Source organism: Brevundimonas sp. DW-iso22 (genome assembly GCF_058725425.1).
The window spans coordinates 448,293-504,271 of record NZ_JBZXEB010000002.1 but is presented as its reverse complement, the minus strand read 5'-3'; the positions used below and the strand labels follow the sequence as shown (position 1 = coordinate 504,271).

Sequence of the window (55,979 nt, the reverse complement as noted above, 5' to 3'; positions counted from 1 at the left end):
GCCTTGCCTTGACCACAGGGTCTCGCAGCGCCTCTGGAAAGCGGCGGGGTCGGGTTTGGCGGCACCATCGATCCAGCCCTCCAGCGCATCCAGGGCAGTCATATAGCTGGCGTCTGACAGCTTGCTGTGGTCGGCCTCGTCGGTGGCCACCTGGACCAGCCACTGCGACCGGCCCGCAGCTGCAACCGTGGCGGTATAAAGCGCCTCGACATCGTAACTGACGGTCGGGTCATGCAGGGCATGCAGGGTCAGGGTCGGGCGCACGATCTGGCCGGTCAGGTCGGCGTCATGGGCCAGCATCGCCACGCCTTCGGGGTCAGCGACAAACCGCTCTACCCCGGCATTCAGGGCCGCGTCGCCGGACGAGCCGCTATAGACGGTCTGGCTGTTGTCGAACGGGTTACGCCCATCCAGACGGCGCATCACCATGTCCTGAAACAGGAAGGTGGCCCAGTTCATGTGGCTGACCAATTCGGCCTCTTCGATGCCGATCACGGCCAGAATGTCGCGCAGTTTCGCCGCCTGTTCGGGCGTTCGGCGCTCAGCAGGCTTGTCCACCCCGGTGCAGGTCTCGATCCGGCGACGCAGCTCGGCCCGTGTCATCCGGCTGTCCAGCGGCAGGCCTTGCCAGACGGGATACTGTGTCTCGTTCGGCTCGGGATGATTTGCGCAATAAAACTGATAGACGGCGCGCAGGTCGGCGCGAAAGCCATAGGCCCGCGTCCCGCCCGATACGATGCCATTGGTGATCAGGACGCCGTCGTAGTTCCAGCCGTCCTCGGCATTACCGGCATAGAGCTCTGACGCCTTGGCTGCGACGTTTCCGCCCCAGGACTGACCGTGCAGCAGGGTGCGCTGGGGGCGACCGTACAGCGACCAGAAGATCTTGCGGGCATTGTCCGTATCCTCGGCCGCCATCCGCACGCCATAGCCGCCTCGGCGATAGGTCGAGCCGATCCAGGCATAGCCGTGGCGCACCATGACCGAGAACCGGTCCAGGTCTCCCAGCTCATCTTCTGCTTCGGGACTGCCGGTGCGAGGTCCGCCATGCGAGTGGACGATCAGGCGGCGGTTCCAGTTGGCCGGAACCGCCGCCACGAACCAGGCTCCGTTTTCGTCCTGGCCCGACACGCAGCGCGTGCCGCGCCCGGTCGAGGCCGGACAGTCGATCCGTTGGGTGCGGACGGTGGGTTCGTTCGGCTGCGCCTGACCTGGCGACGAGCTCAGGACAAGCGCCGCTGCGATAAGGCCCAGTCGTTTCATGTCCCGAACTCCCGTCTGTTCCTCAACCTCGATCAGAAGGTCTTGGAAATATTGACGTACCACGACCGGCCATACGGACGCTGTACCGAGCCCAGATAGCCGTTCTCAGCTAGAGACGGTCCCTCGTCGGCCAGATCACGCACCCCGACCCGAACCGCAGTGCCAGACGCGAAGCCCGCTCCGTCGAAGGTGTACTGGCCGTAAAGATTGGCGACCCACTGGTCCTGAACGACCCAGGGTTCGCCCGTCGAACTTAGCAGGCTGGTCTGCTGCACGTCGCCGACATACTGGGTCGACAGACCCGCCCGCCACGGACCGCTGCGCCAGATAAAGGTCGTGCTGACCTTCCACTCCGGCCGGCCGTTCACGGCGATCAACTGACTGGAATCCGGCAGGGGCGTCAGGGCATCGATCGTGCCGTTCTCCCGGGCCTCATACAGGGAATCGATGATATCGCCCGGCTCACGCGAATAGGTCAGCAGCTGTGAGGCGTTCAGGCGGAAAATAAAGGTGCCCCACTCCGTCCGACGTTTGGCCCAAGAGAAGCCGAAGTCGATGCCCTCCACCGTCTGGGGCAGCAGGTTGACGAACTGGTCGTTGATCGAGATCACCTCGCCGACCGGGGCCAGTCCGCTGCCGTCGAACAGGGCGACGTCGTCAGCATCCGGCGCGGCACGCACCACGTTCGGGTTGGATCCGCCCTCGATGCGATTGAGGTAGTCCAGCGTCAGCGCTGCCTCGGCCCCCAGCAGGCCGACGATCTGTTCCTGTTCGATCTTCCAGCGGTCGACCGTAAAGGTGAAGTCGCCCCAGCCTTCCGGCACGAAGCGCGGCTGGAAGACGATGCCGATTGACTGGTTGGTGCTTTCCTCAGGCTGCAGGTCCGGGTTGCCGGCGATCAGCAGAGATGCGCTCGCCCCCTGACCGCACTGGGCCATCGATTCGATCGTTCCGGCCCGCAGCGCAGGCTCGCAGCGAATGAAGTCGGTGCCGCCTGCCAGACGGGCATACTGGGTGGCATTCACCTGTTCCAGGTTCGGTGCGCGGAAACCCTCGGAGTAGGAACCGCGGACCCGAAGACCATCAATGATGTCCCAGGCCACGGCCACCTTCGGCTTGGCGACGCTGCCGAAGTCCGAATACTCCTCGAACCGTCCGGCGACCTGCATGTCCAGGCTGTAGACGAGCGGGATGTTCATGTCAGGCGACACGAGGGGAACGGCAAATTCGACGAAGGCCCCGGCGACTGTGCGGTTGCCGCGCGTGTCCGGGTTGGGGCTGACGGCCGCGACGTTCGAGGGGTTGGTCTCCCCCGTCACGCTGTCGGTAAAGGTGATGGTGCCGTCGACGTTCTCGTCCCGGTCATCGAACTGGGTTTCGCGCCGGAACTCGGCCCCGAAGGCGACGCCCATCGGCCCGGCCGGCAGCTGGAACAGGTCAGGCCGCGACATCTTGAAGTCGGCCAGGGCCAGGGTGGTCCGAGAGAAACGCCGCATGTCGAACATGATCGCGTCGATCGCGGCCGGACTGGACGGCGAGCAGTCGCCGACGCTTGTCGTGGCGATACAGCCGCCGGAGAAGGGGTTGTAGGCATCCGGCGTGGACAGCGACAGCTGCTGTTGTAGCGCGGTCATGTTGATGTTGGGGGAGGTGTCTTCGGCCTCGGCCTCGGAATACAACAGCGCCCCTTCCCAGTCGAAGCCGCGCCATTCACCACGCAGTCCGCCCAGGAAACGGGACTGGAAATTCTTGACCGTCACGGTCTGGAAGCCAGTGTCTACGAAGCGATAGTTAGAAAGCAGGATCGGCAAGCCTGCCGCCGGAACATTGGTCAGGCCCTGAAGGCGGTTGGGATTGGCCGTGCCGTCGGCAAAGGTCACCGGACCGAAGGGGTTCCAGTAGTTGGAGGCCGGAATCCAGATGTCGTTCAGATTGATGACCGGCGGCTGAATGGCGCGGCTTTCGGCGCTGTACAGGCCGATCTCGCCAAACAGGGTCACGTTCGGGGTCAGGTCATAATGGCCGGTCAGGAAGACGTTGGTCCGCTCCAGATCCGACCTGACCGTCGTGCCGGCGCGCGTGTCGTAACGAAGTTCGCGGATCGAACCATTGTATGATCCCGCCCCACTGACCAGGCACAGGCCGTTGTTCAGATTGGCTCCTGAACAGTCGAAGCTCTCTGGCTGAATCCGGAATGCACCCGCCGCCGTGGCCACCACCGTGCCGTTGACGCGCGGGCGCTGAGCCGTCGTACTGCCCGGCGTGCTCAGCCGTGCCCAGGGTGTGTAGGACGAACGGCCATCCGGCACTGTCGAGGTCTCGAAGCCCGGCTCGTTGGCGAAGAAAGGCCGCATGTCGTCGCTGAAAGTGAAGTCCTGGTCCTCGGCCATCATCGCCGAGCGATCGCTGTAGTTGGCGAACAGCGAGACATTGCCGCGGTCGAAATCCTTGCCCGCAAAGATGTTGGCCTCGAACTCCCGCAGGCCCGTGCCCTCGGCCCCGCTGTACTCCGCCTCCATGCGCAGTCCGTCGAAATCGTTCTGCAGGACGGTGTTCACCACCCCGGCTACGGCATCGGCCCCGTAGATGGCGGCCGCGCCGTCCAGCAGGACTTCCAGACGCTCCAGTCCCGACACGGGAATGGCGTTGGAATTGTAGCTCAGCACCGGCACCGTGCCGGTGTCGGACGTGCCCTGGCTGGTCGGGTGCTGGACCATGCGGCGACCGTTGATCAGCACCAGGGTATTGCCGACGCCCAGCGAGCGCAGATCGACTGAGTTGACGTCGCCTCGAGCCGAGTTGCTGGTTTGCGGTCCGTTGGATTCCTCGAACTGCACATCGCCCATCTGGGGGATGGAGCGCATCAGGTCGTCGCCGGACGAGGCCCCGATGGCGTCGATCTGTTCCTGGTCGAACACGACGACCGGCAGGGCTGCCGTGGTCGAGGCTCCCCGGATCTGGGAGCCGACGACGACGACTTCTTCGAGCTCGGTCGCGGTCGGGTCCTGCTCGTCGGTGCCGGTCGCGGCGACAGGCTCAACCGTGTTGCCGGGCACGCTCTGCGCCGCCGCCATTCCGGCCGAGGCGATGAGGGCCAGCGAGGCGGTGCCGCCCAGCAGCAGGGTGCGATGAATGTTTCTCATGGTCTTGTCCTCCCAAATGCCTCGATCGTTCAGTCGATCGTTATGGCGTCCTTGTCTCCGGGCCCCGCCGCCGGATCGGGCGGTGCGGCCAATGCTTTCGGCTTCGACCCCAGCGCCAGATTCATGGCCTCGCGGTCGAGTTGCCCCTCCCAGCGCGCGACGACCAGGGTGGCCACGGCATTGCCGATGAAGTTGGTCAGGGCCCGGCATTCGCTCATGAAGCGGTCGATACCCAGGATCAGGGCCATGCCCGCGATCGGCACCGACGGCACGACCGCCAGCGTCGCCGCCAGGGTGATGAAGCCCGCACCGGTGATGCCTGCCGCCCCTTTGGAGCTCAGCATGGCGACCAGCAACAGCAGGATCTGGTCCTGCAAACTCAGGTCGATGTTCATGGCCTGGGCGATGAACAGTGCCGCCATGGTCATGTAGATGTTGGTGCCGTCCAGATTGAAGGAATAGCCCGTGGGCACGACCAGCCCGACCACCGACTTGGCAGCTCCGGCCCGCTCCATCTTCTGCATCAGGCTGGGCAGGGCCGCTTCGGACGACGAGGTGCCGAGCACCAGCAGCAGTTCTTCCTTCAGATAGGCGACCAGTCGGAAGATCGAGAAGCCATTGGCCCAGGCGACCAGGCCTAGGATGCCGAAGATGAAGATCAGCGACGTCAGGTAGAAGGTGGCGATCAGGGCTGCCAGGTTGGCTATGGTACCCAGGCCATAGGCCCCGATGGTGAAGGCGAAGGCTCCGAACGCCCCGATCGGGGCCGCCTTCATCAGTATGGCCACCAGTTTGAAGACGATCTGGCTCAGCGATTCGAACGCCCTCTGCACGGGGGCGGCCGCGTCGCCGATGATAGCCATCGCGATCCCGAACAGGATCGACACGAACAGGACCTGCAGGATGTTGCCTTCGACGAAGGCGCTGAACAGGGTGTCGGGAATGATGCTGGTCAGGAAGCCGACGATCGTCGTCTCATGCGCCGCACTGGCATACTGGGCGACGGCCCCGGCGTTCAGCGTCGCCGGATCGATGTTCAGGCCGCGACCGGGCTGAACCACATTGGCGATGATCAGGCCGATGATCAGGGCCAGGGTCGAGAAGAAGAAGAAATAGGCAAAGGCCTTGGCGGCCACCCGCCCGATCTGTTTCAGGTCCCGCATGCCGGCGATACCGGTCACGATGGTCAGGAAGATCACCGGCGCGATGATCATCTTCACCAGCTTGATGAAGCCGTCGCCCAGTGGCTTCAGGCTTTCGCCGAACTCGGGGAAGAAGTGGCCGATCGCACCACCCGCCACAATGGCCAGCAGAACCATGAAGTACAGGCTGCGATAGAAGGGTCGACGAACGACGGGCGCGCCGGGCGCGGCAACTGGATGCAACAAGAGACCTCCCTTGGGTCCCGTGCCGGGTCCCGGTCTGCACGACGCTCTGTGGCGCGATTGCGACCAGTATCGGTGAAGGAGAATCTGCGGCAAGGCGGACGATCCGGTGCAGCAGGCTGTTGTTATTTATTGCCTTTTCTCCGTGAAGATTAGATGGCGGCAGATTTTTGTGCGCCATTCCGCACGTCTGTATTGGACATTTGTGCGGATATCCGCATAGTCGCGGCATGCGCCTCATGACGTCCCCCGCCGACCAGTGGCGACTGTTCGCGGCGGCCTGGCTGGTCGTGGCGGTCCTTACCGTGACGGCTGGCGGCGAGTTCGCGCGCCGGGATGCCCAGGCCACCGCAACCCGCCAGGCCATCACCGCCAGTGCCCTGCATGCTGCGGTTCTTCGCAGCGAACTGGAGCGCCATGAATCCCTGCCTCGCGTCCTGTCGCAGGACCCGGATCTGGCCCGCATGCTGGTCGCGCCCGATGCGGCCTCCGCCGATCGTCTGAACCGCAAGTTCGAGACCCTGGCCACTGATGTTCGGGCCGCAGCCATCTATGCGCTGGACGCCAACGGCCGCACCCTGGCGGCCAGCAACTGGCGACTGCCGACCAGCTTCGTCGGCTCCGATTATCAGTTCCGTCCTTACTATTACCGGGCCATGCGCGATGGTCAGGCGTCCTTCTTCGCTCTGGGCACCGTCAGCGGGCGCCCGGGCCTTTATCTGTCCAGACGGGTGGACGATGGGGCGGGCCAGCCCCTGGGCGTCATCGTGGCCAAGGTCGAGTTCGACGCCCTGGAGGCCGACTGGCGCGCTTCGGGTGAACCGACCTATGTCACGGATGCTGATGGCGTCGTGGTCGTCACAACTGTCCCTGCGTGGCGGTTTCGCACCGAGGAGCCCCTATCGGCCGACCTTCGCCGCCGTCTGGCCGCGACCCAGGCCGCAGGTCCGGTCACGCCCGGCGTCCTGCCCTTCGATGCGGACGATCGCCCGATGGTGCGGATCTCATCGGATGTCTCGCCTGATCTGTATGCCGTAGCCTCTGACGCCATAGCGGACATGGGCTGGAGGCTGACCCTGCTGGCCCCTGCGGGCGAGGCTGTCTCCCGCGCCGTCGCCGGGGCACGCTGGCTGGCCTTCGTCAGCGTGGGCCTGCTGGCCGCCCTGACCGGCATCCTGCTGCGCCGCCGTCAGCGGGCTGCGGCGCGAGCCACCGAGGCCGAACAGGCCCGCATCGAACTGGAGCATCAGATCGACCTGCGGACGTCGGAACTGCGCGCGACCAATGATCTGCTGAACACCGAGATCGATGAGCGGCGGCGGCTCGAAACCATTCGCCAGGACCTTCAGGACGACCTGATCCAGGCCAACAAACTCGCCACCCTTGGCCAGATCGCGGCGGGCGTGGCGCATGAGATCAACCAGCCGATCGCCGCCATTCGCACCCACGCCGACAGTGCCTCTGTGTTGTTGCGGCGCGACGACAGCGCCGGAGCTCTGCGCTCTCTGGGCAATATCGACCATCTGACCGAGCGGGTCGGCGTGATCACCGACGAACTACGCGCCTTTGCCCGAAAGACCCGGTCCGAGACCGTTGCCGTCCCGGTGGATGGGGCGATCGACGGGGCCCTGCTGCTGGTCGCCGGTCGCCTTCGCGAAAAGGGGATAGAGCTGGAACGCACCCCTCTGCCGGCTGGACTGTCGGTCAAGGCCGAACGCAACCGCCTGGAACAGGTGGTGCTGAACCTGCTTCAGAATGCGATCGAAGCGCTGGAGGGCATCGCGGACCCGCGCATCACACTTGGGGCCCGGATCGAAGACGACCATGTGATCCTCCACGTCGCGGACAATGGTCCGGGCGTTGCGGCCGATGTTCGCGAGCGTCTGTTCACCCCCTTCACCACCAGCAAGCGCGACGGCATGGGACTGGGTCTGGTCATCAGCCGCGACATCGTGGCGGCTTTTGGAGGTGAACTGTCGCTGGAGCCCTCCTCTCAAGGGGCCCGCTTTGCCATTCGACTGGCCAGGGCCAGATGAGCTTTCGCGCCCTCAACCGTGTCGCCCTGATCGACGACGACGACGCCTTCCGCCTGGCCCTGACTGAGCGGCTGTCGCTGGAAGACCTGGCCATTTCCGCCTTCTCTTCTGCGGAGGCCGCGCTCAAGGCCCTGAACGACGGGTTCGAAGGCGTGGTCGTCACGGACCTGCGCATGCCCGGCATGGACGGTCGCCAGCTGGTCGAGCGGCTGAACGGCCTCGATCCGGACCTGCCCGTCGTCATGATGACCGGGCATGGCGACATCGCCGATGCCGTCGAGGCGATGAAGCGCGGGGCCTATGACTTTCTGGCCAAGCCCTTTGCTCCGGAGCGGCTGGTCGAGACCCTGCGACGTGCGCTGGAGAAGCGCGCTCTGGTGCTGGACAATCGCCGACTGGCCTCCGCCGTGGCCGATGACGAAGGCTCGATCCCGCTGAGCGGCGACAGCCCGGCCATCGAGCGGCTTAGGGGGGCCATCCAGCGACTGGCGGACGCCCAGGTCGATGTGCTGATCGAAGGCGAGACCGGGGCCGGCAAGGAGGCGGTGGCGCGAGCCATCCATAATGCCGGTCGTCGTCGGCCCAGACCCTTCGTGACCGTATCCTGCGCCGCCCTGCCGGAAACCGGACTGGAGAGCCTGCTGATGGGCGATGGGGCAGGGCCGACAGGAAGTCTGCGTCGTCGTGAAGGCCAGATCGAACAGTCGCACCAGGGCACGCTGTTTCTGGACGAGATCGATCTGGCCCCGCCCTCGGCTCAACGCCTGCTGCTGCGGGTGCTGGAGGAACGCGAGATACTGCCGGTCGGGGCCATGGAGCCACACGCCCTGGACCTTCGTATCCTGGCCTCGACCAAGGGCGACCCTGCCGAGGCGGTGGCGGCAGGCACCCTGCGCGAGGATCTCTACTACCGCCTGAACGTCATCCGCCTGCGTACACCGCCCCTGCGTGAACGGCGCGATGACGTTCCCCTGCTGTTTGCCCGCTTTCTGGATCGCGCCGCCAGTCGGCTGGGCCGTGAACCGCCCCCGATCGACCACGCCATCCGGCGTCGGCTGATCGAACATGACTGGCCCGGCAACCTGCGTGAACTGTCGAACTACGCCAGCCAGATTGCCGTGGGGATCGCTCATCCGGAAATATTGGGCACATCACAGGAGGGGCTGGTTCATCGCGTCCAGACCTATGAAGCCCAGCTCATCCGCGAGTCCCTGACCCGGCATCAGGGCGACATCCGTCAGGTCACAGCCGAGCTCCAGATCCCGCGCAAGACCCTCTATGACAAGATGTCCCGACACGGGCTGGTCCCCGCCAGGCATCGCCTCAGATAGCCGTCGGTTCAGGTCGGCTATCCCGGCCTATTTCCACTTCGACCCGTCGCCATGCTTGCCGATGCTGGCCCACTCCGGCGGGGCGGCCTTGTGGATGTATTGCTCGGACACCATCCAGCCCTTGATGGGCCTGAGGACCGCCAGACAGGCGAGGACCAGCAGTGGCATGGTCACCACCAGATGCACCCAGATCGGTGGCTGGATCGTGAATTCGAACCACATGAACAGGCCCAGACCTACCGTCCCGACACCGGTCATGCCGAAGAAGGCCGGACCATCAGCCGGATCGGCAAAGCTGTAGTCCAGGCCACACTCCGGGCAGGCATCCCTGATCTTCAGATAGCCCCGCAGCAACGGCCCCTTGCCACAACGCGGGCACCGGCAGCGCAGGCCGGTCGAAAGGGTGCTGAGCGGCGGATAGACAGGATCGGTCATGGCGCTGATGTCGGCCTCATACCTGCCGATGGCAAGCGGCACCTTTGTCGCGGCGACCGGTGGTCACTGATCGTTAACTGCGTTGAAAGGCCGAACCCGTAACCGTGCGCGCACATGTCCGGGGTTTCCGTCAGCAAGCGCGTCCTTCGCACCACCGTGGCCGCCGCCGCGGCGGGTGCAGTCGCGTTCTCGCCCCTGGCTCCGCTGGCTCAGGAAGGCGGCGCAGCGCTCGACCCCGTCACCATACGCATCGGGGCCAACAGCGAATTCACACGGGTCGAGTTTGCGGGCGTCATCGGCTCGCGCTCCCGCGTGCGACGCGAGGGCCGCAACATCATCGTGCGGATCGGCACGACCGCTGCCCCCGACGTCTCACGCCTGAAGGTCGATCCGCCTCCTGGCGTCGAAAAGGTCGAAACTCGTGCCGTCACCGGCGGCACCGAACTGGTCCTGACCTTGACGGAGGCTGGCGACGCCCGCTCGGGCAGCGCGGACGGGGCGGTCTATTTGAATCTTTATGCCCAGGCGGCCGAGGTTCCGGCACCAGCAGTCGGCAGCGCCGCCGCCACCGTTCCGGTCACGACCCGCGCCGAGGCCGGGCGCGTCACGCTCGAATTTGGCTGGACCACGCCGGTCGGGGCCGCCGTCTTCCGGCGCGGCGAGGCGGTCTGGGTCGTCTTCGACACCCGCGCCCGCCTGGACATGGCCGGCGCCAAGGCCCTGGGACCGGTGACCGATGCCAAGTGGACGGCGGGGGCCGACCATGTCGCCGTGCGCATCGCCGCACCGCAAGCCCTGGCCGTCTCGGCCGTCGCCGACGGTACGACATGGCGCGTAACAGTCGGAGGGTCGCCCACGGCCGTCGAGGGCGTGCAGATTGCGCGCGACGACAGCGGTGATGCCGCCCTGGTGGCGCGCATGGCCGGGGCCACAAAAGCGGTCTGGCTGACCGACCCCGTCGCGGGCGACCGCTTTGCTGCCGTCACCGCCCTGGCCCCCGGCAAGGGGTTTGGTGCCCGCCGCAAGACGATGGACCTGGCCCTGCTGCCGACGGCGCATGGCCTGGCCGTCGAAACGACGGCACCGGACCTCGCGATCCTGGCCCAGGGCGATCTGGTGACCCTCAGCCGCCCTGGCGGTCTGATCCTGTCGCCTCCTTCCGCGGAACTCGAGGCAGGTCAGCTTCAGGCTGACGCCCCCGCCCGCGCCAGACATCCAGGCCTGATCATGGCCGAATGGGCCGATGTCGGGACTGACGGCTTCTCAACCCGGTATCGGCTGCTTCAGGATACGGCCGCGCTGGAGGCCCAGAGTGCTGGCGACGACCCCCGCGCCCCCGCCGAGGCCCGCTTCGCCTTCGCCCGCTTCCTCGTCGGTTCTGGCCTTGGCTACGAAGCCATCGGGGTCCTGAATGCCATCGTGGCGCAGCAGCCGAACATGATCGGCGAGCCCGAGTTGCGCGGCCTGCGCGGTGCCGCTCGTGCCTCCATCGGCCGCATGGAAGAGGCGCAAGGCGACTTCGCCTCTGCCGCCGTGGCGGGCGACCCTGCGTCCTCGGTCTGGCGCGGCTATATCGCCTCGACCCAGGGCGACTATGTCAGCGCCCGACAGGCCTTTGCCGCCGGTGCCTCGGCTATCGACCAGTTTCCGGCGGAGTGGCGGGCTCGCTTCGGCGCGGCCCACGCCCTCGCGGCTCTGGAGACCGGCGACCTGGAAGCCACCCGCGCCCTGCTGAGCTATGCCTTCAGTCAGGAAGCACCGGCTGCTGACGAGCTGGCCGCACGTCTGGTCCAGGCCAGGATGTTCGAGATCGATGGACAGTCGGACAAGGCGCTGGCCGTCTATACTGCCGTCGGCCGCGCCCCGATGGAGGCCGTATCGGTGCCCGCCAAGCTGGGGGCCGTACGCCTGTCGATGGCCAAGGGCGCGATGACACCCGCCGCCGCTGCCGCCCAGCTGGAGAGCCTGCGCTGGCGCTGGCGCGGGGATGCCACCGAACTGGCCGTCATCCGGCAATTGGGTCAGCTTTATCTGTCGCAGGGCCTGTACCGCGAGGCGCTGACGGCGCTGAAGGCGGCGGGGCCTCGCATGGCCCGTCTGCCGGGGGCACCCGAGATCCAGGCCGATCTGAACAACGCCTTCCGTGCCCTGTTCCTGGAGGGCGGGGCCGATGGACTTCAGCCGATCCAGGCGCTGGGGTTGTTCTACGATTTCCGCGAACTGACCCCGATCGGGGCCGACGGCGACGAGATGGTCCGTCGCCTGGCCCGTCGTCTGGTAGATGTCGATTTGCTTCCCCAGGCGGCGGAACTGCTCAAATACCAGGTCGAAAACCGGCTGGAGGGCGTGGCCAAGGCCCAGGTCGCCACCGATCTGGCCACCGTCTATCTGATGGACCGCCAGGCCGAGCCGGCCTTGCAGGCTCTCTGGTCCTCACGCTCGACCCTGTTGCCCACGGCCCTGAACGCCGAGCGCCGCGCGCTGGAAGCGCGCGCCCTGACGCAACTGGGCCGCTACGATCATGCGCTGGAAATCCTGGGCGCCGACAACGGCCCGGACGCGCGGGCGGTGAAGGCGGAAATCTTCTGGAAGCAGCAGCAGTGGCCCCAGGCCGCGGCCCTTTATGAAGCTGGCCTGGGCGAGCGCTACAAGGCGGGTGGGGCCTTGACGGCGGACGAGGAGGCGCGGCTGCTGCGCGCCGGGATCGGCTATTCCCTGGGTCAGGATGGAACGGCTCTCAGCCGTCTGTCGCGCAACTATCGCCCCTATGTAGCCGGGGCGCGCAACAAGTCGGCCCTGTCGATCGCCCTGGACGGTCTGGACGGAACCGACAGCGAGACCTCTGCCGCCGACTTCGCCGGACTGGCCGCCTCTGCCGACACCTTCGCCGGTTGGGTCACCACCATGAAGACCGAGCTCAGAACGAAAACGGGCGGGGACCCTGCGGCCCCCGCCCGTTCGCAAGCTGCGACAGCAGCGCCGGCCTCTGCGAGACCGGCGGCCTAAGTCTTACTTGTTGACCGCATCCTTCAGCGGCTTGGAGACGCGGAAGCGCACGGCCTTGGAGGCGGCGATCTTGATGGTCGCGCCCGTGGCAGGGTTGCGGCCTTCGCGAGCGGCGCGGGCGGCCGTGTCGAACACACCCAGGTTCGAGATGCGGACGTCGCCACCGGCGGTCAGCGACGAATGGATGTTCTTGACGATGGCTTCCAGCACGCGGCCGGCGTCAGCTTGGCTGACGCCTGCATCCTTGGCGACGGAGGCGATGAGTTCGGCTTGAGTAGTCATATGGGTCGTTTCCCGATGAAAGCTCGCTCCGATTCAGGAGCGATGACGGGGGGATGAGGGCGACTTTTTACAGACAATGCAAGCGCCTTTGCCTCTGTAGTGCCCGCAGGGTGGGGATTTATCCCGCGCCGGACGCCCTCTGGAAGCTCTCGACCAGGCTTCCGCACACCAGTCTCCAGCCATCCACGAGTACGAAAAAGATCAGCTTGAACGGCAGAGAGATCACCACCGGCGGCAGCATCATCATACCCATGGACATCAGCACGCTGGCGACCACCAGATCGATCACAAGGAACGGAACGAAAAGGAGAAATCCGATCGTGAAGGCGGTCTTCAGCTCACTGATCATGAAGGCCGGAGTGACCACCCGCAGGGGCAGTTCGATGGGCGGCGTGGTGGCCTCCACGGCCGACAGCCGCGTGAACAGGGCCAGGTCGTCGGGGTCGACCTGAGACAGCATGAAAGTCTTCACAGGTTCCGCCGCCGCATCGAAGGCCTGGGGCAGCTCCATCTGCTGATCCATCAGGGGACGGATGCCCGAATCATAGGCGTCCTGCCAGGTCGGGGCCATGACGACGGCACTCAGGAACAGGGCCAGGGACACGATCACGGCGTTGGGCGGCGACTGCTGCATGCCCAGCGCGGTCCGCAGCAGCGACAGCACCACGACGATCCGCACGAAGCTGGTGGTCATGATCACGATCGACGGGGCCAGCGACAGCACGGTCATCAGACCGACCAGTTGCACCACCCGCTCGGTCAGTCCGGCTCCGGTGCCCAGATCGACATTGATTGCCGCCCCGCCCGAGGCGACGTCCTGCGCAAACGCCCCCAGTGGCCACAGCATGCACAGCAGGGTCGCGATCAGCGACAGCCTGGCCGCCCTGGCCAGCTCTGCGCGGGTCGGGACGACGAAGAGGCCGGACAGTTTCACTGGTCCGATCCCCGCGGCTCGATCAGTTCGCGCCCTTCGCCCAGCACCAGCAGGCGTTCCTCGTTATCGATGCGCACCAGAACCAGCCGCCGCGCGGGATCCAGCACCAGGGTCTCGACGACCTGCATCCGACGCGGCCCGCGCTCGGCGCTCAGCTTGGCCAGCAACTGCGGCGCATAGCGGCGTGCGGCCCAAGCGGCCAGGCCGATGATGCCCAGGGTGAAGGCCAGGGCGAACAGTGCCCGCAACAGATTGAAGAAGGTGTCCATGCGCCGCCGGTCCCGCCGGCATAGGTCGTCCGGCCCGCCAGATGTCGGCCATCGTGGTTAATGACCCGTATAGATAACGTCCCATTAACCATGCACACGGCATTTTCTGCCCATCTTCTATGGGACGACTCACGTCCGGAGCGATGTCCGTGGGCTTCACCGACCTGCCACTGCTGAGCCAGATCAAGGGCCGCCTGTCCTGGCTGGACGAGCGCCAGCGGGTCGTCGCCCAGAATGTCGCCAACTCCGACACCCCCGGCTATGTCGCCCGCGATCTGCAACAGCCGACCGACTTCGCCGCCGCCATGGCGCGGGGACAGGGCGTACAGATGACCCGCACCAGCGCCATGCACATAGCGCCGCAAGGGCAGGTCGCGCGTTTTGAAAGCAAATCGGCACCCGATTCCGAGACCACGCTGGATGGCAACTCGGTCGTGGTCGAGGAGCAGATGCTCAAGATGGCCGAGAGCCGAATGGCTTATGACGCCGCCATCGGCTTCTACCAGAAATCCATGCAGATGCTGCGGATGGCCGCGCGCAAACCCGGCGCGGCCTAGGGCCAGGAGACTGATCGATGACCGATGCCGTACCGCCCAGAAACAGCGCCATGGCCGTGGCCGCCAGCGCCCTGAAGGCCCAGCAGTCGCGCATGCGCGTGATCGCCGAGAACATCGCCAACGCCCAGTCCACGGCCCCGACCGCGGGCGGCGAGCCCTATCGTCGTCAGGTGCCGGTCTTCCAGGCGCGCGAGATAGACGGCGCGACCGGCGTGACCCTGGCCGAGGTTCGTCCCGACATGGGCGACTTCCGTAGCGAATACGATCCGTCCCATCCGGCGGCGAACGGCGAGGGCTATGTCCTGCGTCCCAACGTCGACACCCTGGTCGAGGCGATGGACATGCGCGAGGCCCAGCGCGCCTATGAGGCCAATCTGAACGTCATCGAGACGGCGCGGTCGATGGAGACCCGCACCCTCGATCTCCTCAAGCGCTAAAGGCTAGCCCATGAATCCGATGATGGCGGCAAAGGCCTATGCCTCGATCCAGGGCGGGGCCATGCCCACCGCCCCGGTGCAGGGGCCCGCACAATCCGGCTTTGCCGAAATGCTGACCAGCGTCATGGGCGATATGACCCAGACGTCCAAGGCCGCCGAAACCCAGATGGCCGCCTCGGTCCAGGGCCAGGGCAGCCTGATCGACGTCGTCACCGCCGTCTCATCCGCCGAGGCGTCGCTGGAAACCGTCATGGCCGTCCGCGACCAGGTGATCCAGGCCTATCAGGAAATCATGCGGATGCCGATCTGACGGCTCAGAACTGCGCACGATCGCGCATCCACTGTGAAAAAACCCATTTCTGGCCGGCGGTCGGCGGCAGGCCGGCGTGCACGGTGCGTGGGTCGATCTCTCCGTCGGCCAGGGTATTGGCCCACATGAGCGCCTCTCCCTTCCGCCCACGATGCCGGTGCCCTTCATGGGCGAAGGCGGTCTCGCCCCCCTCGAAATTGTCGTTCAGATAGATCAGACAGGTCGCAATCCTCTGCCCTCGCCGGGCCACGTCCTGCGCAAAGCCGGGGACGGCGGGATCCAGATAGTCGACATGCCAGTCGAACGTCTGGCCAACCTCATAATGCAGGACCTGGCTCCACTCCAGGCTGACCAACGGCATTCCGGCGGCATTGGCGATGCGGTGCCTGACCAGGGCAGTGATCACATCCATGGTGTCGAGATCGAACTGGGCCGAGGTATTCGTTCGTCCCTTTGACTGCTGTGCGTGCCCGGCATCGGCGTCGAAAACCGAAGCCGGATTGAGCGCCCCTCGTCCGCGAGATATCAGCCAGTCGCACATCGGTGCCGCCAGAAAGCCTGACATCAGCACCATCGCCGGACTTTCGGACAGCGTCTGGAGAGGGGGAGGGGTCAGCCAGTCCTGAAGATCGAACCGGCCTTCACCCATCCCGAGCAGCCGAACCTGCTCCTCGGCCAGGTCATGCCCCTGCCGCGCCGAGAGGGCCAGCAGCGTCAGTGCACTGTGCCAGTCCTGGGAGACGCCGATACCGTTTGCAGTCATGACGGCAAGGCGGTGGCTGGCTATCCCGTCGCCGCCGTGACTGGCGGTCTGGATTTCATCAAGGATTGGGCTGGAAGGCACGACCGGACGTTAGGCGTATTCTGGCCGCTCGCCAACCGAGACTGCCGCCTTACCCCTCCAGCGACACCACCGGCTGACGCGTCTCCAGCCTTCGTCCGGTCCGGCGCTTCAGCCAGGTCCGGATGCGGGTCTGAATCGGCGTGTCGATGACGAAGTGGAACAGGAAGGCAAAGGCGAAGGCCGCCACCACGCCCGCAACCCACAGCCCCCACTGCACCGCACCCGGCAGGGCAAACCGCGCGATCAGCACATTGGCGACGCCGAACCAGGCGATGCGTACCACCTCATTGGTGATGAACATGGAGAAGGAGACCTGGGCGGCCTTCTCGACCCATTTCGACGGGCGCGGCGTCGGAATGGCCCCCGCCGCCAGGATGATCAGCGAGATACAGACCAGCGACACCAGGGCGTGCTTGTCGAAATACTGGACGAAGGCCAGCGCCAGCGCGGCTACGATCCCGACCCATCCCGCCAGACGCGGCGCGATCCAGACCCTCTGTGCGAACCAGGCCAGCGCCATGCCCAGGAAGAACAGCGGCAGGGCGCGGATGAAGCCATAGCCCATCGGCATCTGATAGACGGGATAGCCCAGCAGGCTCCAGGTCATCTGGTTGACGACCAGATACAGCCCGACGCCCAGCGCCAGCGTGCTCCACGGCCCCAGTTTCGTCAGGCCGCGCAGGATCCACGGAAAACACAGATAACAGCCGATCAGGGCCGAGATGGACCAACTGGGCGCATTCCACCCCAGGCCGCCGGGCACGCCGAACGCCTGGGTCAGGGTCAGCTGGGCCGGCAGCTGGTCCCATCGGAACCACTCCGGTGCGCGCGGCGCGATGCCCATCGCCCCGCTGATCAGGATCAGCGCGACCAGCCCCAGCCCCATCATCAGATGCGCCGGATAGACCCGCAGAAACCGCTTCAGAAAGAAGTCCGTCGCCGACAGCGACCCCCTGGCCACCGACGCGCCATAAACCCGCATCAGCACATAGCCGCTGTCGATCAGGAAGAAGTTGGTCAGCAGGAACCCGCCCCGCTCGAACACCGGATGCACGCTGTCCGCCAGATGCACAGGCCCTGCGCCCTGGAAGTGATGCAGGATGATCAGGCTGGCCACAATGAAACGCAACGCATCCAGCCACCCCCCACGCACGATGGGCGGTGTCTCATTTCGGGTCGAAATCGCGGTCCAGGCCATGGCTGAAGCCTCCTTGGACCGGGGCGGCGCAAGGGGCGGGCCATGGGGTGCCATGGCTTGCGCCTGCCGTGCGACCACAGTGTATTCCCGACCCTGATAGTCCTGTCCCTTTGCGGTCAAAGTGGAGACACTGGACCCTGAAATCAGGTGCGAACTGGGCCTTGCATCGCCGTCCCCATACGCCAGATGTCATGAGGGGGACGTCATCGGTCTGACCGCGCTCCACGGGTCTTTGACAGGATGAAATCAACGCTGCGGCCGCCGGATTGAGGCCGGACAGCCAATGGCGGTCGCGCCCTGGGGACCGTTTTCCGACGGCCGATTTTTCCGTCGATAACCGGAGACATTGAACCCCTTACGCGACATCGCTAACGCCGCATTAACCATGGACCCGGCATTCCTTGCCCAGTTCGGGGCCGCTCTCGGCGGACATCCCCGTGCGCGTGTTTGTGGAGCGTGGGATGAACGGGGCGGAAGTTCTGGATGTGGGGCGCGATGCCCTGTGGCTGACGATCCAGCTGTGCGCGCCTGTGCTGCTGGTCGGCCTGGTCGTCGGCGTGGTCATCGGCCTGTTCCAGGCCCTGACCCAGATCCAGGAACAGACCCTCATCTATGCCCCCAAGATCATCGCCATCTTCGTGTCGCTGCTGCTGTTCCTGCCGCTGATGGGGGCGCTGCTGGGCGGCTTCATGCGCACCATCGCCGTGCGCATCGCCGGGATGTAGTGGAGCCCTACGCCACATCCGATCAGGTCTGGCAGGGCGCGCTGATCTTCGCACGGATCGGCGCGGTCTTGCTGATGATGCCCGGCATTGGGGAATCCTATGTGCCGCCGCGCATCCGCCTGTCGCTGGCCCTGGTCGTGACCCTGTGTCTGTGGCCGGTGGTGTCGGGTAGCCTGCCGGCCCTGCCGACCAGCCTTGGGGCCACCGTCGGCTGGATGCTGCGCGAGGTGCTGGTGGGGCTGGCGATCGGGACCATGCTGCGCATCTTCCTGACGTCCCTGTCCACGGCGGGGGAGGTGGTGTCGCTGCAGACCACGCTCAGCTTCGCCCAGACCGCCAACCCGTTGCAGGCCCAGCCGGGCACGACGATCTCGGCCTTTCTGCTGCTGCTGGGCACGACCCTGGTGTTCGCCACAAACACCCATCACCTTTTCATCGCCGGACTGGTGGGGTCGTACCGGCTGATCGCCCCGGTCCAGCCGCTGGCGACCGGCGACTTCGCCACCCTGGCGGTGCGGACCCTGGGCGAGAGCTTCCTGCTGGGCGTGCAACTGGCCGCGCCCGTCATGGTCTTTGCCCTGATCTTCAACCTGGCGTCCGGACTGGTCGGACGGGTCATGCCCCAGTTCCAGGTCTTCTTCGCCGCGGCCCCGCTCAGCATCATCCTGGGGCTGTCCGTCTTCGCCTTGAGCCTGGGGGTGGTGGGCACGATCTTCATCGATCGCTACCGCGCCCTGGCCGGACAGTTCACGGGAGGCGCCGGTGGCTGAAAGCGCCGATCCCGAGTCCAAGACAGAAGACGCCACCCCACGAAAACTCGAGGAGGCGCGCAAGAAGGGGGATGTCGCCAAATCCCCGGATGTCGCCTCCGCCCTTTCCCTGGCCGGTGCCGCCGCCGTGATCCTGATGGCCGGGGGCTGGTTCGCCACCTCCATGGCCGAGCAGTTCCTGCCCTTCATCGCCGCCCCCCACACGATGATGGGCGGGCTGAACACAGGTGCGGGGGTCGAGATCGGGGGCATCGCCCTTTGGGCCATCACCCCCTTCCTGGGCGCGGTCATGCTGGCGACCATCCTGGGCGGCGTGGGCGGCAACCTGGCCCAGTCCGGCATCATGTTCACGGGCGAGAAGCTGAAGCCCGACTGGTCCAAGGTGAACCCGCTAAAGGGTTTCAAACGCATCTTTGGCCCCGACGGCCTGGTCCAGTTCATCAAGACCTTCCTCAAGCTCCTGGCCGTGGTCGTGGTCTGCTGGCTGGTGCTGAAACCGCATGCGAACGAGCTGGCCAATATGGCGGCCATGTCCCCGGCCATGATCCTGCCGTTCACCCGCGACCTGGCGATCAGCCTGATGGTCTCCGCACTCGTCTTCCTCAGCTTCACCGCCGGCGTGGACTTCCTCTGGCAGAAATACCGCTTCGCCGAGCGGATGAAGATGACCAAGGAAGAGCTCAAGGAGGACTACAAGCAGTCCGAGGGCGACCCCCACGTCAAGGCCAAGCTGAAGCAGATCCGGGCCCAGCGCAGCCGCCAGCGCATGATGCAGGCGGTGCCCACCGCCACGGTCATCGTCACCAACCCGACGCACTTCTCGGTCGCCCTGCGCTACGAGGCGGGCGACGCGGCCCCGGTCTGTGTCGCCAAGGGCGTGGACGCCGTCGCCCTGCGCATCCGCGAGGTCGCGCGCGAGCACGCGGTGCCGATCGTGGAGAATGTGCCCCTGGCCCGCGCCCTCTACGCCGCCGTGGATGTCGACGAGACCATCCCGCGCGAGCATTTCGAGGCGGCCGCCAAGGTCATCGGCTTCGTCATGAACAAGCGCAAGAAACGCTGATCGTAACGGAACTTAACTCCCCGTTTACCACGTAGGCGGCAGTTTCTGCCTAGCGACCTGTTCGGTTCGCGCGTCGGGGTGGGCCCGTTTTAACTTAGGCGGTTTGAGTGGGCGGCTTTTCGTCGGCATTGCAGAGGTTCGGGGTCGGCAAGCTGGCCGTGCTGCTGGGCGTAGGCGCCGGCGTCGCGGTCGCGCTGGTCTATCTGATGATGCGCGTGGGCCAGGCCCCTGACGCCCTGCTGTACTCCAACCTGGATCTGCGCGAAGCCTCGGAGATCACCACGGCACTGGACGGTGCCGGGATCAAATACTCTTCGCGTGGCGACGGCTCGACCATCTTCGTCAGCCGCGATCAGGTGGGCGAGGCTCGCATGCTGGTGGCCGGCAAGGGCCTGGTGACCTCTGGCAGCGTCGGCTACGAGATCTTCGACGACCAGTCGGTCCTGGGCCAGACCGAGTTCCAGCAGAACCTCAACGAAAAGCGCGCGCTGGAAGGCGAGCTGGCCCGCACGATCATGAGCCTGCGCGGCATTACCTCGGCCCGCGTCATGATCGCCCTGCCGCCGCGCCAGCTGTTCCAGGCCTCGACGGCCGAGCCGACCGCCTCGGTGGTCGTGGGCGTGACGGGCGGCCAGCTGTCAGGGGCTCAAGTCCAGGCCATCCGCAATGTGGTGGCCTCCTCGGTCACCAATATGAAGCCCGAGCGGGTCACCCTGACCGACACCTCCAACCGCACCCTGGCGGCAGGCGCGGACGCAGGCGGTTTCAGCGCCGCCTCCGCCGAAGAGGCCAAGAGCTCGACCGAGGCCCAGCTTCAGGCCCGTATCAAGGATATCGTTGAAGGCGTCGTCGGCGTCGGGGCGGCCCGCGTCCAGGTCACCGCCGACATCGACCATAGCCGCTCCACCACCCAGCAGCAGGTCTATGACCCCGACGGGCAGGTTGTCCGCTCGACCTCGACCAATGGCTCCGAGAGCCAGGACACAACGGGCCAGGCCGACGGCGGGGCCACGGCGGTCAACAACATCCCCGGCGGTCAGGCCCCCAATGTCACGCCCATCGGCTCGACTGACACCCAGAACACCGAGACCACCAACTACGAAATCTCCAACACCACCACCACGACGGTGAAGGAGGCTGGAGAGGTCAAGAAGCTGGCCGTGGCCGTGGCCGTCGACGGCAAATATACGCCCCCCGCCAGCGGCGACGGCGAGCCGACCTATGCGCCAGTCTCCGAGGAAGACCGGGCCAAGATCGAGGCCTTGGTCAAGGCGGCGGTCGGCTTCAATGCTGAGCGCGGCGACATCGTCCAGGTGACGGCCGTCCGCTTCAACCGCGACACGGCGGCGGTCGGCGGCGAGGAGGCGGGCTCCTCGATGTTCAGCTTCACCAAGGACGACATCATGCGCGGTGTCGAACTGTTGGTCTTGCTGATCACAGGACTGCTGCTGATTTTCTTCGTGCTGCGTCCTCTGCTGAAAACGGCGACGGGCGGGGGTGGAGGTAGTCCGCAGTTGGCCGGCGCAGGGGGTGTACCGGTGACCAGCCTGCAGACCTCGATCGTCAACGGGGCGGCTGATCCTGGCCAGCAGTTCCTGCCGCGCTCGGAGATGGACGATCGGCTCGACATCGCCCGCATCGAGGGTCAGGTGAAGGCCTCGTCGATCAAGAAGGTCGCCGAGTTCGTGGAGAAACATCCGGAGGAATCCACCTCTATCCTCCGCTCCTGGGTGCATGAAGGCTGATGGCCGCCCGCCTGGTCAACAAGAAGCCTGCAGTAGAGGACGCCAGGAAGCTGACGGGGCCCGAAAAGGCCGCTGTCATCCTGCTGTCGCTGGGCGAGGATCACACCCGTCTGTGGCAGAGTCTGGACGACGAGGAGATCAAGGAAATCTCTCAGGCCATGGCCGGTCTGGGTACCGTCACGGCCGCCGTGGTCGAGGAACTGCTGATCGAATTCGTCGCCGGGATGAGCGGTTCCGGCTCGGTGATGGGCAGCTTCGAACAGACCCAGAAACTGCTGGCATCCTTCATGCCGGGCGACCGGGTCGAAGGCCTGATGGAGGAAATCCGGGGTCCCGCCGGCCGGACGATGTGGGACAAGCTGGGCAATGTGAACGAGGCGGTTCTCGCCAACTATCTGAAGAACGAGTACCCCCAGACGGTCGCCGTCGTCCTGTCAAAGATCAAGCCAGAGCACGCGGCCCGTGTCCTGACCAGCCTGCCCGAGGACTTCGCCCTGGAGTGCGTGCAGCGGATGCTGCGTATGGAGCCGGTCCAACGCGAGATACTCGACAAGATCGAACAGACGCTGCGCACCGAGTTCATGTCCAACCTGGCCCGTACGTCCAAGCGCGACAGCCACGAGATGATGGCCGACATCTTCAACAGCTTCGACCGTCAGACCGAGGCCCGCTTCATAGGGGCTCTGGAAGAGCGCAACCGCGAGGCCGCCGAACGTATCCGCGCCCTCATGTTTGTCTTTGAGGATCTTTCAAAGCTGGATCCTGGCGGCGTCCAGACGCTGTTGCGTGCGGTCGAGAAGGATTCACTGGGCCTGGCCCTTAAGGGAGCGTCGGAATCCCTTCGCGAAATGTTCTTCTCCAACATGAGCGAGCGTGCCGCCAAGATCATGCGCGAGGACATGGAGGGCATGGGGCCTGTGCGTCTGAAGGACGTCGACCAGGCCCAGATGGCCATGGTTCAGGTGGCCAAGGACCTGGCGGCCAAGGGCGACATCATGCTGGTGGGTCAGGGCGGCGACGACGAGTTGATCTACTGACATGACCCCCCAACCGCTCAGCACCCCATTTTCTTTCGACACCGAGTTCGACTCGCTCGGCGATGTCGTGCGCGCCTCCTCTTACCGTCCCGCCAAGCGCGCCTGGACGGGCCCGGAAGTGGAAGCCCTGGTTGCCCAGGCCCGTGCCGAGGCGCGTCAGATCGCCATGGACGAGGTCGAAAGCCTGCAAGCCATGGCCCTGTCGACCATCGGCCAGGCGTTGGCCGCGTCGGCCCCGGCCCTGACGCTGGTCGCCCAGACCCACCGCGAGCAGTCCGCGGCCCTGGCCATGACGGCGGCGCGTGTGGTGTGTGCCGCCGCTCTCGACCGCTATCCGGCCGCGCCGATCCAGGCCGCGCTGGAAGCCCTGGGCCAGGAGATCGACGCCTCTCCGCGCCTGGTCATCCGCGCCGGCGATCTGACGGACCAGACCCGCGCGCGGATCGAACAACTGTGCACGGACGCGGGCTTCTCTGGCGTCGTGGCCTTCCGTGACGAGGCCGGCATGGCTCCCGCCGCCTTCCAGCTGGAATGGGCCGACGGGCGAGCCGAGTTCGACGTCGACGCCACCTTCGCCCGCATGACTGAGGCCTTGAACTCAGCCCTGGCGGCTGACGCCGGGCACGCCGACAGGCTCGCACCCCACAACCTCACCGAAGGGAGGCCGTAATGGCATCCGACACCATGGCTCTGGAGGAGTTTGGCGACTCCACCGCGATCACCGTCAATGACGAGGCGACCGACAAGACGGCCCACGACCTGGCCCCCGTCTTCGATGTGCCGGTCAACATCTCGGCGGTGCTGGGCAAGGCGCACATGACGGTGGCGCAACTGCTGAAGCTGAACCGAGGCTCGGTGCTGGAGCTGGACCGCAAGGTCGGCGAGGCCATCGACATCTTCGTCAACAACCGCCTGGTCGCGCGAGGCGAGGTCGTCGTGGTCGAGGACCGGCTGGGCGTGACCATGACGGAAATCATCAAGACCGAAGACAGCAACGCCTGACGGCGTTGAACCCCGGCCCCTGACACGGGCCATCGTGCGTTGGATGTGAAGGAGAAGACCCATGCGGCTTCTGGTGGTTGGAAGGCTCAGCGGACAGCTGGCGACGGCAGTGAAGATGGCCATGGCGCATGGTGCCAAGGTCAGCCACGTCGAGCGCGGCGATCAGGCGACCGAGCAACTGCGTCGGGGGCAGGGTGCCGACCTGCTGATGGTCGACTATCGCGTCGACATCGCCGCACTGATCGCGGCGAACGAGAACGAGCGAATTCATGTGCCGGTCGTGGCCTGCGGGGTCGATGCCGATGCGACGGACGCCGCCAATGCCATCCGCGCCGGTGCCAAGGAGTTCATCCCCCTGCCGCCGGACGCTGACCTGATCGCTGCGGTCCTGTCCGCCGTGGCGGACGACGACCGACCCCTGATCTCGGCCGACCCGGCGATGAAGGCCGTGATCGGACTGGCCGACCAGGTCGCGCGGTCGGAAGCCTCCATCCTGATCACCGGCGAAAGCGGCGTCGGCAAGGAAGTCATGGCGCGCTACATGCACGTCAACTCGCGCCGTGCCGACAAGCCGTTCATCAGCGTCAACTGCGCCGCCATCCCCGACAACCTGCTGGAATCCGAGTTGTTCGGGCACGAGAAGGGGGCCTTCACCGGCGCCATGGCCCGCCGCATCGGCAAGTTCGAAGAGGCTGACGGCGGCACCCTGCTGCTGGACGAAATCTCGGAGATGGACGTCCGGCTTCAGGCCAAGCTGCTGCGCGCCATTCAGGAGCGGGTGATCGACCGCGTCGGTGGCACCAAGCCGGTGCCCGTAAATATCCGCATCATCGCCACCTCCAACCGCGACCTGGCCAAATCTGTGGCCGAGGGGACGTTCCGGGAAGACCTGCTGTATCGCCTGAATGTCGTGAATCTGCGTCTGCCCGCGCTGCGTGAGCGTCCAGGCGATATCGCCGTCCTGGCCGATCACTTCGTCAAGAAATACGCCGCCGCCAACGGCGTGCCGGTGCGTCCGGTCTCTGCCGATGCCCGCCGGGCTCTGGTCTCGCACCGCTGGAACGGCAATGTGCGGGAGCTGGAAAACGCCATGCACCGCGCGGTTTTGCTGGCCGTCGGACCCGAGATCGACGTCGATGCCATCCGCCTGCCGGACGGTCAGCCGTTGAGCGCCGGATCGCATGGTGCGGCTCCGGATGCCGGCTTTGCCGGACGCGCGGCCCAGGTCGCCGACACCGTCACCCGCGCCCATGTCGGCCAGACCGTGGCGCAGATGGAGAAGACGCTGATCCTGGATACCCTGTCGCACTGCCTGGGCAATCGCACCCATGCCGCCACCATACTGGGTATCTCGATCCGCACCCTGCGCAACAAGCTGAACGAATATGCCGACGAGGGCACCAGCATCCCCGCGCCCCAGTCCGGCATCGCCGCCAGCGGCTACGCGGCAGCCTGATCCGATGACCTTTTCGATGGACCGCAGAAGCGTCCTGACCAGCCTGGGCGCGCTGGGCGTCATGGGCTGTTCGCCCGCACCAGCGACGCCGCCTGCGCCGCAGGATCAGCCAGCGCGCCCGGCCGTGGCGATGCAGGCCTTCGACCTGTCGGCCCTGGAGCGTCGCAACGGCGGACGCCTGGGCTTTGTGGCTCTGGATACCGGAACGGGCCGCAGCCTGGGCTGGCGCGGTGACGAGCGGTTCGTCTACTGCTCGACCTTCAAGATGTATCTGGCCGCCGCCATCCTGATGCGGGTGCAAGCGGGTCAGGAGCGGCTGGATCGCGCCATCCCGATCACCTCCGCCGACATGGTCAGCCATGCGCCGGTCACCGAACCCGCTGTTGGCAGCAGCCTGACGGTCGAGCAACTGATGAAGGGGACGGTCGAGGTCAGCGACAACCCCGCAGCCAATATTCTGCTGAAAGCCATGGGCGGCATGGAGCCCATGCAGGCCTTCTATCGCGGTCTCGGCGACACCAGCACGCGGGCCGACCGGTTCGAGCCCGAGATGAACCGTCTGGACGGCGACAAGGACACGATCACGCCGGCCCAGTCGGTGGCGAACATGCAGCGGCTGTTCCTCGACCCGGCCTCGCCTCTGACAGAAGAGTCGCAAAGACGGCTTCTGCGCTGGATGACCGACACTCCGACCGGCATGGACCGACTGAAGGGCGGCGTTCCCTCCGGCTGGCGCGTGGCCCACAAGACGGGCACGTGCGGCTATGGTCCGACCAATGACATCGGTCTGATCTATCCGCCTAACGGCAAGCCAATCGTCGTCGCGGCTTATTATCACGCTACGCGCGAGACTTCTGACGCCCAGAACGCCGCAGTGATCGCGCAGGCCACCCGCATGGCGCTCGCCGCCCTCGGCCACACCGCATGACCGACGTCCCTGCCTCCAACGGCATGATGAAGGACGGCATGGCCCGGCCGACCGGCAAGGACATGCTGGGCTGGATCGCGCGGGGCGAGGTCGGCATGGCGGTGGGCGTCATCGGCGTCATCCTGCTGCTGATCCTGCCTGTGCCCAAGATGCTGCTGGACCTGCTCCTGGCGATCTCGCTGGTCTCGTCCGTGCTGATCCTGATGACGGCCGTGATGATGAAGCGGCCGCTGGACTTCGCCATCTTCCCGACGGTGCTGCTGGTCTCGACCCTGTTCCGGCTGGGCCTTAACCTGGCGTCGACGCGGCTGGTGCTGACGCACGGGCACGAAGGGCACGGCTCGGCCGGTCAGGTGATCGAGGCGTTCGGGGCCCTGATGATGGGCGGCAGCTTCATCATCGGCATCATCATCTTCGCCATCATCCTGGTGGTGAATTTCGTCGTCATCACCAAGGGCTCGACCCGCATCGCCGAGGTCTCGGCCCGCTTCACCCTGGACTCCATGCCGGGCAAGCAGATGGCCATCGATGCCGACTTGTCCAGCGGCCTGATCGACGAGGAGACGGCCAAGCTGCGCCGCAAGGAACTGGAGCAGGAGTCCACCTTCTTCGGGGCCATGGACGGTGCGTCCAAATTCGTGCGCGGCGATGCCGTCGCGGGCCTGATCATCGTCTTCATCAACGCCATCGGCGGCATTCTGATCGGCACCATCCAGCACAGCCTGCCGATCGGCGAGGCGGCCAATACCTATGTGTCGCTGACCGTCGGCGACGGCCTGGTGACCCAGGTCCCGGCCATCATCATTTCCATTGCCGCGGGCTTCCTGGTCTCAAAGGCGGGCGTCGAGGGCACGGCTGACAAGGCCCTGGTCAAGCAACTGGCCACCAATCCGGTCAGCCTGGGCGTCGTGGCCGCCGCCTCGGCCCTGATCGGGGTCATCCCCGGCATGCCGATCATTCCGTTCTTCGCCCTGGCGGCGGGCGCAGGCTTCATGGCGTGGAAGCTGGGCCGCGACCGGCTGAAGCCCCAACCGACCGAGGCCGAGATCGCTGCCGCGACCGCCAAGCCCAAGGAAGACGTCGAGGAGCCCATTGGGACCGCCCTGACCATTGATGAGGTCAAGATCGAGCTGGGGTATTCGCTGTTGTCGCTGATCAACGATCTGGAGGGGCGTCGCCTGACCGATCAGGTCAAGGCCCTGCGCCGTTCGCTGGCCCAGGAGTACGGCTTCGTCATGCCGTCGGTGCGCATCCTCGACAACATGCGGCTGGGCACCCAGTCCTATGCCATCCGCATCAAGGAGATGGAGGCCGGAACCGGCGAGGTGCGTCTGGGCTCGCTGATGGCCATGGACCCGGCGGGGCGTCAGGTCGAACTGCCCGGCGATCACACGCGCGAGCCTGCCTTCGGCCTGCCCGCCACCTGGATCGACGAAAGCCTGCGCGAAGAGGCGACGTTCAGGGGCTATACCATCGTCGACCCCTCGACCGTTCTGACGACCCACCTGACCGAAATCCTCAAGGAGAATATGGCCGACCTGCTGTCCTATGCGGAGGTGCAGAAGCTGCTGAAGGAACTGGGGACGGAAGAGAAGAAGCTGGTCGACGAGCTGATCCCCTCGGTCGTCACCGTGACGACCCTGCAACGGGTGCTGCAGTCGCTGCTGCGCGAGAAGGTCTCGATCCGCGATCTGGGGGCCATTCTGGAAGGCCTGGCCGAGGCCGCGCCACATACCAGTTCGGTGACCACCCTGGTCGAGCATGTGCGCGGGCGTCTGGCGCGTCAGCTGTGCTGGCAGCACAAGGGCGACGACGGAGCTCTGCCGATCGTCACCCTGTCGCCGGAATGGGAAGCCGCCTTTGCCGAGGCCCTTGTCGGTCAGGGCGAGGACAAGCAGCTCGCCATGGCTCCGAGCCGTCTCCAAGACTTCATCCGCGCCGTCCGCGACGTCTTCGAGCGCGCCGCCATGTCGGGCGAAAGCGCGGTCCTGCTGACCGGGCCTCAGGTCAGGCCCTATGTCCGCTCGATCATCGAACGCTTCCGCGGTCAGACCGTGGTCATGAGCCAAAATGAGGTCCATCCGCGCGCACGTCTGCGCACAATCGGCAGCGTCTGAGCGGTAAATTGCCCTAACAGCCAAGCCTGTGTCGGAAACCCGACTGGACAGGACGCAGCACCCCGCTAAAGCTGCGCCGATGGCTCCTGCGTTCCGACCCAATCTTTCGGCCCTGAGCCAGTTCCTGCGCACGCCATCAGTGGGCCGCACGGTCGTGGCCCTTTTATCGGTCGCCCTGATCCTGCTGCTTCTGGTCAATCTGACGGTCTTCGTCATGACCCGCCGGACGGCGGACTTCAACGAAACGGTGGACCATGCGCAAGAGGCCCGACTGGTCTCGCAGCAGGTCCTGAACCGGCTGGTCGATGCGGAGACTGGCCAGCGCGGTTTCATGCTGACAGCGCAGCCCAGCTATCTGGCTATACACAGCGAGGCCGTTGCCGAACTACCAGGGCTGTTGACCACCCTGTCGGGGCTAACAGTAGCCGATCCGCAACTGGCCCCGCGGGTAGAGCGCGTTCGTGAGCTTTCTGATGAGCGTCTTGGGGTAATGGAACGCAGCATCGCCCTGGCGCGGACCGGACGCATCGGCGAGGCCGTCTCTGTCGTGCGCGGCGGCGAGGGCAAGGGCCTTATGGACCAGATGCGGATCGAGATCGCCGCCATCGATACCTTGCAGGCCAGCCGTGTCCGGCAGCTGACGCGCGAATCGGAAGCGATGGCCAACTTTACGCTGGGCGTCAATGTCCTTGCCGGACTGCTGATCCTGATCCTGGGCGGCATCGTGGGTTGGATCGTCCGTCGTTATCTGATGGACATGCGCGACGCCCAGGTGGCTATGGACCGTCTGAACGCTGGCCTGGAGAACCAGGTCCGCGACCGGACCGCCGCCCTTTCGCGCGCCAACGATGAAATCCAGCGCTTCGCCTATATCGTCAGCCACGACCTGCGGGCCCCACTGGTCAATGTCATGGGCTATACGTCCGAGCTGGAGCAGGCTGGCAAAATCATCGATCGCCAGATGACGGCCGTCGAAACCAAGGTGCCGGAGATCGTCGAGAACGACGCCCTGATCGCCGTACGCGAGGATGTGCCCGAGGCCATCGGCTTCATCCGGGCCTCGACCGCCAAGATGGACCGTTTGATCAATGCCATCCTGAAGCTGTCGCGCGAGGGTCGCCGCAGTCCTGTCTCCGAAGTCCTGCCTATGGCAGAGATCGTGCAGGCCATCGCCAACAGCGTTCATCATCAGACCGACGCCGCCGATGCGGAAATCGTGGTTGAAGAGCTTCCCACTATCCAGAGCGACCGGCTGTCGATCGAGCAGATCTTCGGCAATCTGGTCGATAACGCCGTGAAGTATCTGGAGCCGTCGCGTCCGGGGCGTATCGTCGTGTCGGGGGAAGTCTCGGGTGATGAGGTCACCTATCGCGTGACCGACAACGGGCGCGGTGTCTCGGACCGCGACCACGAGCGCATCTTCGAGCTGTTCCGCCGGTCCGGCCGACAGGATCGCCCGGGCGAGGGTCTGGGCCTGGCCTTTGTCCGCAACAGCGTGCGCCGCCTGGGTGGCACCATCGATCTGGAGTCGGAGTTGGGCAAAGGCTCGACTTTCGTGCTGAAATTCCCCAAACGCCTCGTCCTTTCGGAAACCGGAGACCTGTCATGAGCAGCGCAGTCAAGATCGTGATGGTCGAAGACGACCACGGCCACGCCAGGCTGATCGAGAAAAACATCCGCCGTGCCAACATCTCCAACGAGATCGTCCACTTCGACGAGGGTGGTGCCGCCATCGACTATCTGTTCAGCGAGGAGGTGCGGGCCAACGGCCCCATGCTGATCCTGCTGGACCTGAACCTGCCGGACATGTCGGGCACGGACATCCTGGCGCGGGTCAAGGGCGACGACCGGCTGCGCCGCGCGCCCGTGGTCGTGCTGACCACAACCGACGACAAGGTCGAGATCCAGCGCTGCTATGATCTGGGCTGTAATGTCTACATCACCAAGCCGGTGGACTATGAGAGCTTTGCCGACGCCATCCGTCAGCTGGGCCTGTTCCTTTCGGTCATGCAGTCGCCGGACATCGAGTAGCCGCACCTTGAGCGAGACCCCTCCCATCCGCCTGCTCTACATCGACGACGACCGCGGCCTGTCGCGGCTGGTCGAGAAGGAGTTCGGCCGTCACGGCTATGTCGTCACCTGGGCCCCCGACGGCGAGGCCGGGCTGGAGCGACTGCGGGGGGGCGAGGTTTTCGACGTCTGCGCCCTGGATCACTACATGCCGGGCCGAGACGGGCTGGACGTGCTGCCGGACATCCTGGCGCTGGAGGCTCCGCCGCCGGTCGTCTACGTCACCGGGGCCCAGGATGGGCGGATCGCCGTGGCCGCACTGCGGGCGGGGGCAGCCGACTATGTCATCAAGGACGTGTCGGAGGATTTCACCACCCTGCTGCGCAATGCCGTCGAGGACGCGCTGAACCGGCGACGTCTGCAGCGCGAGAACGACGAGGCGCACGAACAGGTCCGCATGGCGCGTGACCGGGCCGAGGCCATGCTGCACGAGGTCAATCACCGGGTCGGCAACTCGCTTCAGCTGGTCTCCAGCTTCATGTCGCTGCAATTGCGGCATCTGGTCGATGAAGGTGCACGCGCGGCTCTGAAGGAATCCCAGGCTCGGATCGAGGCCGTCGCCCATGTGCACCGCCGCCTCTACACCTCGGGCGACATGTCGTCGGTGGCCATGGACGAATATCTGGAAGGCCTGATCGACGAACTGGGCAAGTCGCTGGGACCGGACGAAACGTCACCCCGGCTGGTGCTTGACGTCGCCCCCATGCGGGTCACGACCGACCAGGCCGTGTCGCTGGGCGTCGTGGTCACCGAACTGGTCACCAATGCCGTGAAATACGCCTATGGCCCCGATCAGGGAGGCGAAATCCGTATCATCCTTAAAGCCGACGGCGAGGGCCGCGCCCTGCTGACCGTCGAGGACGACGGCCCCGGCATGGGCGACGGCAAGCCCAAGGGCACCGGCTTGGGTGGCAAGATCGTCTCGGCCATGGCGTCTGGCCTGCGCTCGGCGGTGGAGTTCGACGGCGCTCACAAGGGCGTGCGGGCCCGTCTGGCCTTCGATCTCTGACCATGGGCGTCGCCTTGCAATTCGGTCAGGCCCAGCCTGGCGTTACCCATCTATGGCGGACCACGGCGTTCGGCCTGGTGTTCCATGACGGCAAGCTGGCGTGCGTACGCGTCGACCGCGGCGAAGGCAGCTACTATGACTTGCCGGGCGGTGCCGTGGATGGTGACGAAACCGAGGAACAGGCTCTGGTGCGCGAGTTCGTTGAGGAGACGGGCATGACCGTCCGCCCCTCCGCGCGGATCGGTGAGGCGGCGCAGTATTTCCTGAAATCTGACGGCGCCCCCATCAACAATGTCGGCGGCTTCTGGCTCGCGGAGCAGGTTTCGCTGGACCCGGCGTCCAAGGTCGAGGCAGATCATGAGCTAGTCTGGCTGCACCCGCACACGGCCTTGAGTGAACTTCGCCATGATGCCCATGCCTGGGCCGTGGCGACCTGGCTGCGACGAAACGCCGGGGCCTGATCCGGCCAGTTTCCCAAGTTTCGCGGAACCAGAGACAGGCCGGCGGGTTCATTGATCATCGCGACGCCGCAATGGTGTCCTTTTGAATCAAGGAGTTACTCATGGCTGATCAAGATCAATTCAAGGGTGCCGCCAAAGAAGCCGGCGGCAACGTCAAGGAAGGCCTCGGCAAGTTGACGGGCAATGAAAAGCTTCAGGCTGAAGGCAAGGCCGACCAGGTCGAAGGCGCAGTTCAGAAGAAAGTCGGCGACGTAAAGTCCGACCTCAAGTCCTGATAGCTTCTACCTCGTGATTGTCGAAGACGCCGCCCGCTCCCCCGGGCGGCGTTTTCTTTTATACCGCTCAGTCGTCCCCGAACAGCTTGATCCGCAGGCCCTGGCTTTCGCTCTCGCCCGGCCGCGTCGATGTGCAGTTCTCGGTATAGGCCACCCCGCCCTGGGGCAGGCGGGTCGGCCGCGTCTCGCAGCGCCGATCCGCCAGATCAGGTCCTGCCGGTACGCTTCGCGCAGTGCTGCAGTCGAGCGCAAAACCTCCGGTGCGAGGATCTGGTTGGCACCGTTCGCTTTGGGCAGCAGGCCTGAGCCCATCCGGCAAAGCATCGCCCAGACCGGCGGCCAGCACCGTCCTCACCCGGAACTGACAGTCTTCGAGCGTCTCGCTGGATGCGCGGACATAGGGGCTGCATTCAGCACGTTCATACCCATAGGGATCGGCCCTGGCCGCCTCGGGCAGTACAGGGCGAGGCGCGGCTGGTGCCTCGATGGGGGGGACGATCGGCGTGGTCCAGACCACCTGGCCCTGAACGTTCGGAGCAGGCGCGGCCTGTTGCAGCAGAATGGCGAAGACGATGGCGATCATGGTCGAACGCTCCGGAATAGCGGCCCCTCACATCACGCCGTGGCCCGCGTTCCAGAATCTACCGTGTCAGGGCGCGCATGGCCTTGTCCAGCCCGTCGATGGTCAGGGGATACATGCGATTGTCCATGACCTCGCGGATCAGGCCCACCGAGGCGGAATAGCTCCAGTATTTCTCCGGCGACGGGTTCAGCCAGGCCGACTTGTCCCACTGCTGGCGGGCGCGTTTCAGCCAGACGGCCCCGGCCTCCTCATTCCAGTGCTCGACCGAACCGCCGGGCATGGTGATCTCATAGGGGGACATGGTCGCGTCGCCGACGAAGATGGCGCGCCAGTCGCCGCCGTACTTGTTCAGCACCTCCCAGGTCGGAATCTTCTCATTGTGCCGACGCCGGTTGTCCTTCCAAACGCCCTCGTACAGGCAGTTATGGAAGTAAAAGAACTCCAGATGCTTGAACTCGGTCCTGGCTGCCGAGAACAACTCCTCGCACAGCTTTACATGAGCATCCATCGAGCCGCCGATGTCGAGGAACAGCACCACCTTGATGGTATTGCGTCGCTCGGGCCGCATCTGGATGTCCAGCCAGCCCTGGCGCGCCGTCCCGTCGATCGTGCCGTCGATGTCCAGTTCGTCCGCCGCCCCCTGACGGGCAAAGCGGCGCAGGCGGCGCAGGGCGATCTTGATGTTGCGGGTGCCCAATTCGACGCTGTCGTCCAGATTGCGGTATTCGCGCTTTTCCCAGACCTTGACCGCGCGGCCCTGCTTGGCCGGTCCGCCGATGCGCACGCCCTCGGGGTTGTAGCCGCCGTGGCCGAACGGGCTGGTGCCGCCCGTGCCGACCCATTTGTTGCCGCCCTCGTGCCGCTTCTGCTGTTCTTCCAGACGCTGTTTCAGCGTCTCCATCAGCTTGTCGAAGCCGCCCAGCGCCTCGATCTGGGCCTTCTCCTCGTCGCTAAGAAACCTCTCGTTCAGCAGCCGCAGCCAGTCCTCCGGCACATCGACGCTCGGCTCATGGCCCGCGCCAACGGTTTCGATGCCCTTGAACACCTTGCCGAAAACCTGATCGAAACGATCGTAGTGTTTTTCGTCCTTGACCAGCACTGCCCGCGACAGATGGTAGAAGTCCTCGACCCGGCCGCCGGCCACGTCCCGGTCCATGGCCTCCATCAGGTGCAGCCATTCCTTGGTCGAAACCGGAACCTTGGCGTCGCGCAGGGCAGTGAAAAAGGGCAGGAGCATGTGCGCAAACTGGACCCTGCTCAGCCTCGCCGCAAGATGAACTCATGGTCGGTCCAGCGACCGACGGGATAGTCATACTCCCCCGCCTTCTCGAAGCCGTAGGCCGCGTAAAGCTTCTGAGCCTTCTCGTTACCGCTCCAGACACCGATCCAGAGAGGGCCGTCGGTATGAGCCTCCATCCAGGCCAGCGCGAGGGCCAGCAGCTTTGTGCCCAGGCCCATGCCTTGCGCGGCCCTCGACACATAGAGGCGGCGCAGCTCCGCATGGCTGGCACGGCCGTCCGGGTGGGGCAGGGTGTTGGGGCCGGTGTTGGCGAAAGCCAGCAACTGGCCGTCCGCGCCTTCCGCCACCCACCAGCCGCTGCCGGGCTCCTGCATCTTCCTGCGCGTCGCCTCCGGGCTGAAGCTGTCGTCGAGGAAGGCCTCCAGGTCGTCAGCAGGGTAGGGGATACCAAATCCAGTCACGAAGGTGTCGACGAACGTCTGGCGGCCCAGCGCACCCAAGGCGGCGGCGTCATCAAGGGTTGGGGTGCGGATCGTGGCGTCGGTCATCCCCTGGCGATAAGGCTTGCGCAGACAGGCGACAAGGGCGCGGAGGGGCCCTATCCTGATGCTCATGAGCGTACCCCTGTTCACCCATCCCGACATGATCGCCCACCAGCCCGGAGCGGGTCACCCCGAGCGGCCCGAACGGCTGGCGGCGGTGCTGGCGGCCCTGGCTGATGCCGGACTGGATCGCGACACGCGGGCGGCGACGGAAGCCTCGGTTGAGGATCTGGAACGGCTTCACCCGGCCGATTATGTCGCGCGCCTGATCGGCGCCTCGCCCGCGACGGGTCTGGCCCAGTTGGATGCCGACACCATCCTGTCGCCGGGCAGCATCCGTGCGGCCCGCCTGTCCGCCGGGGCCATCGTCGATGCGGTGCGCGCCATCGCGCGGGGCGAGACGAACCGCGCCTTCGCCGCCGTGCGTCCGCCAGGCCACCACGCGGAGCCGGATCGCGCCATGGGCTTCTGCCTGTTCTCCAATGTCGCCGTGGCTGCACGGGTGGCGCAGAGCGAGGGGATGGCCCGTGTCGCCGTCATCGATTTCGACGTCCACCACGGCAACGGCACCCAGGCCGCGTTCGAAAACGACGATAGTCTGTTCCTGGGCTCCATCCACCAGATGCCGCTCTATCCCGGCACCGGCGCGGCGTCGGAGACAGGCGTGGGCAATATCGTCAATGTGCCGGTCCCGCCCCATTCGGCGCGCGAGGCCTGGCGCGCCAGTTTCTCCGGCGGGCTGATGCCGGCGCTGGACGCGTTTCGGCCCGACCTGATCTTGATCTCCGCCGGGTTCGACGCCCATCGCCGCGATCCCCTGGCGCATCAGTCGCTGGAAGCAGAGGATTTCGCCTGGGCCACCCGGGCCGTGATCGAGGTCGCGCGCGCCCGTTGCGGCGGAAAGGTTGCGGCCTCGCTCGAGGGCGGTTACGACCTAGAGGGGCTCGGCCGTTCGGCCCAGGCCCACGTCCAGGCGTTGGGGGAGGACTAAGGGTCGGATCGTGTTCGCTTTATCCGCCTGTTGCTCATGTCGAACCCCGCCGTTGATTCTCCTCCGATAGAGAAGGTGTCCGCTGTCGCTCCCGTGCGGCCCGGTGCCATTACGCTTGCCCGACACGGCGAACCGGCCTTGTCCCGCCAATGCCTGCTGACCTCGGACCAGTATCGCGACTGGTGGGCCAAATATGAGGTTGGTGGGCTGAAAGAAGGGCAGACCCCTCCCGCCGATCTGCTGGCTACGGCCCAAGGCGCGGGCGTCATATACGCCTCGACCCGCCGCCGGGCCCAGGAAACGGCCTCCGCCATCTCGGCCGGGCGCGAGGTGTTGTCGGACGTGCTATTTATCGAGGCTCCCCTGCCGCCGCCCCATTTCCCCAGCTGGTTCAAGCTGCCGCCTAAATACTGGGGCGCGGTCGCCCGCTTCTGGTGGCATGCGTTCGACCACCACGAAGGTCAGGAAACCCGGACCCAGGCCGAGGCCCGGGCCGAGGCTGCCGCCCGCGCCCTGATCGCCCGCGCGGAAACCGGCGAGGACGTACTGGTCCTGGCCCACGGCTATTTCAACCACATGGTCGGCAGGCGGCTGAAGGCCGACGGCTGGTCGCTGGTTCACAACCAGGGCTTCAGATACTGGTCCCAGCGGCGGTACGAAAAAAGCTGAGGGGTTCTTTTTGGCCTGTCGTCTATCGGCTGCTTGAGGCCGAAATCCCCGTTGAAGCGAATGCGCGGCCCCTCTAGGGTCGCCGACGATGACCGACGTGACCCCTCTTTCCGCCGACCTCAGCTTCGAAGACGCACTGCAGCGTCTGGAGCAGATCGTGTCCAAGCTTGAATCCGGCCAGGCCCCGCTGGAAGAGTCCATCGCCCTGTACGAAGAAGGGGCGCGGCTGAAAGCGCATTGCGAAACGCGACTGAAGGCGGCCCAGCTGCGGGTCGAGAAGATCGTGGTCGGCCCCGACGGTCAGGCGAAGGGCACCGAACCGGCCGAGTTCGGCTGATGCTCGCCCCCGCGCCCCAGATTACCTTCGACGACTTCATGAAGGTCGACATCCGCATTGGACGGGTCGTCGCCGCAGAGCCTTTTCCTGAGGCGCGCAAGCCCGCCTACAAACTGAACATCGACTTCGGCCCGGACATCGGCGTCAAGCGGTCCTCGGCCCAGATCACAGTGCACTACACCTTGGACGAACTGGTCGGCCGCAAGGTGGCCGCCGTGGTGAATTTCCCGCCCCGCCAGATCGGGCCGGTCATGTCCGAGGTGCTGACCCTGGGTTTCCCCGACGCAGACGGCGAGGTGGTCCTGGTCGGCGTCGATCGTGACGCCGTGGTCGGAGGGCGTCTGTTTTGATCTCGCCCCCCGTCGCCCTGCATGCTGCCAACTCGCCCGAGCAGGGCGTGATCGACCGTGTGGCCCAGGTCGCCGATCTGGTTACTGTGGCCCTGGATCAGTTGCTGCCCCGAGCCGATGGTCCCGAATCCCGACTGACCGAGGCCATGCGCTATGCGGCACTGGGGCCCGGTAAGCGGTTGCGGCCTTTCTTCGCCATCGAGGCGGCGTCGCTGTTCGATATCGAGGAACAACCTGTCCTGCGCGCCGCCTGCGCCCTGGAATGCGTCCATGCCTACAGTCTGGTGCACGACGACCTGCCCGCCATGGACAATGACGACATGCGGCGCGGTCGGCCCACGCTGCACAAGGCCTATGACGAGGCCACGGCCATCCTGGCGGGCGATGCGCTTCAGACCGCTGCCTTCGACATCATCCTGCACCCCGACACCCACGAGGACGCCGAAATCCGCTGCGATCTGGCCGCGCGGCTTTCGCTGGCCTCGGGCGCGCGCGGCATGGCCGGGGGGCAGATGATCGACCTGCTGGGCGTGCGCGACGACCTGGGCGGGGTGGCCCGCATGCAGCGGCTGAAGACCGGGGCCCTGTTCACCTATGCCTTCGAGATTCCCCTGATCATCGCCCGTGCCCGCGACAGCCATGTCCAGGCCCTGACCAGCTTCGCGCATGACATCGGCCTGGCCTATCAGATCGTCGACGACCTGTTGGATGTCGAGGGCGACGAGGACATCCTGGGCAAGGCGGCCAATAAGGATGCGGCCCAGGGCAAGACCAATTTCGTCACCCTGCTGGGCGTCGAGGCGGCGCGGCACAGGGTCGCGCATCTGGCCGATCAGGCCCGTTCTCACCTGAATGTCTTCGGCTCCGATGCCGAAATCCTCAAGGCGAGTGTGGACTTCGTGCTAAAGCGCAGGTCCTGATAGGAAACGTCCGGCCCGTTCGCGGGTTCTGAAGTCCGTGCCGTCGCCCAAGGTTTTTGAATGCCCGTTACCCCGTTGCTCGACCAGGTTACCTTTCCCGCTGACACGCGCGGGTTCGATATTCCACAGCTGCGTCAGCTGGCGGACGAGGTCCGGGCCGAGACTATCGACGCCGTCTCAGTCACCGGAGGGCATCTGGGCGCGGGTCTGGGCGTCGTCGAATTGACCGTCGCCCTGCACCATGTTTTCGAGACGCCCAGGGACATTCTGATCTGGGACGTCGGGCATCAGTGCTATCCGCACAAGATCCTGACCGGCCGTCGCGACCGCATCCGCACCCTGCGCCAGCCCGGCGGGCTGTCGGGCTTCACTAAGCGCAGCGAGAGCGAATACGACCCGTTCGGCGCGGCCCATGCCTCGACGTCGATCAGCGCGGCGCTCGGCTTCGCCGCTGCCCGCGATCAGAAGGGCGAGCATAACCGCGTCGTAGCCGTCATCGGCGACGGCTCCATGTCCGCCGGCATGGCCTATGAGGCGATGAACAATGCCGCCGAGACGACCAACGGCCAGCTGATGGTCATCCTGAACGACAACGACATGTCCATCGCGCCGCCCGTCGGCGGGATGAGCGCCTATCTGGCCAAACAGGTCTCGGGCGGGGCCTATCAGAACTTCCGCCGCCTGGGCAAAAAGGTCGCCGAACACATGCCGCGCCCGTTCCGCAATGCGGCGCGCAAGGCCGAGGAATATGCCCGCGGCATGATCACCGGCGGCACCTTCTTCGAGGAGCTGGGCTTCTACTACATCGGCCCCGTCGACGGCCACGACATGGACAATCTGGTCCCGATTCTTAAGAACGCCGCCGCCATCACCGATCGCCCGGTGGTCGTCCATGTCGTGACCCAGAAGGGCAAAGGCTATGCCCCGGCCGAGAGCAGCGCGGACAAGCTGCACGCCGTGGTCAAGTTCGACGTCGTCTCCGGCAAACAGTCCAAGAGCGTCTCCAACGCCCCTAGCTACACCAAGGTGTTCGGCACCGAACTGATCAAGCGGGCCAAGATCGACCCGTCCATCGTCGCCATCACCGCCGCCATGCCGTCCGGGACCGGTCTGGACCTGTTCGGTCAGGCCTTCCCCGAGCGCACCTATGACGTCGGCATCGCCGAACAGCATGCCGTGACCTTCGCCGCCGGTCTGGCCGCCGACGGGATGAAGCCGGTCTGCGCCATCTATTCGACCTTCCTTCAGCGCGGCTATGACCAAGTGGTCCACGACGTGGCCATCCAGAAACTACCCGTACGCTTCGCCATGGACCGCGCCGGTCTGGTCGGGGCCGACGGCGCGACCCATGCCGGCTCGTTCGACATCGGCTATATGGGCGCGCTGCCCGGCATGGTGCTTATGGCCGCCGCCGACGAGGCCGATCTGGCCGCCATGATCGCTACCAGCCTGGAGATCGACGACCGCCCGTCGGCCTTCCGCTATCCGCGCGGCGATGGCGTGGGGGTGGAGATTCCTGAACTGGCCGCCCCGCTGGAGATCGGCAAGGGGCGCATCGTGCGCGAGGGCACCTCGGTGGCCATCCTGTCCCTGGGCACCCGCTTGCAGGAATCGCTCAAGGCCGCCGATCTGCTGGCCGCCCGCGGGGTGTCGGCCACCGTCGCCGACGCCCGCTTCGCCAAGCCGCTGGACGCCGACTTGATCCTGCGTTTGGCGCGCGAGCACGAATGCCTGATTACGGTGGAGGAGGGGGCCATGGGTGGTTTTGGTGCCTTCGTCCTGCAACTGTTGGCCGAGAAGGGGGCACTGGATACGGGGCTGAAGATTCGCACCCTGCACCTGCCCGACATCTTCCAGGATCAGGATACGCCCGCCGCCATGTATGCGACGGCGGGGCTGAACGCCGACCATATCGCAGTCGCGGCCTTGCAGGCTCTGGGCGTCGGGGCTGATCGGGGCGCTGTACGCGCCTGACACCCTCTCACTGGTGGTGAATTGACCGCTGGGGCTGACAATCACAGCGACCCTTCGCCACGGCCACGAAGGGACGCAACAAACGACCCGCTTTTCAACGAGATATCGAATTTCGCGCCGTCTTGACCAATCAAGGTCTCGCCTATAGGTTCCGCGCCGAATTCAGACCCCCTGTGACGCCCGTCTTTCGGCGTCAGTGTCGCAGTGCTGAGGCCATCATGTCCCTGCCACCAGAATCGCGCGAAGAGGCAATCGCACGCCTCAACCGAAGCGCTTCTGATCTGGAGACGCGCACCACCCGCGAGGTTTCGGCCGAGCTGGCGGGGCAGAAGGTATCGAGCGAGGCCTACAAGATTATCGCCGAGCTTCTCGGGGGTGTCTTCATCGGCCTGGGAGCGGGTTTTCTCGTGGATCGGTTCTTCGGAACCAACCCGTGGGGCATCATCGGCGGAGTCCTTCTGGGCTTTGCCTTGTCGATTTACATGGCGCGTCGCACAGCCAACCGGCTGATGGCGCAGGCCAAGGCGTCAAGTGTCACGGCTCAGGCTGTGCCGTTCGACGACGAAGCCGAAGAAGACCAGGAGCGATAGGCGTTTGGCCGATCCGATTCATCAGTTTCAGGTCACGCCCATTGAGGGGCTGAACTTCGGCGAGGTCACCCTTCCGATCATAGGGGCCACGCAGATTGCGTTCACCAACTCGCATCTGGCCATGACCGTCGCCTTCGCCATGGTCGTGGGCTTCCTTATGCTGGTCACCTCCGGTGCCAAGATCGTCCCGGGCCGTATGCAGGCGGCGGGCGAGACCTTGTTCGACATGATCGACGGCGTGACCGATTCAATCATCGGCCATGAGGGTCGCAAATATTTTCCCTTCGTCTTCACGCTGTTCACCCTGATCCTGGCCATGAACCTGCTCGGCATGTTCCTGTCGTTCACGGCTACGTCGCAATTGGCAGTGACCGTGACGTTCGCGGCACTGACCATCCTGCTCGTCATCGGCATCGGCTTCGCCAAGCACGGCCTGGGCTTCTTCAAGCTGTTCTGGCCGACCAGCGCGCCGTTGGTACTTCGCCCCGTCGTCGGTGCGATCGAGTTTCTGTCCTTCCTGCTTCGTCCGGTGACCCTGGCGCTTCGTCTGTTTGGCAACATGCTGGGCGGTCACGTGGCGCTGAAGATCTTCGCCGGTTTCGTGGTGGCGCTGGGAGCCGGTGCTTTCGCTGGCGAAGGTCTGGGTCTGTGGGGCCTGCCGATCGCCGCCCTGTCGATGAGCATGGTCGTCGCCTTGACCGCGCTGGAATTCCTCGTGGCCTTCCTTCAGGCCTTCGTTTTTGCCGTTCTGGCCAGCATCTATCTCAATGATGTGGTCAATCTGGGCGACGCCCACTAAGGCTGCCCAATCCTAATCCACCCTCATCCAACCAACCCTGACTGAAACAAGGATACTCACCATGGAAGCTGAAGCCGCAAAATACATCGGTGCTGGCCTCGCAACGCTCGGCATGATCGGCTCGGCCATCGGCGTGGGCAACATCTTCGCCAACTTCCTGAACGGTGCCCTGCGCAACCCTTCGGCCGCTGGCTCGCAAGTCGGTAACCTGTTCGTGGGCGCGGCTCTGGCCGAAGCCCTGGGCATCCTGGCTTTCGTGCTGGGCATCCTGATCCTGAACTCCTGATCGTTCAGGTCTGAACAGCGACGGCGGCTCCGCAAGCGGAGCCGCCGTCCGCTTTTCGATTTTCTGCAAGAACGGACACCATGGCGGCTCCAGAAGCTCACACCACCGGCACCCATGCCACGACCGAGGCCGAAGGCCACGGCAGCGGTGGCCTGCCTCAGTTCCAGACAGACGTCTGGGCGGGTCAGATCGTCTATCTGCTGATCCTGTTCTTTGCCCTGCTGTTCCTGATTTCCAAGGTCTTCGCGCCGCGTCTGCGCAAGGTGATGGACGAGCGGGCCAACACCATTTCATCCGCCGTCGCCACGGCGCGTCAGGTTCAGGCCGAGGCCGCCGACCAGGCCGCTGTCGCCAAGGCAGAGGTCGAGCAGGCACGGGCCACGTCGCGGGCCACCGCTCTAGCTGCCCGCACCCGCGTGACCGATGAGGCCAATGCCCGTGCCGCGGCCGAAGAAGAGATCGTCAACGCCCGCATCGCCGAGGCCGAGACCGCCATTGGCAAGACCCGCGATGCCGCCATGGTCCACGTCGGAACCATCGCCTCCGACACCGTGGTCTCCATCGTCGATCGCCTGACCGGCAAAGCCCCGACGGCCGCCGAGGCCGCCGCCGCCGTCAAGGGAGCCGCCTGACATGAACATGTTCCTGGAAGAGGGCGTTTGGGCCTGGGACAGCGCTGAAGTGTGGGTCGGCATCGGCCTGTTGCTGTTCTTCGCCATCCTTCTGTGGGCCGGTGTGCACAAGCTGGTAGCCCAGCAGCTGGACGCCAAGGCCTCCAAGATTCAGGGTGAGTTGGACGAGGCCGCACGTCTGCGGGCCGAGGCCGAGGCCCTGCTGGCCCAGATCCGTGCCGAAAAAGCCGAGGCCGAAGCCCAGGCCGCCGAGATGATGCGTGCCGCCGAGGCCGACGCCCGCACCATGGAGGCCGAGGCCAAGGTCAAGCTGGAAGAGACCCTGGCGCGCCGTCAGGCCCTGGCCGAACGCCGCATCGCCCAGGCCGAGGCCCAGGCCACGGCCGAGGTCAAACAGGCCGCCGCCGACCTGGCCATCAAGGCCGCTGAACAGCTGCTGACGGCCCGCGCGGCAGGCCAGAAAAGCGATCCTCTGCTGGACGCCGCCATCGCCCAGATCGGGACACGCCTGAACTAGGGCGTCTGCATCTTCAAACGATCAAGGCCCGCCGGTGCACCCGGCGGGCCTTTGCGTATCAGTGGGCCGGGTGGGCCCCGACCACGGCGTGGGCTCGCTTCTCGCGTTCCACCAGCCGGGCGTAGACATTGCCCAGCACGATGCCGAAGACGATGTGGGTGACCAGCATCCAGCCCAGGGTCGCCATATTGGACCCCAGAACCTGGGAGTCTCCGACAAAGAAGACGCCCAGCATCATCACCACCCAGGCCCCGACGGCAAAGACGATGCCCTTGGTCTCGGACGTGTCCGTGGGCAGCCGCGGGCACAGGATGCCGAACAGCGAGCCGAGGATGAAGGTGCCCGAGAACAGATGGATGGCCCAGCCAGCGGCCAGATTACCTTCCATGCCCAGCAGGCTGGCGACCATTCCGGGGAATGGCTGGAACATGGAATTCAAGGCGAAGATGTTGATCGCCTCCAGAACAGAAATGGCCAGTGTCGCCACCAGACCAGCAACGATTCCCTTTTTTACGCGTGACATCATGACCTTGGCGCCTCCCAACGCTTGTTTTGGTGCTTGATAACGCGGGGGGAAGCATACGCCTGTCTGACGGCGTGAAATTCACATTGCCGTGCTTCGCAGCTGCGAGATCAGGCGAAGGTGACGCCGGTCATCTGTTCAGAGACAGTCCACAGGCGCGCAGCGACGTCGGTATCCAAGGCTTGCGGTTCGGCCTTGGCCGGGCCGGGCGGGCCCTTGAGTTCGTTCAACTGCGTCGCGCCCAGATAGGCCACGCCGCGAACGGTCGGATCGGTTGCGGCCATCAGAATGGGCAGGGCACCGTCAGCGGCCGAGTGACTGACCAGCGGCTCGATCAGGGGGCGGAAGATGTAGCGCAGGCCCGCCCGCGCGATCGGAGATCGGACCAGCGGACCATTCTCGATCAGGCCGGTACGCGCATAGCCCGGATGCGCCGCGACACTGGTCAGGTCCCAGCCGTTTGCAACGCTCTGTCGATGCAGCTCCAGCCCGAACATCAGCATAGCCAGTTTGGACTGCGCATAGACCGCCCACGGCTTGTAATCCCGCTCATGGTTCAGATCATCGAGCCGGATACGGCCCTGCCGATGAGCGATGCTGGACAGTTGGACGATACGTGCACGGCCTGCCTTCAGCAGAGGCAGCAGTCGCCCGGTCAGGGCGAAATGGCCCAGATAGTTGGTCGCCAACTGCATCTCGAAGCCGTCGGCCGTCACCTCGCGCCGCGGTAATGCCATCACCCCGGCATTGTTGACCAGGACATCGATGAGCCGTCCATCAATCAGCATGCGTTCCGCGAAGTCCGCGACAGACGCCTGGCGCGACAAATCCAGAACCTCGAAGCAGACGTCGGCATCCGGCGTTTGCTGTTTCAGCTTGTTGATCGCCGCCGCAGCTTTCTCCTGGCTGCGCACCGCCATGACGATCGATCCACCTTTGGCGGCCATGGCCTTGGCTGTCTCGAAGCCCGTCCCGCTGTTCGAGCCGGTGATGATAACCCGCTTGCCGGTCAGGTCGGGGATGTCGTCAGTCGTGAAAGAGGCCATGCCGATCATGTCGGCATGGCCTCCGGTCTTCACAAGTGCGGCAAAGCTATTCCGCAGCGATGTTCGATCCCTGCGGTGCCGTCCAGCGCAGCACCGGTGCGCGGGCGGCGCGGGTCTCGTCCAGGCGCTTCATCGGCGCATGGAAAGGCGCGCCCTTGAAGCGGTCGACATCGCCGGCCTTGGCGGCCCCGGCCAAGGCGCGCATCGCCTCGATGAAGCGGTCCAGCTCCTGCTTCGATTCCGTCTCGGTCGGCTCGATCAGCATGGCCCCGTGGACGACCAGGGGGAAATACATGGTCATGGGGTGGAAGCCCTCGTCGATCATCGCCTTGGCGAAGTCGAGCGTGGTGATGTCCGTGCCCTTCAGCCATTCGTCGTCGAACAGGGCCTCGTGCATGCACGGCCCCTCGGGGAAGGCGGCCGACATCACGTCCGACAGGCGGGCCTTGATGTAGTTGGCGTTCAGCACCGCATCTTCGGCCACCTGACGCAGGCCGTCCGAGCCGTGGCTCATCATGTAGCTGAGGGCGCGGGTGTACATGCCCATCTGGCCCTGGAAGGCGCACAGGCGACCAAAGGCCTGGGCCGCCTCGTCTTCCTCGCGCTCGATCAGGCGATAGCCGTTCTGGTCGTGCACGACCCACGGAGCGGGGGCGAAGGGAGCAAGAGCCTCGGACAGCACCACCGGACCCGCGCCCGGCCCGCCACCGCCGTGCGGGGTGGAGAAGGTCTTGTGCAGGTTGATGTGCATCGCATCGACGCCCAAGTCGCCCGGACGCACCCGGCCGACGATGGCGTTGAAGTTCGCGCCGTCGCAGTAGAAATAGGCCCCCGCCTCATGCGTCAGCCGGCTGATTTCGAGAATATCCCGCTCGAACAGGCCGCAGGTGTTGGGGTTGGTCACCATGATGGCGGCGACGTCGTCGCCCAGCTTGGACGCCAGATCGGCCACGTCGACGCGGCCGTCGTCGGTCTGGGCCACTTCCACGACGGTGTAGCCCACGAAGGCGGCCGTCGCCGGATTGGTGCCGTGGGCGGATGTCGGCACCAGCACCTTGCGGCGCTTCTCGTGCTCGCCGGACGCCTCGTGGGCGGCACGGATGGCCATCAGACCGCACAGTTCGCCGTGCGCGCCCGCCTTGGGCGACAGGGCCACGGCCGGCATGCCCGTCAGGGTCGTCAGCCAGTGCGACAGCGTATCCATCAGCTCCAGCGCGCCCTGCACCGTCGAGATCGGCTGCAGCGGGTGGATGTCGGAGAAGCCGGGCAGGCGCGCCATCTTCTCGTTCAGGCGCGGATTGTGCTTCATCGTGCACGAGCCCAGGGGATAGATGGCCAGGTCGATGGCGTGGTTCTTCTGCGACAGGCGCACATAGTGGCGCATCGTCTCGGGCTCGGACAGACCCGGCAGGCCGATCGGATCCTTGCGCGCCAGGTCGCCCAGGTCAGAGCCATCCGTCTTCGGCTCGGGCAGATCGACGCCGGTCTTGCCCCAGCCGTCGCTCTCGAAGATCAGATGCTCGTTCTGCAACAGGCCGCGCCCACCGGTCAGGGTGGCGGGTTTCGAGGTGACGGCATTCGGGGTGGTCGGGCGGCCGACGGTATTCATGGTGCTCATGGTTCAGCCCTCCGATCCGGCGGCGAGGAATTTCGTCAGCGCCTTGGCCAGTATCTGGATATCGACATCGCGCGTCGTCTCGGTCGCGGCGACCAGCAGGACGTCGTCCATCCCGGCATCCGGGGCCAGGCGGCTGTAGGGCACGCCGGCCAGCAGGTGATGCGACGCCAGCTGATCGACCACTTCTGCGGCAGGCTTCGGCAGGCGCACCGCGAACTCGTTGAAGAAGCGCGGGGTCAGGATTTCGACGCCCGGAATGGCCGCCAGGGCGTCGCGGGTCGCCAGCGCCTTCTCGTGGTTCAGCAGGGCCAGTTTGCGCAAGCCAGTCTCGCCCAGCAGGCTCATATGGATGGTGAAGGCCAGGGTGCAGAGACCCGAGTTGGTGCAGATGTTCGAGGTCGCCTTGTCGCGGCGGATATGCTGTTCGCGTGTCGACAGGGTCAGGACGAAGCCGCGCTCGCCATCGGCATCCACCGTCTCGCCGCACAGGCGGCCCGGCATCTGGCGCACCAGCTTGTCGCGCGTGGCGAACAGGCCGACGTAGGGTCCACCGAAATTCAGGGCATTGCCGATCGACTGGCCCTCGGCCGCGACAATGTCGGCCCCCATCTCGCCCGGCGATTTCAGCAGACCCATGGACACGGCCTCGGTGACCACGACGATCAGCAGGGCCCCGGCGGCATGGGCCGCCTCGGCAATCTTCGTCACATCGGTCGCGGTGCCGAAGACGTTCGGGGTCTGGACGACGACGCAGGCCGTGTCCGGACCGATGCGGGCGATAACGTCCGCCTCTGCATCGACGGCGGCGGGCAGGGCCTCGGTCTCGACACCGACGGCATGGACCACGGTCTCGGTCGCCCGGACATAGTGCGGATGCACCCCGCCGGAGATCACCGCCTTGTTGCGGCGGGTCACGCGGGTCGCCATCAACACGCCCTCGGCCATGGCGGTCGAGCCGTCATAAAGGCTGGCGTTTGCCACCGGCATGCCGGTCAGGTTCGCGACCTGCGTCTGGAATTCGTACAGATATTGCAGAGTGCCTTGCGCGATTTCTGGCTGATAGGGGGTGTAGCTGGTCAGGAACTCCGACCGCTGGATCACATGGTCCACCGTTGCCGGCACATGATGCTTGTACGCCCCGGCCCCGCAGAAGAAGGGCACTGTCCCCGCCGTCGCATTCCTGGCCGCCATGGCCGACAGCGCCCGCTCGACCTCCATCTCGCCCGCCACGCGCGGCAGGTCGACGAAGCCGTCACGCTGTGCCGGTTTGGGCACGTCCACGAACAGATCGTCGATGGACTTGGCACCGATCGCGGCCAGCATGGCGGTGCGGTCGTCGGGCGTCAGGGGGAGGTAGCGCATCTTTAACTCCTAGCCCTTCCCCTCGAGGGGGAAGGGTTGGGATGGGGTGGTGGCAGGTTGGTGCCGAAAAATTCGCATTCGGCGCCGATCGGAGTTCGAGGTGGTGGGAGTGTGCCTCCACCCCACCCAACCCTCCCCCTCGAGGGGAGGGCTTTTTAGAGCGAACCCAGATACTGGTCGTAGGCCGCCCGATCCATCAGGCCTTCGGTCGCAGCGGCGTCCGACACCTTGATCTTGGCGAACCAGCCTTCGCCTTCCGGATCGGCATTGACGGTTTCCGGCGCACCGGCCAGGGCCGCGTTGCCCTCGATCACTTCGCCGGCGACGGGCGCATAGACGTCGGACGCCGCCTTGACGCTTTCGACCACGGCAAAGCTGTCACCCTTGGTGACCGACTTGCCGGCTTCGGGGGTTTCCACGAACACCACATCGCCCAGGGCATCGGCGGCGTGTTTGGTGATGCCGACAGTGGCGACGTCGCCGTCGAGGCGAACCCACTCGTGATCCTTGGTAAAATGCATGGTCGTCTCTCAGGCTTTGGGTTTGCGATAGTAGCGTTGGGCCACGAAAGGCATGGCGATGACTTCGGCGGCGGCGGGCTTGCCGCGCACGATGACCTTCAGGTCTGTGCCCAGGTCGGCGAAGGCGGGCGGCACATAGCCCATGGCGATGTTGCGACCCAGGGTCGGGGAGGGGCCGCCCGAGGTGATCGTGCCGATGACGGTGCCATCCATATCGGCGATCTCGGCCCCCTCACGCGCGGGCGCGCCTTCCTTGACGCTCAGACCCACGCGGACGCGCGACGGGCCGGCAGCCAGTTCCTTCAGGATGCGCTCGGCCCCATTGAAGCTGGCGGCCTCTTTGCGCGACTTCGAAAGGGCGAACGTCAGGGCCGCCTCGACGGGGCTGGTCGTCGCGTCGATGTCGTGCCCGTGCAGGGGCAGGCCCGCTTCCAGCCGCAGGCTGTCGCGTGCGCCCAGGCCGATCGGCTTGACGCGGGCGTCCTCCAGGATGGTGTTCCAGATGCGCTCTGCGTCGGCATTGGGCACCGAAATCTCGTACCCGTCCTCACCCGTATAGCCTGAGCGGGAGACATAGCAGTCGACGCCGAACAGCATCAGACGGGCACAGTCCATGAAGCCCATCTCGGCCAGCAGCGGCTCATGCGCGGCCATGACCTCGGCAGCCTCGGGCCCCTGAATGGCGATCAGGGCGCGGTCCGCCAGGATGCTCAGGTGGGCATCGCCCTCCAGGTGCGAGTCCAGGAAGGTGAAGTCGGCGTCCTTGTTGCCGGCGTTGACGACGACGAACAGGCCGTCGTGGTCGGGCTTGCCCGCCATTAGGTCGTCCAGGATGCCGCCCTGGGCATCCAGCAGCAGGCTGTATTTCTGGCGGCCCTCTTTCAGCACGGCATAGTCGCCGGGCACGAACCGCTCGAACTGGGCGATGGCGTCGGCACCGGTGATCTTGCACTGGCCCATGTGGGACACGTCGAACAGGCCCGCATGCTCGCGCGTCCAGCGGTGCTCGGCCAGCACGCCTTCGTATTGGACCGGCATGTCATAGCCGCCGAAGCCCACCATGCGCGCACCCAGTGCGCGGTGCGCCGCGTTCAGGGGCGTGGTCTTCAGCATCGCTTCGGTCAGGGTATCGGCCATTCAGACTCTCGCGGTCGCGTGTTGATGCGGAAAGCTCCGCCGTCCTCGCGCCCCCGCTGTCCGTGAAGCCTGAGAGATTCCGGTGCCGGAAAGATGGCACCTTGCTCCGTCGGCGCGATCCGCAGATCGACTTTCCAGCGTCCGTATGTCCTCGCGGTCCGTTTGCCTGAGCGTTTCCGGGGCGGTTGCGCCTTCGGCTCCGGGCCCGACTCATGGGCCCGATCTCTCCCGCGAGAGCGGGTCCAAAGGCCCCGGAACCCGCCCTGAGTCAAGCGTACGAAAGAGAATCCACCCTATCGTGATCGACGCAGGCCCTATTCGTAGAAATCCTCCACATCGGGAATGCGGGTGAAGGCGATCTTGGCCCCGATGTAGTCCGGCAGACCCGCCTTGGGCCCGATGCTGACCGTGTCCTTGCCATAGCGGCGGTTCAGGGCATCCAGCGCCTGCGACAGTTTCAGCGATGGCGCGGTGCCGCCCTGGTCCGGGGCCTCGCCGAACAGGTCCGTCTGCGCCGCGCCGCAGGGCTGCAGGTGATGGACTGCCACCCCGACATAGCTCAGCCGCCCGGCTTCCAGTTCCGGCTCGACCTTGCGCCACAGGCCGTCCAGCGCTGTCAGAAGGGCAAAGGTGTCCTGCGTCGGGGCGACGGCACAATGCAGCCCCGCCGTCTCCCAGCCGCGACGCCCGCTTCGCGGCGTTCCCTTCGGCCCCATGTTCAGATGCAGGCTGACGCTGGCCCCCGTCTGGCCCATGCGCCGCAGCCGCGCTCCGCACTTGACGATCAACCGCCGCGCCACCGCCTTGGCCTTAACCGGGGTCCGCATGTCCTGCGCCAGGACATGACTGTGGCTGATGGAGGCGGGCGGATTAGGCGGCGGCACATCGCTCTCCAGCCCGCGCAGGCCGCGCCAGATGCGCTCGCCCTCGATACTGTTCCAGACGGCGCGGGCCTGTTTGCCGCTCATGCCCCACAGGCCGGCGGTATCGACGACCCCGGCCTTCTCCAGCCGCGCCAGCATGCGCGACCCGATACCCGGATATTTCGACAACGGCAGATCCAGCAGCGGGCCGGGCAGTTCATTGGCCCGCAGAACGGTCAGCCCGTCCGGCTTCTTCATTCCGCACGCCGTCTTGGCCAGGAACCGCGACGGGGCGATCCCGACGGAGGAGTGCAGACAGTCGCCGACATTCGCGCGAATGCCCGCCTGAATCCGCTGGGCGAGGGCCACTGCATTGGCCTCCTGCCGCTCCGGACCGATCAGTTCGCACGAGCATTCGTCGATCGACCCGACCTTCCAGACGGGAATGTGCCGGTCGATCTCGGCCATGATCTGCTTGTGGACCTGGACATAGAGGTCCGGCCGCGCCTCGGCGACAATCAGGTCGGGACAAAGCGCTCGCGCCTCCGACACCCGCATGCCGGTGCGGATACCGAAGGGCCGGCTCTCATAGCTGGCCGCGATGGCCCCGGTATATTCGCTGGGGGCGGGGCGCACGATGACGGGCCTGCCCCGCCAATCGGGGTTCATCTGCTGCTCGACGCTGGCGAAGAAGGCGTTCAGGTCGACGAACAGCCAGCGCAGGTTCGCGCCGTCATCATTCTGCCGTCCGCAGCCCTGCTCCATCGCAGGAACATAACAGGAACATGAACCGACCTAAATGGGATTCATCATCCTGTGAACAGGCTGATGACGAATGTGGCAAGAAAGGTGGGGAACAATACAAAGGCCACCCGCGAGACCTTGATGCAGCGCGTTATGAAACGGCTGCCATACTGGCGATGAACGTCCGAAAAGATAGCTTTGAAGGATGGGCCGACGCCGTAGAAAAAAGGGTTCGTCGAAAAGCCGTAGAAGTCGGAGGTTTTGCTGGGAGCCAAGCCATTTCGTTTGCTGTGATCCGCAGCCAGATGAGCGCCGATGCTGCTGACCATGCCGATGGCCAGGCTCAACCAGGCAGCGATGAACAGGACGACTTGAACGGCGCTCATGGCTGCGCGTAGGCTTCCAATTCAGCGACGAATGAAGCCTTTTCCGTTTCGCTCAAAAACGACCCCTCGAAACTGTTGCGCGCCATCTGGACGATCTGCTCGCGTGTCAGGCCCACGGCCTTGGCCAGCTGGCGATAGTTCTCGTTCACATAGCCGCCGAACTAGGCCGGGTCGTCGGAGTTCAGGGTGACGTGCAGGCCCTGGCGCAGCATCTCCGGCACCGGATGGTGCTTCAGGTCGTCGACGACGCAGAGCTTCAGATTGGACAGCGGACAGACCGTCAGCGTCATCTGTTCGGCGGCCAGTCGCGCGATCAGGGCGTCGTCCTCCATCGACCGGTTGCCGTGGTCCATGCGGTCGATCTTCAGCAGGTCCAGCGCCTCATGCACATAGGCGGGCGGGCCTTCCTCCCCGGCATGGGCGCACAGTTTCAGGCCCAGGTCGCGGGCGGCAGCGAACACACGCTGAAACTTGGACGGCGGATGGCCCATCTCGGACGAATCCAGTCCCACGCCGATGAAGTGATGCAGATAAGGCTTGGCCATCTCCAGCGTCGCGAAGGCTTCGTCCTCGGTCAGGTGACGCAGGAAGCTGAGGATCAGACCGCTCGAAACCCCCAGCTCTGCCCTGGCCCGATCCATCCCCGCGATCAGCCCCTCGACCACCACGCCGAACGGCACGCCGCGATCTGTATGGGTCTGAGGGTCGAAGAAGATCTCGGCGTGGCGCACATTGTCCGCCGCCGCCCTTTGAAAATAGGCGAAGGCCAGATCCTCGAAATCCTGCTGCGTCAGCAGCACCGCCGCCCCCGCATAATAGATGTCGAGAAAATCCTGCAGGTTCGAAAAATCATAGGCCGCCCGCACCGCCTCGACGCTGTCATACGGAATGGCCACGCCATTGCGTCGCGCCAGTTCGAACATCAGCTCGGGCTCCAGCGAGCCTTCGATATGCAGATGCAGTTCGGCCTTGGGCAGGCCGGCGATGAAGGTGTCGAGGGACATTGTGGCTCCGCGGTTCGAAGGCTCAGCCTAGCCTACATCCGCTCCGGCGTCGCGATGCCCAGCAGGTCCAACGCGATTTCCAGCTGGTCCAGAGCCGCCTTCGACAGCGCCAGGCGCGAGGCCTTGGTCGCTGTATCCGGCGCGATCAACACCGGGCAGGCGGCGTAGAATTTCGAGAAACTCTGCGCCAGCCGATAGGCGTGCTCGCTGATCAGGTGCGGCATGCGCTTGTCATAGGCCTCTGTCACCGCTTGCGAGAACGCATCCAGCGTCAGGGCCAGGTCGCGCTCGGCGGGCTCGCCGATGACGATGGTGCCGGGTTCCAGACCCTGTTCGCCCGCCTTGCGCAGCAGGGATTTGATCCGCACCGCCTGATACAGCAGATATGGCCCGGTCTTGCCCTCGAAGCTCATGAACCGGTCCAGGTCGAAGACGTAGCTGGTGGTCCGTGCGTTCGACAGGTCAGCGAATTTCAGCGCCGCGATGGCGACCTTGTGCGCGATGTCCTCGAACTCGGCCTCAGGCAGGTCGTCGCCCAGCATGGCCTCGCGCAGACGCTCACGCGCCTTGTCGGTGGCCTGGGTGATCAGGTCGTGCAGCTTCAGCACCCCGCCGGCGCGGGTCTTGAACGGCTTGCCGTCCGTGCCATTCATGGTGCCGAAGCCGAGGTGCTGCAGGCTGCCCTCGGTCGCGTATCCGGCCAGATAGGCGGCGCGGAACACCTGCTCGAAATGCTCGGCCTGCCGCTCGTCGACGACATACAGGATCAGGTCCGGGTCGATCGCCTTGCGTCGGTCCAGAATGGTGGCCAGGTCGGTCGTGCCATACATGGCCGAGCCTTCCGAGCTGATGACCAGCAGCGGCGGCGGGGACGGAGCCTCGATCACCGAGCCGTCGGCCAGCTTCTTCTTGCGCATCTCCCCGGGCCGGGCGACGTGAACCACGCGAGCCCCGTCGTCCTCGACCAGCAGGCCGGTGGTCTCCAGATGGGCGATCATCTCGGCCATGACCGGGTCGGCATCGCTTTCGCCGTTCCACAGGTCGAAGGTCACGCCCAGCGCCCCGAATTCCCGCTCCAGCGCCGTGCGGCTGACCGCAACGAAATGCTGCCACAGGGCGCGGTAGCCGGGACGTCCGCCCTGCAGCTCCGCCGTCGCCTTGCGCGCGCGGTCGCGGAACGCGGGGTCTTCCTTGGCCTGACCGGCGGCCTGGGGATACAGCCGCTCCAGATCCTCCAGGCTGACCGGACTATCAGCAGGGAAGGGCCCATCACCCTCGGCCAGAAACGCTGCCGCCTTGCCCTCGTCACCCACGGCGACGATCAGCAGCCCCATCTGGAAGCCCCAGTCGCCGAAGTGGGCGTCGCCCCAGACGGTGTCGCCGCGGAACCGGAACAGCCGCTTCAGGCTCTCGCCGATGATGGAGCTGCGCAGGTGGCCGACATGCATCGGCTTGGCCACATTCGGTCCGGCGAAGTCGATCACGACCTTGCGCGGTGCCTCGACGATGGCTGCTCCGGCATGGGCGGTATCGCCCGCCACCTGCGCCGCGCGTTCGGCCAGTGCCGCGTCGGCCAGTTTGAAGTTGATGAACCCCGGCCCGGCCACCTCGACCGACGTCAGACGCGGATCGTTGGCCAGCCGTTCTGCGATCTTGCCCGCCAGTTCGCGCGGATTGGCCTTCATCGCCTTGGCGGCGGCGAGGGCCCCGTTCGACTGGAAATCGGCCAGATCGGGTCGGTCCGACGGCGTCACGCGTGCCAGGCCGGCGTCCACGCCTTCGGCGGCGAAGGCGGCGGCGACCGCTTCGCCCAACTGGGTCCGGAGGTCACTCATTATTGGGCTGGAGGCTGCGTCGTCGGTGCGGCAGGTGCCGCTGTCCCGGCGTTGATGCGGAAACGGCTGCCGTCGCGGTTGAACTGGGCCATCTCCGGCGTCACGTCGAAACCAACCAGAATTTCGAAGTTGTCTCCGCTGGTCGTCACGTCCGCGCGGGGGATGATGACGGTCTGGGTCTCGACCATCGACGTGCGATCGGCCCCTTCGAATGCCACGGGCAGGTCAAAATAGGTCTTGGCCAGTACAGCCTTGTTCCGTTCGGTGACGGCGATCCAGTAGCGGTATGTACGACCGTCCGTCTGGGCCTGCGGACCGCGACCCAGGTTGAACAGGATGCGGGTGTCCACGGTGATCGGCTGGTCCGCCTGGTACATGCAGTTGGAAGTCAGGCCCTCGATCTCGCCGGTGAAGCCGACATTGGCGGCCGCAGGACGATCGCCGGTCATTTCGACGTAGCGTGCTGCGTCGTAGAGGATTTTCACATAGGGGCATGGGCCTGCAGCGGCATTGCGCCGCAATGGGGCGATGCGCGGCGCGCGGGTGCTGCGCTCGGGTTCTTCGGACGCGCCTTGTTGCCCGGGACGCTGCTGCGGTGATTGAGCCTGAGCAGTCAGTGGCACCATGGTGGCCGCGACGATGGCCGAGGCCAGGGACAGTTTCAGGACGCGACGCATCGGTGATTTCTTCCAGTCAACAGGGAGACGCGCGGCGACAGCCTGACGCAGCGCGAACGCTCGCCGCTGATAGCGGCTAAAGCGAGGCGCGGCAAACGCGCCGTGTCGTGAAACCGAGGTGGCGTGGCCGGGCCGCAATGACTAGGTTTGAACTCATGACCCTGACCGATGTCGTGCCCGTCTCCGACAAGCGCGCCCTGACCGTACGAATGGCTACCCCGCGCGGCTTCTGCGCCGGGGTCGATCGCGCCATCCAGATTGTGGAGCGTGCGCTCGAGAAGTTCGGGGCTCCGGTCTATGTCCGGCATGAGATCGTGCACAACAAGCATGTGGTCGATCGGCTGAAGGCCATGGGGGCGGTGTTCGTCAAGGAACTGGACGAATGCCCGGACGACCGGCCCGTCGTCTTCTCCGCGCACGGCGTGCCCAAGTCGGTGCCCGCGACTGCCCGCTCGCGCGAGATGCTGTTTCTGGATGCCACCTGTCCGCTGGTGTCCAAGGTCCACGTCGAGGCCGAGCGCCACCACGCCAATGGCCGCCACATTGTCCTGATCGGCCATGCAGGTCATCCTGAAGTTGTCGGCACCCTGGGCCAGCTGCCGCCCGGTTCCATCAGCCTGGTCGAGACGGTCGAGGATGCGGAAGCGTTTCAGCGTCCCGGCGATGCCCCTCTGGCCTATGCGACCCAGACCACGCTGTCGGTGGACGACACCTCCGAAATTCTGGCCACGCTGAAGCGCCGTTTCCCCGAACTGCCCGACCCGCACAAGGAAGACATTTGTTACGCCACGACCAACCGTCAGGAGGCGGTCAAGCGGCTGGGCGAGGGGTGTGACCTGGTGCTGGTCGTGGGATCGAAGAATTCGTCCAATTCTGTGCGACTGGTCGAGGTGGCCTTGCGGGCGGGAGCGGGCGCGGCCCAGCTAGTCGACGATGCGTCGCACGTGGACTGGACCTGGTTCGATGGCGTGCAGACTCTGGGCATCACGGCCGGAGCGTCTGCGCCGGAGCGGCTGATCAGCGAACTGGTCGAGGCCGTCAGTGCCCGCTTCGACGCCACGGTAATCGAGGACGACGGCGAGCGCGAGACGGTGACCTTCAAACTGCCGCGCATACTGACGACCTGAGCGCGACAAGCGGAGCCTTTACGGTACTGTGGCGTTCTGGGGCGAGTGTTTCGGGGAGCCATCATGTTGTTTCGTCAGCGTTCAATCTGTGTAGCGGCCCTGTTCGCCCTGGGTCTGACTGCCTGTGACCGCGGTGTGGAACCGGTCCCGCCGCCCGTCACACCTGTACCCCCGGTGGCTGATGCAGCACCCGTCACCGCCCGCTATGTCTGCGACAGCGGCCTGACCATAGGGGCGGCCTATCCCGACCCGGAATCGGCCCAGGTCACATGGCGCGATCAGATACGCGTGCTGCGCAGTGCCCCGATCCCTTCGGGTGCTCGCTATATCGACGAAGCCGTGGAATGGACGCTGAGCGCCCGCGATGGAGTCGAGACCGGTGTGCTCACGCGCGTGGACTCTGCCGGTGGCGAGGTGCTCGAGACCTGTCGCCGTAACCTGCCGCTGGTCGTGACGGCTCCGCCTATCACTAAGACCGCGTCGACGACCAAGGCACCTCAGGCCGCACCCGGCGGCGTCCTGCCTGCGTCGCCTCCCTGCAAGGGCAATCAACTGACTCTGTCGGCGGATGGCGGCGATGCGGGTGCCGGCAACCGCGTCACTATCATCGGCGTGCGC

56 protein-coding genes, 1 pseudogene and 2 riboswitches (2 of these 59 cut by a window edge) are annotated in these 55,979 nt (G+C 65.6%); of the genes and pseudogenes, 34 read left to right on the top strand and 23 right to left on the bottom strand.

What is annotated here, in order from left to right; genetic code table 11:
- The 3 genes in view from AC4PRM_RS02435 to AC4PRM_RS02425 are tightly spaced (at most 32 nt apart) and all read right to left on the bottom strand, a layout consistent with a single transcriptional unit that may run on beyond the window.
- A protein-coding gene (locus AC4PRM_RS02435; protein ID WP_492038648.1) for a hypothetical protein crosses the window boundary here: on the bottom strand, positions 1-1,263 show its 5' portion. Its footprint begins 24 nt before the window's first position; only the first 1,263 of its 1,287 coding nucleotides appear in the window; the start codon lies at positions 1,261-1,263; its stop codon lies beyond the left edge, outside the window.
- Between the two features lie 32 nt (positions 1,264-1,295).
- Entirely contained in the window at positions 1,296-4,406 is a 3,111-nt protein-coding gene (locus AC4PRM_RS02430) for a TonB-dependent receptor plug domain-containing protein (protein WP_492038647.1), read from the bottom strand.
- Between the two features lie 29 nt (positions 4,407-4,435).
- Entirely contained in the window at positions 4,436-5,794 is a 1,359-nt protein-coding gene (locus AC4PRM_RS02425; RefSeq protein WP_373255919.1) for a dicarboxylate/amino acid:cation symporter, read from the bottom strand.
- A gap of 236 nt (positions 5,795-6,030) precedes the next feature.
- Here AC4PRM_RS02425 and AC4PRM_RS02420 point away from each other — a divergent pair, with 236 nt between their 5' ends.
- Complete coding sequence (locus tag AC4PRM_RS02420) at positions 6,031-7,827, top strand: sensor histidine kinase (protein ID WP_492038646.1); 1,797 nt, start codon at positions 6,031-6,033, stop codon at positions 7,825-7,827.
- Complete coding sequence (locus tag AC4PRM_RS02415; protein WP_492038645.1) at positions 7,824-9,158, top strand: sigma-54-dependent transcriptional regulator; 1,335 nt, start codon at positions 7,824-7,826, stop codon at positions 9,156-9,158. The genes AC4PRM_RS02420 and AC4PRM_RS02415 overlap by 4 nt, the downstream gene beginning before the upstream one ends.
- A 27-nt stretch (positions 9,159-9,185) precedes the next feature.
- On the opposite strand, the gene AC4PRM_RS02410 is transcribed toward AC4PRM_RS02415, so the two are convergent.
- Entirely contained in the window at positions 9,186-9,593 is a 408-nt protein-coding gene (locus AC4PRM_RS02410) for a DUF983 domain-containing protein (protein ID WP_492038644.1), read from the bottom strand.
- Between the two features lie 114 nt (positions 9,594-9,707).
- Between AC4PRM_RS02410 and AC4PRM_RS02405 the strand changes: the two genes are divergently transcribed.
- Positions 9,708-12,599 (top strand): tetratricopeptide repeat protein, encoded by a 2,892-nt coding sequence (locus AC4PRM_RS02405; protein WP_492038643.1) that lies wholly within the window; start codon positions 9,708-9,710, stop codon positions 12,597-12,599.
- Between the two features lie 3 nt (positions 12,600-12,602).
- Here AC4PRM_RS02405 and AC4PRM_RS02400 read toward each other — a convergent pair whose 3' ends face one another.
- The 3 genes from AC4PRM_RS02400 to AC4PRM_RS02390 all read right to left on the bottom strand — a co-directional run bounded on the left by AC4PRM_RS02400 (position 12,603) and on the right by AC4PRM_RS02390 (position 14,084).
- Positions 12,603-12,881 carry an HU family DNA-binding protein gene (locus AC4PRM_RS02400; RefSeq protein ID WP_373255914.1) on the bottom strand — a complete coding sequence of 93 codons (279 nt, stop codon included), beginning with the start codon at positions 12,879-12,881 and terminating at the stop codon, positions 12,603-12,605.
- 118 nt (positions 12,882-12,999) lie between these two features.
- Positions 13,000-13,815 (bottom strand): flagellar type III secretion system pore protein FliP, encoded by an 816-nt coding sequence (gene fliP / locus AC4PRM_RS02395; protein WP_487922881.1) that lies wholly within the window; start codon positions 13,813-13,815, stop codon positions 13,000-13,002.
- A complete protein-coding gene (locus AC4PRM_RS02390; RefSeq protein WP_492038642.1) occupies positions 13,812-14,084 on the bottom strand; it encodes a FliO/MopB family protein in 273 nt (90 codons plus the stop codon). The genes fliP and AC4PRM_RS02390 overlap by 4 nt, the downstream gene beginning before the upstream one ends.
- Before the next feature lie 149 nt (positions 14,085-14,233).
- On the opposite strand from AC4PRM_RS02390, the gene flgB reads away from it, so the two are divergent.
- The 3 genes from flgB to fliE are packed head-to-tail and all read left to right on the top strand — an operon-like array spanning position 14,234 to position 15,388.
- Positions 14,234-14,641 (top strand): flagellar basal body rod protein FlgB, encoded by a 408-nt coding sequence (gene flgB, locus AC4PRM_RS02385; RefSeq protein WP_487922882.1) that lies wholly within the window; start codon positions 14,234-14,236, stop codon positions 14,639-14,641.
- Between the two features lie 50 nt (positions 14,642-14,691).
- Complete coding sequence (gene flgC, locus AC4PRM_RS02380) at positions 14,692-15,078, top strand: flagellar basal body rod protein FlgC (protein ID WP_373256775.1); 387 nt, start codon at positions 14,692-14,694, stop codon at positions 15,076-15,078.
- Between the two features lie 10 nt (positions 15,079-15,088).
- Complete coding sequence (gene fliE / locus AC4PRM_RS02375) at positions 15,089-15,388, top strand: flagellar hook-basal body complex protein FliE (protein ID WP_292170918.1); 300 nt, start codon at positions 15,089-15,091, stop codon at positions 15,386-15,388.
- Positions 15,389-15,392: 4 nt separating this feature from the next.
- Here fliE and AC4PRM_RS02370 read toward each other — a convergent pair whose 3' ends face one another.
- Together AC4PRM_RS02370 and AC4PRM_RS02365 are read right to left on the bottom strand one after the other, a co-directional pair.
- On the bottom strand, positions 15,393-16,232 hold the full coding sequence (locus tag AC4PRM_RS02370; RefSeq protein ID WP_373255911.1) for a 2OG-Fe(II) oxygenase: 840 nt from the start codon (positions 16,230-16,232) through the stop codon (positions 15,393-15,395).
- A 49-nt stretch (positions 16,233-16,281) separates the two neighbouring features.
- The gene (locus AC4PRM_RS02365) at positions 16,282-17,430 is read right to left on the bottom strand and encodes an acyltransferase family protein (protein ID WP_492038641.1); all 1,149 of its coding nucleotides are present in this window, start codon (positions 17,428-17,430) and stop codon (positions 16,282-16,284) included.
- Between the two features lie 461 nt (positions 17,431-17,891).
- Between AC4PRM_RS02365 and fliQ the strand changes: the two genes are divergently transcribed.
- The 15 genes from fliQ to AC4PRM_RS02290 all read left to right on the top strand — a co-directional run bounded on the left by fliQ (position 17,892) and on the right by AC4PRM_RS02290 (position 32,088).
- Positions 17,892-18,155: a flagellar biosynthesis protein FliQ gene (gene fliQ / locus AC4PRM_RS02360; RefSeq protein ID WP_373255908.1), complete on the top strand. Its 264-nt coding sequence runs from the start codon at positions 17,892-17,894 to the stop codon at positions 18,153-18,155.
- A complete protein-coding gene (gene fliR, locus AC4PRM_RS02355) occupies positions 18,155-18,925 on the top strand; it encodes a flagellar biosynthetic protein FliR (RefSeq protein WP_487922885.1) in 771 nt (256 codons plus the stop codon). The genes fliQ and fliR overlap by 1 nt, the downstream gene beginning before the upstream one ends.
- On the top strand, positions 18,918-19,988 hold the full coding sequence (gene flhB / locus AC4PRM_RS02350) for a flagellar biosynthesis protein FlhB (protein ID WP_492038640.1): 1,071 nt from the start codon (positions 18,918-18,920) through the stop codon (positions 19,986-19,988). The genes fliR and flhB overlap by 8 nt, the downstream gene beginning before the upstream one ends.
- Before the next feature lie 107 nt (positions 19,989-20,095).
- Complete coding sequence (gene fliF / locus AC4PRM_RS02345; RefSeq protein ID WP_487922886.1) at positions 20,096-21,733, top strand: flagellar basal-body MS-ring/collar protein FliF; 1,638 nt, start codon at positions 20,096-20,098, stop codon at positions 21,731-21,733.
- Positions 21,733-22,770, top strand: a complete 1,038-nt coding sequence (gene fliG, locus AC4PRM_RS02340) for a flagellar motor switch protein FliG (protein ID WP_373255904.1) — start codon at positions 21,733-21,735, stop codon at positions 22,768-22,770. Before fliF ends, fliG begins: the two co-directional genes overlap by 1 nt.
- Position 22,771: 1 nt before the next feature.
- Positions 22,772-23,440: a FliH/SctL family protein gene (locus AC4PRM_RS02335; protein ID WP_373255903.1), complete on the top strand. Its 669-nt coding sequence runs from the start codon at positions 22,772-22,774 to the stop codon at positions 23,438-23,440.
- Positions 23,440-23,772: a flagellar motor switch protein FliN gene (gene fliN, locus AC4PRM_RS02330; protein ID WP_373255902.1), complete on the top strand. Its 333-nt coding sequence runs from the start codon at positions 23,440-23,442 to the stop codon at positions 23,770-23,772. Before AC4PRM_RS02335 ends, fliN begins: the two co-directional genes overlap by 1 nt.
- A 61-nt stretch (positions 23,773-23,833) precedes the next feature.
- Positions 23,834-25,228 (top strand): sigma-54-dependent transcriptional regulator FlbD, encoded by a 1,395-nt coding sequence (gene flbD, locus AC4PRM_RS02325; protein ID WP_373255901.1) that lies wholly within the window; start codon positions 23,834-23,836, stop codon positions 25,226-25,228.
- A gap of 16 nt (positions 25,229-25,244) precedes the next feature.
- The gene (bla, locus tag AC4PRM_RS02320; RefSeq protein WP_492038639.1) at positions 25,245-26,156 is read left to right on the top strand and encodes a class A beta-lactamase; all 912 of its coding nucleotides are present in this window, start codon (positions 25,245-25,247) and stop codon (positions 26,154-26,156) included.
- Entirely contained in the window at positions 26,153-28,273 is a 2,121-nt protein-coding gene (gene flhA / locus AC4PRM_RS02315; protein ID WP_492038638.1) for a flagellar biosynthesis protein FlhA, read from the top strand. The genes bla and flhA overlap by 4 nt, the downstream gene beginning before the upstream one ends.
- A 79-nt stretch (positions 28,274-28,352) precedes the next feature.
- Complete coding sequence (locus tag AC4PRM_RS02310) at positions 28,353-29,882, top strand: sensor histidine kinase (RefSeq protein WP_492038637.1); 1,530 nt, start codon at positions 28,353-28,355, stop codon at positions 29,880-29,882.
- Positions 29,879-30,304, top strand: a complete 426-nt coding sequence (locus AC4PRM_RS02305; RefSeq protein WP_373255897.1) for a response regulator — start codon at positions 29,879-29,881, stop codon at positions 30,302-30,304. The genes AC4PRM_RS02310 and AC4PRM_RS02305 overlap by 4 nt, the downstream gene beginning before the upstream one ends.
- 7 nt (positions 30,305-30,311) lie before the next feature.
- Positions 30,312-31,352, top strand: coding sequence for a sensor histidine kinase (locus tag AC4PRM_RS02300; protein ID WP_373255896.1), 1,041 nt, complete (start codon positions 30,312-30,314; stop codon positions 31,350-31,352).
- Positions 31,353-31,354: 2 nt separating this feature from the next.
- Positions 31,355-31,813 (top strand): NUDIX domain-containing protein, encoded by a 459-nt coding sequence (locus tag AC4PRM_RS02295; protein WP_487922892.1) that lies wholly within the window; start codon positions 31,355-31,357, stop codon positions 31,811-31,813.
- Positions 31,814-31,914: 101 nt separating this feature from the next.
- Positions 31,915-32,088 carry a CsbD family protein gene (locus AC4PRM_RS02290; protein WP_373255894.1) on the top strand — a complete coding sequence of 58 codons (174 nt, stop codon included), beginning with the start codon at positions 31,915-31,917 and terminating at the stop codon, positions 32,086-32,088.
- 67 nt (positions 32,089-32,155) lie between these two features.
- On the opposite strand, the gene AC4PRM_RS02285 is transcribed toward AC4PRM_RS02290, so the two are convergent.
- Genes AC4PRM_RS02285 through AC4PRM_RS02275 form a run of 3 tightly spaced genes read right to left on the bottom strand, consistent with a single transcriptional unit; the run spans position 32,156 to position 34,525 of the window.
- Positions 32,156-32,671: a hypothetical protein gene (locus AC4PRM_RS02285; protein WP_492038636.1), complete on the bottom strand. Its 516-nt coding sequence runs from the start codon at positions 32,669-32,671 to the stop codon at positions 32,156-32,158.
- 58 nt (positions 32,672-32,729) lie between these two features.
- Positions 32,730-33,908, bottom strand: coding sequence for a vWA domain-containing protein (locus AC4PRM_RS02280; protein ID WP_492038635.1), 1,179 nt, complete (start codon positions 33,906-33,908; stop codon positions 32,730-32,732).
- Between the two features lie 20 nt (positions 33,909-33,928).
- The gene (locus tag AC4PRM_RS02275; RefSeq protein ID WP_492038634.1) at positions 33,929-34,525 is read right to left on the bottom strand and encodes a GNAT family N-acetyltransferase; all 597 of its coding nucleotides are present in this window, start codon (positions 34,523-34,525) and stop codon (positions 33,929-33,931) included.
- On the opposite strand from AC4PRM_RS02275, the gene AC4PRM_RS02270 reads away from it, so the two are divergent.
- The 11 genes from AC4PRM_RS02270 to AC4PRM_RS02220 all read left to right on the top strand — a co-directional run bounded on the left by AC4PRM_RS02270 (position 34,524) and on the right by AC4PRM_RS02220 (position 42,518).
- Positions 34,524-35,444, top strand: coding sequence for a histone deacetylase family protein (locus tag AC4PRM_RS02270; protein ID WP_492038633.1), 921 nt, complete (start codon positions 34,524-34,526; stop codon positions 35,442-35,444). The two genes, AC4PRM_RS02275 and AC4PRM_RS02270, sit on opposite strands and share 2 nt — an antisense overlap.
- Before the next feature lie 36 nt (positions 35,445-35,480).
- Complete coding sequence (locus tag AC4PRM_RS02265; protein ID WP_373255889.1) at positions 35,481-36,113, top strand: histidine phosphatase family protein; 633 nt, start codon at positions 35,481-35,483, stop codon at positions 36,111-36,113.
- A gap of 88 nt (positions 36,114-36,201) precedes the next feature.
- Positions 36,202-36,450, top strand: a complete 249-nt coding sequence (locus AC4PRM_RS02260) for an exodeoxyribonuclease VII small subunit (protein WP_373255888.1) — start codon at positions 36,202-36,204, stop codon at positions 36,448-36,450.
- Positions 36,450-36,800, top strand: coding sequence for a tRNA-binding protein (locus AC4PRM_RS02255; RefSeq protein ID WP_487922897.1), 351 nt, complete (start codon positions 36,450-36,452; stop codon positions 36,798-36,800). The genes AC4PRM_RS02260 and AC4PRM_RS02255 overlap by 1 nt, the downstream gene beginning before the upstream one ends.
- A gap of 47 nt (positions 36,801-36,847) precedes the next feature.
- Positions 36,848-37,720 carry a polyprenyl synthetase family protein gene (locus AC4PRM_RS02250; RefSeq protein WP_487923008.1) on the top strand — a complete coding sequence of 291 codons (873 nt, stop codon included), beginning with the start codon at positions 36,848-36,850 and terminating at the stop codon, positions 37,718-37,720.
- 60 nt (positions 37,721-37,780) lie between these two features.
- Complete coding sequence (dxs, locus tag AC4PRM_RS02245) at positions 37,781-39,694, top strand: 1-deoxy-D-xylulose-5-phosphate synthase (protein WP_492038632.1); 1,914 nt, start codon at positions 37,781-37,783, stop codon at positions 39,692-39,694.
- Between the two features lie 218 nt (positions 39,695-39,912).
- Entirely contained in the window at positions 39,913-40,284 is a 372-nt protein-coding gene (locus AC4PRM_RS02240; protein WP_492038631.1) for an AtpZ/AtpI family protein, read from the top strand.
- 4 nt (positions 40,285-40,288) lie between these two features.
- A complete protein-coding gene (locus tag AC4PRM_RS02235; RefSeq protein ID WP_492038630.1) occupies positions 40,289-41,083 on the top strand; it encodes a F0F1 ATP synthase subunit A in 795 nt (264 codons plus the stop codon).
- Positions 41,084-41,144: 61 nt separating this feature from the next.
- The gene (locus AC4PRM_RS02230; protein WP_201099132.1) at positions 41,145-41,369 is read left to right on the top strand and encodes a F0F1 ATP synthase subunit C; all 225 of its coding nucleotides are present in this window, start codon (positions 41,145-41,147) and stop codon (positions 41,367-41,369) included.
- A gap of 80 nt (positions 41,370-41,449) precedes the next feature.
- Positions 41,450-42,001 carry a F0F1 ATP synthase subunit B family protein gene (locus tag AC4PRM_RS02225; RefSeq protein ID WP_373255883.1) on the top strand — a complete coding sequence of 184 codons (552 nt, stop codon included), beginning with the start codon at positions 41,450-41,452 and terminating at the stop codon, positions 41,999-42,001.
- Position 42,002: 1 nt separating this feature from the next.
- Complete coding sequence (locus AC4PRM_RS02220) at positions 42,003-42,518, top strand: F0F1 ATP synthase subunit B (protein WP_487922902.1); 516 nt, start codon at positions 42,003-42,005, stop codon at positions 42,516-42,518.
- 58 nt (positions 42,519-42,576) lie between these two features.
- Here the strand turns inward: AC4PRM_RS02220 and AC4PRM_RS02215 are convergent, their stop codons facing one another.
- The 11 genes and pseudogenes from AC4PRM_RS02215 to AC4PRM_RS02165 all read right to left on the bottom strand — a co-directional run bounded on the left by AC4PRM_RS02215 (position 42,577) and on the right by AC4PRM_RS02165 (position 54,234).
- On the bottom strand, positions 42,577-43,044 hold the full coding sequence (locus AC4PRM_RS02215) for a DUF6789 family protein (RefSeq protein WP_492038629.1): 468 nt from the start codon (positions 43,042-43,044) through the stop codon (positions 42,577-42,579).
- Between the two features lie 107 nt (positions 43,045-43,151).
- Positions 43,152-44,096 carry an SDR family oxidoreductase gene (locus AC4PRM_RS02210; RefSeq protein WP_492038628.1) on the bottom strand — a complete coding sequence of 315 codons (945 nt, stop codon included), beginning with the start codon at positions 44,094-44,096 and terminating at the stop codon, positions 43,152-43,154.
- Positions 44,097-44,133: 37 nt separating this feature from the next.
- The gene (gene gcvPB, locus AC4PRM_RS02205) at positions 44,134-45,705 is read right to left on the bottom strand and encodes an aminomethyl-transferring glycine dehydrogenase subunit GcvPB (protein ID WP_492038627.1); all 1,572 of its coding nucleotides are present in this window, start codon (positions 45,703-45,705) and stop codon (positions 44,134-44,136) included.
- Between the two features lie 3 nt (positions 45,706-45,708).
- A complete protein-coding gene (gcvPA, locus tag AC4PRM_RS02200; RefSeq protein WP_492038626.1) occupies positions 45,709-47,067 on the bottom strand; it encodes an aminomethyl-transferring glycine dehydrogenase subunit GcvPA in 1,359 nt (452 codons plus the stop codon).
- Between the two features lie 155 nt (positions 47,068-47,222).
- Positions 47,223-47,588 carry a glycine cleavage system protein GcvH gene (gcvH, locus tag AC4PRM_RS02195; RefSeq protein WP_492038625.1) on the bottom strand — a complete coding sequence of 122 codons (366 nt, stop codon included), beginning with the start codon at positions 47,586-47,588 and terminating at the stop codon, positions 47,223-47,225.
- A gap of 9 nt (positions 47,589-47,597) precedes the next feature.
- The gene (gene gcvT / locus AC4PRM_RS02190; protein WP_492038624.1) at positions 47,598-48,725 is read right to left on the bottom strand and encodes a glycine cleavage system aminomethyltransferase GcvT; all 1,128 of its coding nucleotides are present in this window, start codon (positions 48,723-48,725) and stop codon (positions 47,598-47,600) included.
- A 54-nt stretch (positions 48,726-48,779) separates the two neighbouring features.
- Positions 48,780-48,865, bottom strand: a riboswitch (glycine riboswitch).
- A 4-nt stretch (positions 48,866-48,869) separates the two neighbouring features.
- Positions 48,870-48,966: riboswitch (glycine riboswitch) on the bottom strand.
- A gap of 73 nt (positions 48,967-49,039) precedes the next feature.
- Entirely contained in the window at positions 49,040-50,353 is a 1,314-nt protein-coding gene (locus AC4PRM_RS02185; RefSeq protein ID WP_492038623.1) for a Y-family DNA polymerase, read from the bottom strand.
- Between the two features lie 44 nt (positions 50,354-50,397).
- On the bottom strand, positions 50,398-50,718 hold the full coding sequence (locus AC4PRM_RS02180) for a hypothetical protein (protein WP_492038622.1): 321 nt from the start codon (positions 50,716-50,718) through the stop codon (positions 50,398-50,400).
- Positions 50,715-51,722 (bottom strand): annotated as a pseudogene (locus AC4PRM_RS02175) (adenosine deaminase). The gene AC4PRM_RS02180 and the pseudogene AC4PRM_RS02175 overlap by 4 nt, the downstream one beginning before the upstream one ends.
- A gap of 32 nt (positions 51,723-51,754) precedes the next feature.
- Positions 51,755-53,557: an arginine--tRNA ligase gene (gene argS / locus AC4PRM_RS02170; RefSeq protein WP_492038621.1), complete on the bottom strand. Its 1,803-nt coding sequence runs from the start codon at positions 53,555-53,557 to the stop codon at positions 51,755-51,757.
- Positions 53,557-54,234 (bottom strand): Tat pathway signal sequence domain protein, encoded by a 678-nt coding sequence (locus AC4PRM_RS02165; protein ID WP_373255871.1) that lies wholly within the window; start codon positions 54,232-54,234, stop codon positions 53,557-53,559. The genes argS and AC4PRM_RS02165 overlap by 1 nt, the downstream gene beginning before the upstream one ends.
- 155 nt (positions 54,235-54,389) lie before the next feature.
- Here AC4PRM_RS02165 and ispH point away from each other — a divergent pair, with 155 nt between their 5' ends.
- Complete coding sequence (ispH, locus tag AC4PRM_RS02160) at positions 54,390-55,361, top strand: 4-hydroxy-3-methylbut-2-enyl diphosphate reductase (protein WP_373255870.1); 972 nt, start codon at positions 54,390-54,392, stop codon at positions 55,359-55,361.
- A 63-nt stretch (positions 55,362-55,424) separates the two neighbouring features.
- A protein-coding gene (locus tag AC4PRM_RS02155) for a DUF4232 domain-containing protein (protein ID WP_492038620.1) crosses the window boundary here: on the top strand, positions 55,425-55,979 show its 5' portion. 366 nt of this gene lie beyond the right edge of the window; 555 of the gene's 921 nt are visible here — the first part of the coding sequence; it begins with the start codon at positions 55,425-55,427; its stop codon lies off the right edge, out of view.

Coding starts and splice junctions, on each gene's coding strand:
- AC4PRM_RS02430 (WP_492038647.1), bottom strand. CDS start 4,406: ATGAGAAACATTCATCGCACCCTGCTGCTGGGCGGCACCGCCTCGCTG.
- AC4PRM_RS02420 (WP_492038646.1), top strand. CDS start 6,031: ATGACGTCCCCCGCCGACCAGTGGCGACTGTTCGCGGCGGCCTGGCTG.
- AC4PRM_RS02415 (WP_492038645.1), top strand. CDS start 7,824: ATGAGCTTTCGCGCCCTCAACCGTGTCGCCCTGATCGACGACGACGAC.
- AC4PRM_RS02410 (WP_492038644.1), bottom strand. CDS start 9,593: ATGACCGATCCTGTCTATCCGCCGCTCAGCACCCTTTCGACCGGCCTG.
- AC4PRM_RS02405 (WP_492038643.1), top strand. CDS start 9,708: ATGTCCGGGGTTTCCGTCAGCAAGCGCGTCCTTCGCACCACCGTGGCC.
- AC4PRM_RS02400 (WP_373255914.1), bottom strand. CDS start 12,881: ATGACTACTCAAGCCGAACTCATCGCCTCCGTCGCCAAGGATGCAGGC.
- AC4PRM_RS02390 (WP_492038642.1), bottom strand. CDS start 14,084: ATGGACACCTTCTTCAATCTGTTGCGGGCACTGTTCGCCCTGGCCTTC.
- flgC (WP_373256775.1), top strand. CDS start 14,692: ATGGCCGTGGCCGCCAGCGCCCTGAAGGCCCAGCAGTCGCGCATGCGC.
- fliE (WP_292170918.1), top strand. CDS start 15,089: ATGAATCCGATGATGGCGGCAAAGGCCTATGCCTCGATCCAGGGCGGG.
- AC4PRM_RS02365 (WP_492038641.1), bottom strand. CDS start 17,430: ATGGCCTGGACCGCGATTTCGACCCGAAATGAGACACCGCCCATCGTG.
- fliQ (WP_373255908.1), top strand. CDS start 17,892: ATGAACGGGGCGGAAGTTCTGGATGTGGGGCGCGATGCCCTGTGGCTG.
- fliG (WP_373255904.1), top strand. CDS start 21,733: ATGGCCGCCCGCCTGGTCAACAAGAAGCCTGCAGTAGAGGACGCCAGG.
- AC4PRM_RS02335 (WP_373255903.1), top strand. CDS start 22,772: ATGACCCCCCAACCGCTCAGCACCCCATTTTCTTTCGACACCGAGTTC.
- fliN (WP_373255902.1), top strand. CDS start 23,440: ATGGCATCCGACACCATGGCTCTGGAGGAGTTTGGCGACTCCACCGCG.
- flbD (WP_373255901.1), top strand. CDS start 23,834: ATGCGGCTTCTGGTGGTTGGAAGGCTCAGCGGACAGCTGGCGACGGCA.
- bla (WP_492038639.1), top strand. CDS start 25,245: ATGGACCGCAGAAGCGTCCTGACCAGCCTGGGCGCGCTGGGCGTCATG.
- flhA (WP_492038638.1), top strand. CDS start 26,153: ATGACCGACGTCCCTGCCTCCAACGGCATGATGAAGGACGGCATGGCC.
- AC4PRM_RS02310 (WP_492038637.1), top strand. CDS start 28,353: ATGGCTCCTGCGTTCCGACCCAATCTTTCGGCCCTGAGCCAGTTCCTG.
- AC4PRM_RS02305 (WP_373255897.1), top strand. CDS start 29,879: ATGAGCAGCGCAGTCAAGATCGTGATGGTCGAAGACGACCACGGCCAC.
- AC4PRM_RS02295 (WP_487922892.1), top strand. CDS start 31,355: ATGGGCGTCGCCTTGCAATTCGGTCAGGCCCAGCCTGGCGTTACCCAT.
- AC4PRM_RS02290 (WP_373255894.1), top strand. CDS start 31,915: ATGGCTGATCAAGATCAATTCAAGGGTGCCGCCAAAGAAGCCGGCGGC.
- AC4PRM_RS02285 (WP_492038636.1), bottom strand. CDS start 32,671: ATGATCGCCATCGTCTTCGCCATTCTGCTGCAACAGGCCGCGCCTGCT.
- AC4PRM_RS02280 (WP_492038635.1), bottom strand. CDS start 33,908: ATGCTCCTGCCCTTTTTCACTGCCCTGCGCGACGCCAAGGTTCCGGTT.
- AC4PRM_RS02270 (WP_492038633.1), top strand. CDS start 34,524: ATGAGCGTACCCCTGTTCACCCATCCCGACATGATCGCCCACCAGCCC.
- AC4PRM_RS02275 (WP_492038634.1), bottom strand. CDS start 34,525: ATGAGCATCAGGATAGGGCCCCTCCGCGCCCTTGTCGCCTGTCTGCGC.
- AC4PRM_RS02265 (WP_373255889.1), top strand. CDS start 35,481: ATGTCGAACCCCGCCGTTGATTCTCCTCCGATAGAGAAGGTGTCCGCT.
- AC4PRM_RS02260 (WP_373255888.1), top strand. CDS start 36,202: ATGACCGACGTGACCCCTCTTTCCGCCGACCTCAGCTTCGAAGACGCA.
- AC4PRM_RS02255 (WP_487922897.1), top strand. CDS start 36,450: ATGCTCGCCCCCGCGCCCCAGATTACCTTCGACGACTTCATGAAGGTC.
- dxs (WP_492038632.1), top strand. CDS start 37,781: ATGCCCGTTACCCCGTTGCTCGACCAGGTTACCTTTCCCGCTGACACG.
- AC4PRM_RS02240 (WP_492038631.1), top strand. CDS start 39,913: ATGTCCCTGCCACCAGAATCGCGCGAAGAGGCAATCGCACGCCTCAAC.
- AC4PRM_RS02230 (WP_201099132.1), top strand. CDS start 41,145: ATGGAAGCTGAAGCCGCAAAATACATCGGTGCTGGCCTCGCAACGCTC.
- AC4PRM_RS02225 (WP_373255883.1), top strand. CDS start 41,450: ATGGCGGCTCCAGAAGCTCACACCACCGGCACCCATGCCACGACCGAG.
- AC4PRM_RS02220 (WP_487922902.1), top strand. CDS start 42,003: ATGAACATGTTCCTGGAAGAGGGCGTTTGGGCCTGGGACAGCGCTGAA.
- AC4PRM_RS02215 (WP_492038629.1), bottom strand. CDS start 43,044: ATGATGTCACGCGTAAAAAAGGGAATCGTTGCTGGTCTGGTGGCGACA.
- AC4PRM_RS02210 (WP_492038628.1), bottom strand. CDS start 44,096: ATGATCGGCATGGCCTCTTTCACGACTGACGACATCCCCGACCTGACC.
- gcvPB (WP_492038627.1), bottom strand. CDS start 45,705: ATGAGCACCATGAATACCGTCGGCCGCCCGACCACCCCGAATGCCGTC.
- gcvPA (WP_492038626.1), bottom strand. CDS start 47,067: ATGCGCTACCTCCCCCTGACGCCCGACGACCGCACCGCCATGCTGGCC.
- gcvH (WP_492038625.1), bottom strand. CDS start 47,588: ATGCATTTTACCAAGGATCACGAGTGGGTTCGCCTCGACGGCGACGTC.
- gcvT (WP_492038624.1), bottom strand. CDS start 48,725: ATGGCCGATACCCTGACCGAAGCGATGCTGAAGACCACGCCCCTGAAC.
- AC4PRM_RS02185 (WP_492038623.1), bottom strand. CDS start 50,353: ATGGAGCAGGGCTGCGGACGGCAGAATGATGACGGCGCGAACCTGCGC.
- AC4PRM_RS02180 (WP_492038622.1), bottom strand. CDS start 50,718: ATGAGCGCCGTTCAAGTCGTCCTGTTCATCGCTGCCTGGTTGAGCCTG.
- argS (WP_492038621.1), bottom strand. CDS start 53,557: ATGAGTGACCTCCGGACCCAGTTGGGCGAAGCGGTCGCCGCCGCCTTC.
- AC4PRM_RS02165 (WP_373255871.1), bottom strand. CDS start 54,234: ATGCGTCGCGTCCTGAAACTGTCCCTGGCCTCGGCCATCGTCGCGGCC.
- ispH (WP_373255870.1), top strand. CDS start 54,390: ATGACCCTGACCGATGTCGTGCCCGTCTCCGACAAGCGCGCCCTGACC.